Below are 57,671 nucleotides of genomic sequence, written 5' to 3'. Positions count from 1 at the left end.
ACGTGCTGGTCGAGAGCTTCGGCCGTGCCGGCTGGGATATTCCCTCGCCGCGCGCTTCGATGTTCGCCTGGGCACCGCTTCCGCCAGCACTCGCGCACCTAGGTAGCCTTGAGTTCTCCAAACAATTGCTGACAAGCGCCAACGTCGCGGTTGCGCCAGGGGTTGGGTATGGCGAGAACGGAGAAGGCTTTGTGCGGATCGCGATGGTCGAGAACGAACAGCGGTTGCGGCAGGCCGCGCGCAACGTGAAGAAGTATCTCCAGTCGATGGGCGTCAACACGCCAAGCGCCAAGGCCGGTTGACCCCAGCCGGATGATCAATCCCCTGTATTCGATGGCCGGCGTCCTCGTCGGCCTGGTCGTCGGGCTGACCGGCGTCGGCGGCGGATCGCTGATGACGCCGCTGCTGGTGCTCGTCTTCGGTTTCCATCCCGCAACCGCGGTCGGGACCGATCTGCTCTACGCGTCCGCGACCAAGACCGTCGGGACGACCGTGCACGGCTGGCGCGGCACGGTCGACTGGGGCGTGGTCGGGCGGCTTGCCGCAGGCAGCGTGCCCGCGGCGCTGCTGACCCTGGTGATCCTCCATTATGAAGGCGAGCGGTCGGCGAACACCGGGCATGTCATCTCGGTCGTGCTCGGGATCACGTTGCTGTTGTCGGGGATCGCGACGCTGCTGCGGCGGCGGATCGTCGCCGCGCTGGCGCAACGGCTGGGCATGGTCGGCACGCGGCGGCAGGCCCGCCTGACGATCGTGCTCGGCGCGGTGCTGGGCGTGCTGGTGTCGCTGACCTCGGTCGGTGCGGGGGCACTCGGAATGACCGCGTTGCTGATCCTCTACCCGACGCTGCCGATCAACCGGCTGGTCGGATCGGACATCGCGCATGCGGTACCGCTGACCCTGCTCGGCGGCATCGGCCACTGGATCCTCGGCTCGGTCGATGGCGCGCTGCTCGTCTCGCTGCTGCTCGGATCGATCCCCGGGATCGTCGTCGGGAGCCTGATCGCGACGCGCGTCTCGGACCGCATACTGAGCCCCATTCTCGCGGTCGTGCTGGCGGTCGTCGGCATCAAGCTGCTGTTCTGAGATGCGCGAAGGGTTTGCCTTTTCGACGCGATTCCGCGTGCGGTATGCCGAGATCGACGGCCAGCGCGTGGTGTTCAATTCGCGCTACCTCGAATATGCCGATGTCGCGGTCACCGAATTCTGGGACTGGAGCGGGATCGGCGCGGCACTCGGTGACGCGTGGCATTCGACCGAATTCCATGTTCGCCACACGGCGATCGACTATCTCAAGCCGTTTGTGCTGGGCGACACGGTCGAGGCGTTCGTGCGGATCGAGCGGATCGGCCGGTCGAGCCTGACGCAGACGTTCGAGCTCTGCCATGCGGAGACGGGGGACTTGCACACGGTGATCGTGATGACCGTCGTCAACGTCCACCTGCCGACGGGCAAGGCCGTGGAGATTGCCGACGACGTGCGCGGATTTCTGGAACGGATCCCCGCTTAGGCGCCCGTTCTCCCGCGGAAGCAGGAACCCGGGGTAACGGAACATGGCGCCTGTACCTCTTGGCTCCTGCCTTCGCAGGAGCACAAGACGTCAGTTGTCCTTCACCCCGACCGTCAGGTCGAACCGGATCCGTACCCATGCCCCGATCAGCGGCTTGCCGCCAATCCGTGGCGGTCGCACGCGGAACTGCCACGCCGCCAACCTGAGCGCGCGCGACAGGCCCGATCCGGGCGGCGATTCGCCGAGCGAGCGGCAATTCTCGACGTGGTAATCCGGGATCGTCTTGCAGGCGATCAGCCCATAGCCGGTCTGCACCCCGGCGGGCAGATAGGTGGCGAGCTCGGCATGGGTCGGCTCGCGATACCATTCGGCGTTATACAGCGCCGCGCCCCCCGGCCCCTCGCCCGGACCATAAGCCGCGACGCTGTCCTTGCCCTTGCCCTCGGCGTCCCCCTCGCCCTGATGCGACGGGATCTTGCCGATGTCCGAGGCAGCAAATTCGTCGTGGCTCATCTCGATGAACTTCGGGCGGACGGGCGTGACCACGGGCGGCGGTGCGACCGGCGGAGGGGGCGCCGGGGACGTCGTGGTCGTCGCCGCCTTCTGCTTGGTCGGCTTGCGCGTCGGCTGGGTCGGCTTGGGGCCGATCGCGGGTGCCTCGGGCGGGACTTCGAAGGTCTTGAGTTCACGCTGTGGCTTGGGCGGCGTGAAGACCCCGGTGCCGAGTTGCAGCAGCAAAAGCGCGACAAGTCCCTCGACAATCAGCGCAAGCACGATGCCGCGAATCCGACGTCGATCGGAGGTGGAATGGTAGGACGTCGATGCCATCAATACAGTGCCCAGAGCGCGTATTTCCGCGCTGCACCAGAATCGGGGCGATTCAAAGGCCTCTGATCACGGATGACGGCGATTTCATCCGGCATCGGCGGGCTGCGTCGTCCAGCCGAGCGTCGGGATCGTGACCGAGCGCTTCCCCGCCAGGTCGATCCGCGTGACGAACAGGTTGCGCCCCTCGATATAGCTGAGCACGCGCCGCGCGCGGCCGAGCGAGCTGGTGCCGTAGGTCTGCGCGATCTCGGCGTCGCTCGGGCATGGCATCCCCTCGCGCGCGGCCTTCGCAACGAGCAGGAACGCGCCGAGCATTTCGTCGGGGAGTTCGTGCGCGGTCGCGATCGCCTCCGCCCAGTCGCCGTCGAGCCCGTCGAGAATGCCCGCGCGCGCCGCTGCCAGCCGCCGCGCGAACCCCGAAGGGTCGAGCGGCGCGGGCGACACGCCGACCATCCGGCAGCGGACCTGGAAATCCTGGTACAGGATCGCCGCCGGCCGCGCGGTCGAATCCGGATCCTCGACGATCGCGGACAGCACGTCGCGGACCACAGCAGCGAGTTCCTCCGCGGTGTGGCGCGGCACCTCGGGAACGGGATCGGGGACCGAGTCCGCCGCGATCCGGTCGATCACCTTGGCGGCGGGCGCGGGGCGCGGGGCCGGTGGCGGGGTGGGCATCGGTTCCTCGAGCCCGAGCAGCAGCAACTGCTTCATCTCGCCGGTCGGTGCCGACGGGAGCGGGGTCAGGACCGGCCCGCCGCCGCGCGACCCGGTCTCGACCGATCCGACCTTGATCGACACTGGACGGCGGCTGACCGCGGGCCCGAGCGCGAGGAAGGTGCCGCGCGGGAGATCACGGATCTGTTCGGCCTGCCGCCGCTCCATGCCGAGCAGGTCGGCCGCACGCGCCATGTCGATGTCGAGGAAGGTGCGCCCCATCAGGAAGTTGGAGGCCTCTGCCGCGACGTTCTTGGCAAGCTTCGCCAACCGCTGTGTCGCGATGATCCCGGCGAGCCCGCGCTTGCGCCCGCGACACATCAAATTGGTCATCGCGCCGAGCGACGCGCGGCGGACCTCCTCGGTCACTTCCGCGCCCATCGACGGCGCGAACACCTGCGCCTCGTCGACCACGACGAGCGCGGGAAACCAGTGTTCGCGCGGCGCATCGAAGAGTGCGGAGAGGAAGGCGGCGGCGCAGCGCATCTGCCCTTCCATCTCGAGCCCTTCGAGATCGAGCACCACCGACGAGCGATGCTCGCGGATCCGCGTTCCGAAGCGCGCGATCTCGCCGACCGAATAATCCGCCGCCGAAATCGCGATATGGCCGTAGGCATCGGCGAGCGTGACGAAATCGCCCTCGGGATCGATGATGATCTGCTGGACCTGGCCTGCGCTGCGTTCGAGCAGGCGGCGCAGCAGATGCGACTTTCCCGAGCCGGAATTGCCCTGGACCAGCAGTCGCGTCGCCAGCAATTCCTCGAGATCGATCGGCACCGGTTGCCCGCCCGTGTCGAGCCCCATGTCGACTTGAAATGTCATGCGCGTCCAATGGCCGATGCCGGGGGGCATGGGCAAGCGTGGTGACGGGTTTGCGACGGATGAATTTGGGTTGGCTGACCGCGCCGCAGGTCGAACATGCTTCCCGGCGATCCCAGGCTGGTCCTCAATGGAAATCACGCGACTTGGGCACCAGCCGTGCGTCGCGCGGATGCCGCGAGGGGACCGGCTTGATCATCTCGTCGGCGCGCGCGAGCGGCAGCTTGATCGATTGGGGCGGGGCCGCCTCATCCCCCAGCGTGTCGAGCAGGCCGCTACGATCGAGCACCCGGCTCGCCATCAGATGGACGACGCCCTCCGGGCTGCGCTGCACCTCGCCCTCGACCAGCATCAGCCGCGACGCCATGACCTGCCGCCGCAGCGTCTCGAACAGCCGTGCCCAGATCACGACGTTGGTGACCCCGGTCTCGTCCTCGATCGTCACGAAGATGGCATTGCCCTTGCCCGGCCGCTGGCGGACCAGCACGATTCCCGCGGTCCGTACCCGTGCGCCCGCCTTGGCGGCGGTCGTCTGTGCGCAGCTGCTGATCCCCTCGGCGGCGAGCCCGGCGCGCAGGAAGGTCATCGGGTGATCCTTGAGCGACAGCCTGAGCGTCTTGTAATCGACCACGACTTCCTCGGCGGGCGTCATCAGCGGGAGCGCCATGTCGGGCTCCTCCCCCAGTTCGCGCGCGCTGGCGGCGGCGAACAGCGGGAGCGCGGCGTCGGGCGTGCGGCGTACTTCCCACAGCGCCTGCCGCCGGTCGAGCGCGAGCGAGCCGAACGCATCGACGTCGGCGAGCAACCGCAGCGCGCGTTGTGGCAGGGCCGCGCGCCGGGCCAGCGCCTCGACCGAGCCGAACGGGCCCGCCACGCGGGCGGCGACCAGCGTATCGGCCCAGGCCTGGCGGAAGCCGTCCATCTGGCGGAAGCCGAGCCGCAGGGCGAGCACCCCGGCATCGTCGGGCTCGAGGCTGTTGTCCCAGTCGCTCGCGTTGATGTCGATCGGATGGACCACGATGCCATGCTCGCGCGCATCCCGGACGATCTGCGCGGGCGCGTAGAAGCCCATCGGCTGCGCATTGAGCAGCGCGCAGGCAAACACCGCGGGCTGGTGGCATTTGATCCAGGAGGAGACATAGACCAGCCGCGCGAACGACAAGGCGTGGCTCTCGGGGAAGCCGTAGCTGCCGAACCCCTCGATCTGCTGGAACGCGCGTTCGGCGAAATCGCGGTCATAGCCACGCCCGACCATTCCCTCGACCATCTTGACGCGGAACGCATCCATCCCGCCGGTATGGCGGAAGGTCGCCATCGCGCGACGCAGCTTGTTCGCCTCGACCGGGGTGAATGCCGCGGCCACGATCGCGAGCTTCATCGCCTGTTCCTGGAACAACGGCACGCCGAAGGTCTTGCCGAGCAGATCCTTCAGTTCGTTGGGATTGTGCGGCGGGGCGGGCGAGGGATAGTCGACCTTCTCGATCCCGCTGCGCCGCCTGAGATAGGGATGGACCATCTCGCCCTGGATCGGGCCGGGGCGGACGATCGCGACCTGCACGGTCAGATCGTAGAGCGAGCGCGGTTTGAGGCGGGGCAGCATGTTGATCTGCGCGCGGCTCTCGACCTGGAACACGCCGATGCTGTCGCCCTTGCACAGCATGTCGTAAACCGCGGGATCGTCGGCCGCGATGTCCACTTCGAGGTCATGGTCGCCGAGCCCGTGTCGCCGCATCAGGTCGAAGCTCTTGCGGATGCACGTCAGCATGCCGAGCGCGAGCACGTCGACCTTCATCAGCCCGAGCGCGTCGATATCGTCCTTGTCCCATTCGATGAAGGTGCGGTCCGCCATCGCGCCATTGTGGATCGGCACGGTCTCGTCGAGCCGGTCCTGCGTCAGCACGAACCCGCCGACATGCTGCGACAGGTGGCGCGGGAATTCGAGGATCTGCTCGACCAGCCCCTTCAGCCGCGCGATCGCGGGGTTGATGGTGTCGAGCCCGGCATCGGCATAGCGCCGCTCCTCGAGCTTGCTCGCGAAGCTGCCCCACACCGTGCTGCCGAGCCGCGCGGTGACGTCTTCCGAGAAGCCCAGCACCTTGCCGACCTCGCGCACCGCGCTGCGCGGGCGGTAATGGATCACGGTCGCGGCGATCCCGGCGCGGTGGCGGCCGTAGCGGCGATAGACGTACTGCATCACCTCCTCGCGGCGTTCGTGCTCGAAATCCACGTCGATGTCGGGCGGCTCGCTGCGTTCCTCCGAGACGAAGCGCGAGAACAGCAGGTCGTGCTGGACCGGATCGACCGACGTCACGCCAAGCAGGAAACACACGATCGAATTCGCCGCCGACCCGCGCCCCTGGCAGAGGATCGGCGGGGTCTGCGCGCGCGCGAAGCGGACGAGATCGTGGACGGTGAGGAAGTAGAAGGCGTATTTCTGCTTGCGGATCAGGTGGAACTCCTCCGCGAGCAGCGCCTCGATCTTGGGCGACAGCGTCGCGCCATAGCGCGCGTGCGCCGCCTCGAGCACGAGATGCTCGAGCCAGTCCTGCGGGTCCCAGCCTTCGGGGATCGGCTCGTGCGGATATTCGTAGCTGAGGTCGCGCAGCGTGAAGCCGATCCGGTCGAGGATCACGCCGCTCTGCGCGACCGCATCGGGGCAATCGCGGAACAGCCGCGCCATTTCGTCGGCGGGCTTGAGATGCCGCTCGGCATTGGCGGCGAGGATCTTGCCCGCGGTGGTGATCGTCGTGCCGTGGAGGATGCAGGTCAGCACGTCGTGCAGCGGGCGTTGTGCGGGCCCGGCATAAAGCGCGTCGTTGGTCGCGAGCAGCGGCACCCCCGCCGCTTGCGCCACCGCCTGCAACCGCGCGAGCATCCGCCGGTCGCGCCCCTGCCGCAGCATCGTTACGCCCAGCCACACCCGGTCCCCGCACGCCGCGCGCAATTGCTGGAGCACGCCGAGGTCACGTTCGCCGCCGAGCACGATCAGCAGCAGATCCTCGTGATGATCGAGCAGGTCCGCGAAATGCAGCTCGCAATCGCCCTTTTCGGCGCGCAGGTTGCCGAGCGTCAGCAGCCGGGTCAGCCGCCCCCAGCCGAACCGCGTCGCGGGATAGGCGACGATGTCGGGCGTATCGTCCGAAAACACCAGGCGCGCGCCGACGACCAGCCGGAACGGCAGGTCGGGCAAGCCGGCCTCGGCGGCTTCCTTTACCGCCGCCTCCAGCGCGACATGCGCGCGCACCACCCCCGCGACGGTATTGCGATCGGCCAGCCCGATCCCGTCGAGCCCGAGCGCCAGCGCCTCGGCGACCATCTCATGCGGGTGCGCCGCGCCGCGCAGGAAGGAATAGTTGCTCGCCGCGACCAGTTCGGCAAAGCCGGTCATGCGAACAGCCCGTGGACGTACCATTCGGGATCGGGCTTCTCGCGATCGTACAGGCCGTGGCGGAAGATCCAGAAACGCCGCCCGCGCGTATCCTCGATCCGGTAATAGTCGCGCGTCAGTCCGGCGCCATCGGCGCGGCGCCACCATTCCGCGGCGATCCGCTCGGGTCCCTCGAACCGCGTGACGTCATGCAGCGTGCGCCGCCAGCGGAAGCGGTGCGGCGGGCCGTCGGGGACTTCGGCCATCACCTCGATTCGTTGCGGCGGGTCGAACAGATGGATCGGGCGGAGCGGCGGCTCGCCCGCATCGAGGCTCTGCCACGCGGGCACGGGCGCGGTCGGCGCGTCGAGCGCCGGAATGCTCAGCACGCCCTGTTCGGGAATATGGCTGTCGCGCGCGACGAAGCGGCGGATTCGCGTCCGCCCGACGCGCGTGCTGAGCCGGTCGACCAGCGCCGCCATGGCGTCGTCGCCGATCGCGCCGCCCTCGAGCTGCAATTGCGTCGGCGCCAGCGCCTCGATCCGCGGCACGACGAAGCGCACCATGTCGAACCCGAAGCCGGGATCAAGCGGATCGGCGAGCGCATCGATCCGTTCGCGGAACAGCCGGATCAGCGTCGGCGGGTCGCGCACCGGCAGGCCGGTCTCGACCGCGAGATCGCGCACCTGCCCGTCGCTGCGGAACAGCCGCGCGGCGAAGCGCCGTCCGCCCTTGTGCCGCTCGGCCAGCGCCGCCGCCGCCTCGGTCGCGAGGTCGGCGATCACCTCGAGGACATGCTCGGTCCGCGCGATCGGATCGGCGAAGCGGCGTTCGAAGAACAGTGCGGGAAGACGCCGTCGCGGCTGGATCCGGCTGTCGATATCGCCGAGCAGCCGCGCGAGCGTCTCGGTCGTCTCCTCGCCGAAGCGCGCGGCGATCGGCGCGGAGGGGCGCCCGGCGAGATCGCCGATCGTCTTCAACCCGGCGCGACGCAGCGCGACCAGAGTCTCCTCGGGGAGCCGCAGCGCCGCGACGTCGAGCCGGCGCAACGCCGCCGCCTCGCTCGCGGCGGGCATCGTCTGGAACCGCGCGAGCGCCTGCGCGCCATCCGGGCTGCCCGCGACGGCATGGCGGACCTGTGCGCTCCAGGGTGCGAGACGCGCCTCGACATCCGCGAGCAAAGCGTCCTCGCCGCCGAACAGGTGCGCGCAGCCGGTAATGTCGAGCGTGACGCCATCTGCCTCGTCGAGCGCGACCATCGGGGTATAGCGTTCGCACAAATCCGCGATCCGCTCGATCCAGTCCTGGTCGGCGGCGGGGGCGGCGTCATGCGCAGCAAGATCGGGCAGGCCGGCGCGGGCATCCGCCAGCGCGACGCCCGGCGCGAGGCCAAGCGCGTGCGCGCGGGGATCGACTGCGGTGATCCGCATCGCGCCACGCTGCTTCTCGACGAAGACGAACGGCGCGTCGGCCCTGCTGTCGGCGCCCCCGTCAGCCGGCGCGACGGAACCCTGCGTCCGGCAGAAACGGTCGCTCGACAGGAAGGGAAACCACAGTGCCAGATGCCGCCGTGCCGGTTCGGGACGGGATGATGACACGGTCTCGTCCATCGGATCGGCGCGGCGCATCCGCTGCGCGGAAGCTTGCTTGGTCACGGTCCCACTCCACCAGCCAGCGCCCGTCGCCGGGGCGACCACGCTGGCGCAAAAGCGTTACTTCCAGCGCCGGATAGCCCGGCGCATTGGCCTCGAGCGGCGCAGACGCCGCCGCGCTGGCGGACCAGCGCGTATCCGCTGCACTCGGCGAGGCCTGCGCATCGATCCGCAGCAACAGCACGGTGACGCCCGAACTTTCCGCGGCCAGCGCAAGCCTGCGCCCCGCGGTCAGATCGAGCATCGGCGGGTTGCGGCGCATTTCGATCACAGCGACCCCCACCGCTGCGCACCGCACCACATCCGCCGCCGCGCGGAGCACCGCGAGCGGATCGGGCAACACGCCCAGGATCAGGCGCGATGGGTCGATCCCGAGTTCGACCAGCCCGTTGGCATGAAGAATGCCCTGCTTTTCGGCCGCATCCTCCCGCAGCCACACCAGCGGTCCACCGAGCCGAACCGCGAGCATCCCGACGAATCCGGTCGCGCTCCCCGCATCCGCTGGATCGTGCGCGAACACCTCGTGCACCCGCCCGCGGGCGAGGCCGCCGGCGATCGCCTGGTCGATCCCGTCATGTCCCGTGCTCACCCGAACGGCATGAGTCGTGGAGTCGCCCAGCCCCTCGCGCTGCTCTATGGCGGCAATCTGGCGCTTCAAAAGGCGCAGCGAGGCGATCGACTCGGTCATATTTGTTCATCTTATGTTCCATATCGCGCGGATCGCGAAGCGGAGTCAACCGGCTGAATCCACTGCCGGGTGCGTAGCCGCCGATGCTCCCCCCGGTTCGCGACGAACGGGTGCCTTGGGAGGGTTCCCGCGCTCCGCAAGGCCCTGTTGCTGCATTGCAACACATTTTGCCGATCCTCCTTTTGGATGGGATCGCTTCGTGTTGTGGCCGGTTTGCGCCCCCTCAACGGAGAACACACATGCGCACGATTTTGTTGGTAGCAGCCGCCGCAGCGGCCCTTTCGGCGGGTGCCGCCTCGGCCCAGGACGTGACGACCACGACCACCGATACCACGACCACCGCAAGCGGTTCGAACACTGCGTTCCGCGGCTTCCGCCTCGAAGGCAATGCCGGCGGCGATCGCTTTCAGTCGCAGGGCCGTCATCACGACAAGTTCGGCTACGGCGCGACGATCGGCTTTGACGGCGTGATCGCCGACCGTATCGTCGTCGGTCCGGAAGCGACCTTCTGGAAGGCAGACAGCGGCAACGAGAATTGCGGCGGTGCGATCGGCGGTTCGGTCTGCCACAAGTCGTTCGAGGAATTCGGCGTCGGCGTCCGCGCCGGCTACCTGCTCACGCCGCAGGCGCTGGTGTTCGCAAAGGGTGGTTATGTCACCAACGAACAGCGCAAGCGGTTCGACGCGACGACCGGGACCGGTTCCTATTACGACCATTTCAACACCACCGGCTATCAGGTCGGCGGCGGTGTCGAATATACCGTCACCCAGGGCCGCCTGCCGGTCTATGTCGACGCACAATATGTCTACTCGCAGTATAACGACCACACGTCGCGCCAGCGCGTGATGGGCGGCATCGGCGTTCGCTTCAAGTAAGCGACCCGCCGCTTCGGCACTGAAGGGCGCGACCGGCGACGGGCGCGCCCTTTTTGCATCGGCGCGCGATTACAGCATGATGTGGAAGGTCGGCGGGTCCGCAGCCAGGCACTCGACGCTTCCACCGTGGATCAGGATCGCGCGGGTCTCGGTCACAGGCAAGACGATCGTAATGACCTTTCCCGACGATCCGCCGATCGCCCTGACCGACACCTCCATGGCCACCGTCGCATCCGTCGCGACACACTGGATCTGCCAGCGATCGGGCGCGCGGTCGGCGCCTTCGCCATCGGCGTCCTCATAGGCGTCCCAATCGAAGCGGCCTGCGCCGACCGGGGGGAACAGCCAGACTCCGCGTTCGACGGCGCCGGAACGGAACCCGCCGCGAGCGAGATTGACGAACATCCCCGACCCGGCGCGCGCGAACAGCAGCGGTGGTCCGTCGAGCGGGGCGGGCACCCGATGCTGGCTTCCACCGGCGCATATTGCCCCGCTCCACACGGCATACCACTGGCCTTGCCCGGGCAACCGCACCTCGCGTTCGCGTGCGTCCGGTTCGACCACGATCGCGGCAAGTACGTCGCGGCCGATCATATGGTCGTCACCGTCGATCCAAGCCCCCGCATCCTCGGGGTGATCCAGCCACAGCGGGCGCAGCACCGGCGCATAGTCATGCGTATAGCGGTGGAGCAGGTCGTACAGAAACGGGACCAACGTCTGCCGCAGCGCCATCAGCCGCCGGATCGCGGGAAGCGCGTCGGCGTGCATCCACGGTTCGTTGACGGTGCGGTCGTCGTTCCAGCTATGGATGCTGAAACGCGGCATCAGCACGCCCGCCTGGACCCATCGGACCAGCAGTTCGGCATCGGGCGCGGGGCCGGAGAAGCCGCCGACGTCGTGCCCGCTGTTCGACACCCCCGACAGTGCGAGCCCCAGCCCCATCTTGAGGTTGTAGCGCAGCGTCTTCCATTCGGTGCGATTGTCGCCCGACCAGGTCTGCCCGTAGCGCTGGAGCCCCGCCATCCCCGACCGCGTGACGACATAGGGCCGGACGCCCGGCGCATGCGCGACCTGCGCCGCGCGCGACGCGCGCATCATCAGCAGCGCGTGGAGCGGCAACGCGTCGGCGGCGGGGCGCGGCGACCCGAAGCCGTGAATGCGCGCGCGCGCGTCCCACACTTCATATTCGTTATTGTCGTTCCACGTCGCGGCGATGCCGTGATCGAGCAAGGCGGTCGTCACTTGTCCGCGCCACCAGGCGGCGGTCGCGGGGTTGGTGAAATCGAGATAGACCCCGGGCGCATCCCAGAATTGCGCCTCGGTCGGCACGCCGTCCGCGTCCGCGACGAGCAGCCCGGCGTCGCGGACTTCGGCGATGCGGGGATGATTGAGCAGCATCGCGGGCTTGATGTTCGCGACCAGCCGGACGCCCGCCGCCGCATAGCCAGCCGCGAAACCCGCGGGATCGGGGAATTTGTCGCGGTTCCAGTGGAACACGTAGCGTTTGTCGCCGATCGAGGTGTAGCCCGATGACAGATGGAACGAGCCGCAGCCGATGTCATGCGTCTCGAGTCCCGTGATGAAATCCGCCATCCGCGCCTGCGCATCGGGCGCGTCGGTATAAGTCATCGTCGACCCCGAATAGCCGAGCGACCAGCGCGGCGGCAGCGCGGGCTTGCCGGTCAGCCAGGTAAAGCGCCGCGTAACCGCCGCCGGATCGGGGCCAGCGATCATGTACAGGTCGAGATCGCCGCTTTCCGCCACCATGTGCCGGTACGGCCCGTGGTAATTGTCCATCTCCTGCCCGAAGTCGAAGGTGACGCGTGCAAGCGTATCGTAGAATGCGCCGTGGCAGACACCGTCGTCCTGTGCGGTGAGGACGTAGGGGATTGTCTTGTAGAGCGGGTCAGACGTCTCGGCGTCGTACCCCATCGGATCGACGCTGGTCAGCCGGAAGCGCCGCCCGCTACGGTCCATCGCGCCCGCGCGTTCGCCGAGGCCGTAGTGGCGCTCGCCCGGCTGGCGCGCGACGTAATGATAGGTGCGCCCGTCCCACCAGCCGAAGTCGTAGGCCTGCGTCGGCCGATCCGCCGCCATCGTCCGCCAGCCGCCGCCGACCCGCTGTTCCCAGACGCAATGGAATCCGTGAAGCGTGATCGTCAGCCGGATCCGCGCGGTCTCGATCACGACCTGCCCCGGGGTTTCGGTCAACGCGAATCCGGGCAAGGCAAAACCATCGGTCGCCATCCGGTCACGCCCGGGTTCGGCGATATCCCCGGCCCCCGGCGCGATCGCCCAGCTCGGCATGCTGGTGACGGTGCCATCGACGAGCAGCAGCAGCCGGACCACATCCTCCTCGAGCACGAAGACATGCGCGACCTGCCCGGCATCCGCGCGGAGCGTCACGCGCCCGGGTTCGCGTTCGGCGACCGCGAACACCGGGGGAGCGGAAAGCGTTGCGCGTCTCATGCCAGCACCTTTTTCTCGGGAGTCGCGAGCCGCCCGATCGTCAGGATCAGCACCCCCGCCCCGACCAGATCAAACAGAGCGAGGCATGCGAACAACGGGCCATAGCCGATCGTATCCGCCAGCTGCCCGATCGCCAGCGAGAACAGCAGCCCACCCGTCCACCCCGCCATCCCGACGAACCCATTCGCGGTGCCGACCTCCTCGGGGGTGAAGACATCGGCGGAGAGCGTGTTGATCAGCACCGAGATCATCTGGTGCGCAAACCCGCCGACGCAGAACAGCGCGATCGCGACCATCGGCCCCGACGCCAGCCCGATGCACCCCGGCGCGATCATCAGCACCGCGCCGATCGCGATTCCCGCGACGCGCGACGGAATCAGCTTCATCCCCGCGCGCTTCATCAGGAACGGCGACAGATACCCCCCGAGGATTCCGCCAAGATCGGCGGCGAGAAACGGCAACCACGCGAACAGCGCGATCTGCTTGAGGTCCATCCCGCGTTCGGTGACGAGATACAGCGGGATCCAGAAGCTGAACGTCTGCCACGCGGGTTCGGCGAGGAAGCGCGGCAGCGCAATCGCCCAGAAGCGCCGGGTGCGAAGAATCGCCTTGGCCGAAACCTTGCCCGGAACCACCGCCGGGCGGTCTGCTGCGATCAGTGCCTGTTCCTCGGGGGTGATCGCGAAATGGTCGGCGGGCGAGCGGTAGAAGGTGTACCACAGCGCCGCCCACACCAGCCCGAGCGCGCCGGTGACGATGAACGCCATCCGCCAGTCGTACAGCGCGCTGATCCCGATCACGACCGGCGGCGCGAGCACCGCGCCGAGCGACGTCCCCGCGTTGAACCAACCGGTCGCGACCGACCGGCTGCGCGCGGGAAACCATTCGGCGATCGTCTTCATGCCCGACGGGATCGCGGCGGCCTCGCTCAGCCCGAGCAGCCCACGAAAGAAGGCGAGCCCCTGCCAGCCCCCGGCAAAGGCGTGGAGCATGTTCGCCACCGACCAGGCGATCGCGAACAGCGCGAAACCGATCCGCAACCCGACCGAGTCGACGATATAGCCGCACACCGGCTGCATCACCGTATAGGCGAGCTGGAACGCGCCGACGATGTAGCTGTACTGCTCGGTCGAGAAATGCAGCTCGGTCTTGAGTTGCGGCGCGAGCACGCCGAGCGAGTTGCGCGCGAGATAATTGAGGATCGTCCCGAGCGAGACCAGCCCCACGATCCACCAGCGTAGCCCTCGGATCGTCACCGAACGCTACGCTCGCCGAACACGGGTTGCGACGGTCGGCATTGACGACGCGATCCTCGAACGGGCTAGGCGACTGCGCATCTCGACCGGTTCTCCCCCGACACTGGGACGGAGGCTAATCGAGAAGAACACAGCTGTCTATATTGGCCTGACCAATTCCGTTAAAGTTGCCATCCCGGTGCGGGCACGCCCGTGTCCCGCGACGCCAGTGCCCAGTCGCAGACCGGTCAACCCGGACGGATATCGCTCGTCTTGAACGATTCGACGATGGGCGAGGGATCCTCGAATTCGGTTTCATAGCTGAACGCGGTTGCGAGCCGCGCCCATGGGTGGGCGGATCGGGTGAAGATCTCCGCGATCGGACGCACCCAGCGGGAGTCATCGAGCGAGCTCGGGCGGACGACGACGGTGTCTGGCGAACCTGTCGTGGTGGTATGCGTCCAGCCTGCACATGCAGGGCATACGTATCGCGTGGAGATCGCCGCCGAATCGGCCGTTTTCTCGAGAGGCCGCGGCGCAACGTCGGACGTGAGCCTGAACCCGTCCCCGGGAACCGCGAGCCCGAGCGAAAACGCCGACGCGGTCATCTGCTGACAATCGGTGCAATGACACGCCATGGTGAACAACGGCGCCTGATCGATACGATAGCGGACCGCGCCGCAGAAGCAGCCACCGTCGAGGGGGAGAGCAAAGTCGGTCATGCGGCGGTCAACGCATGACGGCGCGATCGGTGGCACGGACGGCCGCGCCAAGGACCGCGGTTGGGCGGTTTGTCCAAGTGACTTTGCAGCCAGCGCGCGCTAGCCCGATCGGGATGACCGCGCTCAGGCCCTTTCTCCATCGCAATGCGCTCGCGGTCTGGCTGCTGATCGCCTGCGCGCTGTTGATGAAGGCGGTGGTTCCCTCGGGCTTCATGCCGGTGATGACCGCGAACGGGCTCGAGATCGTGCTGTGTCCCGGTGTCACGGCCGATGCGTCTGCCGGGGCGATGCCCGGCATGATGCACCATGCCATGCCCGCCATCGCAAAGCAGGACGGACGAACTCCCGCCAAGCAAGCGCCTGCCAAGGCCGAAACGCCGTGCGCCTTCGCCGGGCTGACCCTGCCGGGTCTCGGCGGAGTCGACATCGTCCTGCTCGTCATCGCGGTGGCGGCGATCGTCGCGGCGGGGCTGTTCTTCCAGCCCATCGCCCCGATCGCGCGGAGCGCGTTCCTGCGCCCCCCGTTGCGCGGACCACCCGTTCACCGCTGATCGGTGCCCGGCGGCCGCGAAGCCGCGTGCTTCCGCCGACGCCGTCGCGGGCCGCATCGTGGGATGCGGGCCGGGAACCGGCGCTGCCGGGCATCCCCCCAAGCGCGATCGCGCCCGTGCCACGACCGGGTGCACCACGATTCGGGCGGCATTGCCGTCCTCGAACAGGGATCTTCTATGATTCACCCCCTGCGCCGTTCGGCGCCGGTGCTGGCCGCCCTGGCCGGCGCCTTCCCGCTGAGTGCCGTCGCGCAAAGCAGCGCGGCACCGCAAGCGCCCGACGACATCCTCGTGATCGCCGAGCGCCAGACCCAATCGATCGAGCATGCGCCGACCAGCCGCGCGACCGTCACCGGCGCGCAGATCGCGACGACGATCAATGCAATCAACGTCGAGGACACGCTCAAATATCTCCCGAGCCTGGTCGTCCGCAAACGCCATATCGGCGACACCCAGGCCCCGCTCGCGACGCGCACCTCGGGGCTGGGGGCGAGCGCCCGCAGCCTGGTCTATGCCGATGGCGCGCTGCTGTCGGCGCTGATCGGCAACAACAACACCTCCGCCAGCCCGCGCTGGGGGATGGTCAGCCCCGAGGAGATCGCGCGGATCGACGTGCTCTACGGGCCGTTCTCGGCAGCCTATCCGGGCAATGCGATTGGCGCGGTCGTCTCGATCACGACCCGCCTGCCCGACCGGCTCGAGGGGACGCTGAGCGCAGGGACGAGCGTCCAGACCTTCGACCTGTACGGCGCGAAGGCGACCCTCCCGTCCTATCACGTCGCGGGAACGCTCGGCGACCGGTTCGGGCGGCTCGCCGTGTTCGGCAGCGTGACGCACACGACGAGCACCAGCCAGCCGATCTCCTATGTCACCGCCACCGCCAATCCGGCGGGGACGACCGGCGGCGTCGCCGACCGCAACCGCACCGGCGCGGCGATCCGCGTGCTCGGCAGCGGCGGGATCGAGCATCAGGCGCAGGACAACGTCAAGTTCAAGGCGGCGTTCGACGTGTCGGACCGACTCCGGCTGACCTATGTCGGCGGGCTGTTCCGCAACGATACCGCTTCGACCGCGGAGACGTATCTCGCCGCGCTTACCCCGGGCGCGCCGGTCTATACGAGCGCGTTCAGCAGCGGGGTCTATCGCTACGACCAGCGCCACTGGTCGCACGCACTCTCTGCAAACGGGACGGGCGCGCGGTTCGACTGGCAGGTGATCGGCACGCTTTACGACTTTGCAAAGGACACGCAGCGCACCCCGACCGCGCTGCTCCCCGCGGCGTTCGCTGGCGGGGCGGGGACCATCACCCGGCTCGACGGCACCGGCAGGGAGACCTTCGACGCCAAGGGTGCCTGGCGGTCCGATGCGGCCGCGACGCATACGATCAGCGCGGGGGTCCATTGGGACCGGTTTGAGGTGAACAGCAACCGCTACGCCACGACCGACTGGATCGCGGGCCCGCAAGGCGCGCTCAACCAGGCGTCGCGCGGCAAGACGCGGACCGTCGCCGGATGGGCGCAGGACGAGGTCCGCATCGCCGCGCCGCTGACGCTGACGGTCGGCGGACGCTATGAGGACTGGCGCGCCTATGACGGGTGCAATTTCTCCACCACCCCCGTGCTCTCGGTCGCACAGCCGACGCGGCGCGCGACCGGTTTCTCGCCCAAGGCGACGCTTGCGTTCGTCCCGGTGCGCGACTGGACCGTGCGCGCGTCGTTCGGCAAGGCGTATCGCTTCCCAACCGTCGGCGAGCTTTACCAGGCGGTGACCACCGGCGCGGTGCTGACCGTGCCCGACCCCAACCTCCGCCCCGAACGCGCACTGTCCGGGGAACTCGCGCTCGAACACCGCGATGCCAGCGGGACCGCCCGGCTTTCTCTGTTCACCGAATCGATCGACGATGCGTTGATCGCGCAGTCCGCGCCGTTGGTGGCGGGGTCGGCCACTGCCTACAGCTATGTCCAGAACGTCGAGCGGACCCGCGCGCGCGGGGTCGAGCTGGCGGGGACGCGGACCGACTTTCCGGTGCGCGGGGTCGATCTGTCGGGGAGCGCGACCTATACCGATGCGACCACCCGCAAAGACACCGCCTTCCCCGCCGCGGTCGGCAAGCTGCTCCCCTCGGTCCCGCACTGGAAGGCGACTGCGGTGGCGACCTGGCGCCCCACCACCGGCATCGCGCTGACTGCCGCGGCGCGCTACGCCAGCCGCAATTACGCGACGCTCGACAACAGCGATACCGTCGGGAACGCCTATATGGGCTTCTACCGCTATCTGGTCGTCGACCTGCGCGCGCGGGTCGCGGTGACGCCGCGCTACGCCCTTGCGGTCGGCGTGGATAACGTCACCAACGACCGGTACTTCCTCTTCCATCCCTTCCCGCAGCGCAGCGTCAGCGCGGAAGTGACGGCGCGGCTATGAGCGTCCAGGCCCCCGGAACCCGCTGGTACAATGCGGTATGGCGCTGGCATTTCTATGCCGGGCTGGTGTGCATCCCGTTCGTCCTGTGGCTGTCGCTGACGGGGACGCTCTATCTGTGGCGACCGCAGGTGGAGGCGTGGCTCGACCAACGGTTCGACCACCTGTCGACCGCCGCGCCCGCGCAGGCGCCCGACGCGCAGCTCGCCGCCGCGCTGCGCGCGGTGCCGGGGGCGACCTTGCGCAAATATGTCCTCCCCAGTGCGCCGGAACAGGCGGTGCGGGTGATCGTGCGCCGCGGCGGGGCCGACCAGCGCGTCTATCTCGACCCCGGGACGCTCGCGGTGCTGCAAGTGGTGCCCGAGGAGACGCGGCTGTTCGCGCTGGTGTCGCGGCTCCACGGCGAGCTGCTCGCCGGGACGATCGGCAGCTATATCGTCGAGATCGCCGCCTGCTGGGCGGTGACGATGCTGCTGACCGGGCTGTATCTATGGTGGCCGCGCGGGCGGCGCGGGCTCGGCGGGGTGCTGTACCCGCGGCTGCGCGGCGGCAAGCGGCGGTTCTGGCGCGATCTCCATGCGACCGCGGGGATCTAGGTATCGGTCTTCGCGCTCGGGCTGATCCTGACCGGCTTGCCCTGGGCGAAGGGCTGGGGAAGCTATCTGGTCGAGATCCGCACGCTGACGGGGACGAGCAAGGGGCCGGTCGACTGGACGATCGGCGGCAAGCCACCCACCGCCGACCTCCATGCCGGGATGGCCGGGATGGAGGGGATGGCGCTGCCCAACCCTCACGTCCCGCCGTCTGCCGCGGGCGAGCTGACTCGCGTCGTGCTGGCCGCGCGCCCGCTCGGGCTCGCGCCGCCGGTGCTGGTCGCGCCGCCCAAGGCACCGGGCGCGCCGTGGAAGGTGACGTCGGACGCCGCCGACCGTCCGTTGCGCGCGGAGGCGACGATCGACGGCGCGACCGGGCGGATCCTCGGCCGCAGCGGGTTTGCGCAGCGGCACTGGATCGACCGGCTGATCGGCTATGGCATCGCGGTCCATGAGGGCGCGCTGTTCGGGCTCGCCAACCAGATCGCGGGGACGATCGTCGCCTTGCTGCTCGCGCTGCTGGCCGGGTCGGGCGCGGTGCTATGGTGGCGCCGGCGACCGATCGGGCTGCTCGGCGCGCCGCTCCCGCTGACGCGGCCGCGGTTCGGGCCGGTGCTGATCGCCGCGATCGTGCTGCTGGGGTTTTATATGCCGCTGTTCGGGGGGACCTTGCTGGTGGTGCTGGCGGTGGAACGGCTGGTGTTGCGAAACCTCAGCGGAACAAGGCGTTGGCTGGGATTGGCGCGGGCGTGAGGGTCGGAAGGTTAGGGGAAAGTTAGGCGGAAACGGCTTGGCGTAGCGCCGCGTGGGTGGCGTTGCCGGGGGCGCCATTCGAACTCGGTCGAATCGAAAGTGACGAACAGCGGACACTGCTTCGTCATACCGGGCGTGTCCCGGCATCTACCGGCGGCTTGCCCGACCGCCAGTGCCCGAGATCCGTTGTGGACCCCGGCACGAAGCGACGCCTGTGCGAAACCGTATTTGTTCTCCCGCGAAGGCGGGAGTCCAGGAGTCGCGAGAACGTACGCCGTTGTTTTGCTTGGCCCTGGATTCCCGCCTTCGCGGAAAACGGCAAAGGAAGGGTCCGTATCCCACTTTCGGAAGGGGGTCTAACACGAGGCCGGTGTGACGATCGGTCCGTTCACGCCGCCGGCAGGTAAATCTCCCCGCCCTTCTCCCGGAACGTTTCGCTCATCGCCGCCATCCCGGCCTCCGCATCGGCGTGCGTCGTGCCCTTGGCGAACGCCGCGCGCTCCGCGTCGACGTCAGCCGCCCCGCCCGCCGCGAGGAACCCATCCGCCGGGCCGTTCTGCTTCGCCGCAAAGTCCCGCACTTCCTGCGTGATCTTCATCGAGCAGAATTTCGGCCCGCACATCGAGCAGAAATGCGCGGTCTTGGCGCCTTCCGCGGGAAGCGTCTGGTCGTGATACTGCTCGGCCGTGTCCGGATCCAGCGACAGGTTGAACTGGTCGCGCCAGCGGAAGTCGAAGCGCGCGCGCGACAGCGCGTCGTCACGCATCTTGGCCGCCGGATGCCCCTTGGCGAGATCGGCGGCGTGCGCGGCGAGTTTGTAGGTCACCACGCCGACCTTGACGTCGTCGCGGTCGGGGAGGCCCAAATGCTCCTTGGGGGTGACGTAGCAAAGCATCGCGGTGCCATACCAGCCGATCATCGCCGCACCGATCCCGCTGGTGATATGGTCATAGCCCGGCGCGATGTCGGTGGTGAGCGGCCCCAATGTGTAGAACGGCGCCTCGCCGCACACTTCGAGCTGCTTTTCCATATTCTCCTTGATCTTGTGCATCGGCACATGGCCGGGGCCTTCGATCATCACCTGGACGTCGCTCTTCCACGCGCGGTGGGTGAGCTCGCCGAGCGTGTAGAGTTCGCTGAACTGCGCTTCGTCGTTGGCGTCGGCGATCGAGCCGGGGCGCAGGCCGTCGCCCAAGGAATAAGCGATGTCATAGGCCTGCATGATTTCGGTGATCTCGTCGAAGCGTTCGTAGAGGAAGCTCTCCTTGTGGTGTGCGAGGCACCATTTCGCCATGATCGACCCTCCGCGCGAGACGATCCCCGTCACGCGCTTCGCGGTCATCGGGATGTAGGCGAGCCGCACGCCCGCGTGGATCGTGAAGTAATCGACACCCTGTTCGGCCTGTTCGATCAGCGTGTCGCGGAAGATCTCCCAGGTCAGGTCCTCGGCGACGCCGCCGACCTTTTCGAGCGCCTGGTAGATCGGCACGGTGCCTACGGGCACGGGGCTGTTGCGCAGGATCCATTCGCGCGTGTCGTGGATGTTGCGGCCGGTAGACAGGTCCATCACCGTGTCCGCGCCCCAGCGGATCGACCAGACCATCTTGTCGACTTCCGCCGCGACGTTCGACGCGACCGCCGAGTTGCCGATGTTGGCGTTGATCTTGACCAGGAAGTTGCGGCCGATCGCCATCGGCTCGGATTCGGGGTGGTTGACGTTGTTGGGGATGATCGCGCGACCGCGGGCGACTTCGTCGCGGACGAATTCGGGGGTGACGTAATCGGGGATCGACGCGCCGAACGATTCGCCGTCGCGGATCAGCTTTTCCTTGGCGGCGGCGCGACCGAGGTTTTCGCGGATCGCGACATATTCCATCTCGGGGGTGATGATGCCGCGCCGCGCGTAATGCATCTGGCTGACGTTCGCACCCGCCTTGGCGCGCAAGGGGCGCTTGATGACGTTGGGGTATTGCGGGACGCCCGCCGAACGATCGGGGCCGGTGAGGCCATTGTCCTCGGGGCGGATTTCGCGTGCGTCGTAGGATTCGACGTCGCCGCGCGAAAGGATCCAGTCGCGGCGGAGCTGCGGGAGCCCCATGTTGATATCGATCTGAGCGCGGGGGTCGGTGTAGGGGCCGGAGGTGTCGTAGACACGCAAGGGGGGCTCGAGCGCGGACGGATCGAGCATGATTTCGCGCATCGCGACGCCCGCGCCGGGGATGTTGGCGTGCGGCACGTGAATTTTCCGCGAGCCACGGATTGCTCCGGTGGTGACGCCAATTTCGGTGCGGGCAGGTATGTCGGCCATTGTGTCGCTCCTCAAATCGGACGAGCGACAACGGAACCCGGGCGTGGACACCGCTCCCTCCCTCCGCCCGTGCTAACGGGATCAGGTTCAAACGGGTCGTGGCTTCAGCCACCTCTCAGCTGCTCTGGCGCAGCCCCCCGGGGAATGACGATGGTGTAGTCGTTTCAATCGGCGAAGAAAAGCACCGTCAGCTGGCAGCGCTCATCTTGATGGTGCCGTTGATGCCGTTGGGGAAGAAGCCCCCGCCGACAACCGCATTGCGGTTGAGATAGACGATGTTGAGCACCTGCCCCGGCGTGCGGCTGAACGTGATGCCGCTCGCGTCGGTCGGCACGAGGTTCGCGGTCGTGCCGTCGCCGATCCCCTGATCGAGATCGGTCGTGCCATCGAGGCTGTCGCGCGCATCGCTGATCGCATTTGCATTGGTGCGCAGCGTCGGTGCCGCAATGCCCTTTGCGTACAGGACGGTGCGGATCAGCCCGGCGTGATAGGCCTCGGTCGCCAGGATGCCGGCCGCCGCGTCGATCAGCAGGCTCTGCGCGATCAGCGGCGATGCGCCCTTATAGGCGGTGACGCCGACGTCCTCGAAGATGAACGCCGCCAGCAGGAAATTCTCGTCGCTGGCATAGGGGTCGAAGGTAGCGGTCGCGCCAATGATTCCGGCCGCCCGCGCCGCAGCGGTGAACGCGCCGGTCGCGCCGCCGTCGATGTTGATCGCGGGCTGCGCGACGACCGACGTGCCCAGCACCGACCGGAGGAAGGCCACGTGCGCGACCTCGTCCGCCGCGATCTCGCGGGCATATTGCTGGACGATGGGATCGGTGAAGGTCACCGCCCGGCCGCCGGTAACGCCGCCCTGCGTGCCCGTGCCGGTCAGCAAGGCAGCGGGCAGGCCCGCGCCGGTGACGGCAAAGCTGTAGAACTGCGCCTCGAGATATTCGAGGTTGAGCGCGAAGTTGAACGTGTCCTGGTCCTTCAGCACGTCGGTCGAGGCGGGGCTCGGCGTGGCGCTGGCGGTGTCGGTCGGGGTCGGCGTCGCGGTGCTGGAGCCGCTGCCGCCGCAGGCCGAGAGCAGTGCGCTGCCGCCGACCGCGAGCGACGCCGCGCCCGCGCTGCGCAGGAACGTGCGACGGGCGGCGCGACGGCGATCGCTCGCGTCGAGCACTTGCAGGAGAAGGTCGCTATCGATCACTGGAAACACTCCGGTACGGGCGCGAAGAAGAGAAAGGACACGGGCTGGCGTCAGTTCGCGGTGCTGGTGGCGATCGAGCCATTGACGCCGTTGGGGAAGAAGCCCCCCTTCGAAACCCCAAGGCTGTTGAGATACACGATGTTGAGCACCTGCCCCGTCGTGCGGCCGTATGCGAGCCCATCCTGCCCGGTGGGCACGATGTTCGAAGCGGTGAGGTCGTTGAGCGCGGGCGACTGGCTGTTGGCGATGGTGACCGCCGAAATGCCCTGGTCGTCGTCGCTGGTCCCGTCGAGCCCGTCGCGGACGTTCGAGATCGCATCGGTGTTGGTGCGCAGGCTGGGGGTCTGCAGACCCTTGCTGTAGAGCACGGTGCGGATGATCGACGCGTGATAGGCTTCCGCCGCGAGGATCCCGGCAGCGGCCTCGAGATAGACCTTGCTGGTCAGCAGCGACGATGCGCCGCGATAGGCCGAGACGCCGACGTCCTCGAACAGGAACGCCGCCTGGAGGAAGTTCTCGTCGCTGGCGTACGGATCGAACGCGGCGCCCGCCGCGACGATCTTGGCGGCCTGCGCGGCGACACTGAACGCGCTGGTCGCGGTCGAGCCGATATCGATCGCCGGCTGCGCGACCGCCGCGGAAGCGAGCTGGGTGCGCAGGAAGGTCACGTGGTTGACCTCGTCCTGTGCGATCTCGCGGGCATATTGCGCGACGAGCGGATCGGTGAAGCTGACCGCGCGGCCACCGGTCACGGCGCCCTGCGTGGTCGTGCTTGCGCTGCCCGGGGTCAGCAGCGTGTTGGGAAGCCCCGTGCCGAACGCGGCGAAGGAATAGAATTGCGCCTCGAGATATTCGAGGTTGAGCGCGAAGTTGAGGATCGCCGCATCATTGTCGCTTGCCTGCGCCATGGCCGTGCTGCCGATCGCGACTGCGGTCGCACCGATCGCGGCAACGGCACCCGCGCCAAGCGCGGTGCGGAAGAATTCGCGGCGTTCGCTGCGCCGTTCGGCGCGCGACTCAAGCCGTTCGATCAGCTGCTGGTCGGTATCGGTCATCGGGGCGAAGCCTTCATCCTTGAAATGCCTTGCGGCCCGGCTTGCGTGGCACCGAGTGGCGCGGGACGCAAGCCGGGAAATGGCGGGCCGGCGCGGCTTGACGCCACGCCCACGGGTCGCCCCGCGCTGTGCCGGCGACGGCAGCCCGCTACATCAGAAGGTGTAGGCGACGCCGGCTGCGCCGATCCACTGGTTGCGCGATCCGGCGACCCGCACGATCGGGCTGTTGGCGAAATCGCCGAGCATCCGCGAATAGGTGCCGCCGGCGACCAGCTTGAAGCCGTGCAACAGGTCACCGGTCAGCGAGTAGGTCGCGAGACCGCCGACCGAATAGTTCTTCCACCCCTTGCCCGCGCTATAGGTCTGGAGACCGCTGGCGAGGCTCTGCGCCGGCGTGATGCTGAAATAGGTGTCGGCATAGCCGCTCTCGACATATTGCGCCGACCCGAACAGCGCGACCGCGGCCTTGCGGCTGAGCGGGGTCAGATAGTTGATCGACGGCTGCAGGATGCTCGCCTTGTGGACGCCGTTGACGTCGTGCCGCAGGCTGACCGAGACCGACAGCTTGTCGTACGGGCTGGTGATGACGCCGGTCTTGCCCAGGCCGACATAGCCGCCGAGCTCGATCGCGGTGCCGACCTTGCCGAGTGCGCGGACGCGCGTGTCGTCGATGTTCTTCAGGCTGGAGCGATCGAAGTTGACCACGCCGACCGGACCGAACTGAATATCCCAGCGCTGGCCCGGGCGGTTCGGCACGAGATCGAGGCTCGCGCGGTTGCCGATGACGGTGAAGTTGAAGCCCTTGACCGAACCGATCACGACCGGCGCGGGGACGACGCGATAGTCGTTCGAGCCGTCATAATCCGGCAGATAGGCCGCGCCGACGCCGACCGTCACCGTGTCCTTGTCGAGCTCGGAGGCGATCTGGTTGTTGTCCGCGGGGACGGGATTGGCCTGCTGCGCGAGCGCGGGCGTCGCGGCGCCGAGCAGGAGGACGGTCGCGGCGGCGAGGAAAGAACGATGAGTCACGGGCAGCTCCAGCAGAAACGTAAAAATGATGTCGGGCGCGTAACGCGATGTTGCGGCTTTGGGTCCGCAGCTCGGCGCCTACAGCAAGTATCGCATCCGCACCTGTTGCCGATCTGCATCACTTTCCAGCGTGAAACGCGCCGCCGCAAAGCGTGGCGGCCCAAAAGTTACCGAAGGATTTCTTGAAAAACCAAAGCCTTCGCGAGGAATTCCCGCGAACGTGTCGAGTTTACGGTTGTTGTTCTCGTCGTGGATCACCGCAATTGCATACGCACCATGCGGCAGGCCGTCGAACTGGAGATGCGTCATGCTTGCGGGGATCGATCGCGTGGTCGCGTTGGCATCGTCGACGCAGGCGGGAAAGTTGTCCGGATCCGCGGTCAGGCAGACCCGCACCATGCCCTTGGCCGAGCGGAGGTTCGACACGTCGACCGACAGGTCACTCGTCGCGACCGCGCCCGGCAAGGACACGAGCAGCACGGCCGCCGCGACCGCGGTCGACGCCAGCCTTCGCATGTTCCCGCGCGAAATCGCCGACGCCGCGGTCGGTGCCGCACAACCGGTCCCAGAAACGGAAATAGAGGCCATAATTTCCTCGATACAGCTCGTGATGACGCTGATGGTGGCTCGCGGTAATGAGCCAATGGCCCAATGGACCTCGCCACATGAACGCGGGAAAAATCTCCCACCCCATGTGATTGGTCACCCCCATAACCGTCATTATCCCGAGCACCAAGCCGAGTGCGCCGACGTGGATCGGAATCGCGAAGACGAGTAGCGGAATTATCACAGCGCCGCTGATCGCCTCGAGCGGATGGAACGCCATGGCCGCCCAGGCGGTCGGCGGGCGGCTGTCATGATGCACCGCATGTGCCAGCTTGAACAGGCGCGGCCGGTGCATCCAGCGATGCGTCCAGTAGAACCAGCTGTCGTGCGCGACGAGATAGGCCAGCACCGATACCGGCAGGTACCAGACCGGATAGGCGTGGACGTCCTGGTAGATCAGCGTCCAGCCGCGGTTCTGCCAGCCCCAGGCGATGATCCCGGCCGGCACGCCATAGATCGCCGCCGATGCGACGCTCCACCAGATCTCGCGGCGGATCTGCGCGGAGAGACCGCGGTAGAGCCCGGGGTAGCGCGCCCGAGTCGCGGCGGCAAAGGCACCCGACACGATCAGATACCGCACCGCCACGATCAGCGACATCGCGACCATGGACGCGGCAATGGCAAGGGCGATGGTCATGCACGCGCTGTAGAGCGTTTCCCGGGGCAACGCCATGCGGCAGCGGCCCTGGCCGCGGACACACAGGGACGCGCGCCCGGTGATGCCACGACACCTCCGCAAACGTCGATCGAGTCCCGCATCCTCGCGGAAAACCGCCAGGCTGCGTGGCAGCAGCGCGACGCCGAGCGTTGTGTCCGTCCGCGCCCGTTTCCGCAAGGTGTCGTGCTGGGCACGAAACACGCGGGATGGTGCGTGCGATGCCAATCGGCGGCTACCGGGGGTCGGGGGTGACGGAGCCCGGCGGACGCCAGGGGGCGACGGGTGCGCCAACGCGAAAAGGCAGGTTGCGGCGTCTGATGATGCCCGCGCCCGCACGCGAAACGCCGTGCCGACCCGCAGACGGTTGCATGCCGGGCGCATTCGGCTATCGCCCTGCCGATGCCAACAACCCTTTCGTGCGACCTCGCCATCGTCGGCGGTGGCCTGGCGGGCGGCCTGATCGCGCTCGCGCTGGCAAGAAAACGGCCCGACCTCGACGTGCGACTCGTGGAGGCCGGGGAGACGCTTGGCGGCAATCACCTGTGGTCGTTCTTTTCGAGCGACATCGCCGCCAGCGACAGCTGGATCATTGCGCCGCTGATCAGCCATGGCTGGGCCGGGTATGACATCGCCTTTCCGGCGCACCGTCGCGCGCTGGCCAGCGCCTATTATTCGATCGAATCGCAGCGGCTCGACACGCTGGTCCGCAAGGCGCTCCCGGACCGCGCGATCCTGACCGGGCGGCGCGTCGACGATGTTTCCGCGACGTCGGTCGCGCTGGCAGGCGGCGATCGGATCGAGGCGCGCGGCGTCATCGATGCGCGCGGCCCGGGCAACCTCGCCCGGCTCGATCTCGGCTGGCAGAAATTTCTCGGCCGCGAGATGTCCCTCGCGGAACCGCATGCCGCCCCCCGCCCGATGGTGATGGATGCGACGGTCGCGCAGGTCGACGGCTTTCGCTTCGTCTATTGCCTGCCCTTCGCCGCGACCCGGATGTTCGTCGAGGACACCTATTACAGCGACACGCCCACGCTCGACACGGCCGCGCTAGGCGCGCGGATCGATGGCTATGTCCAGCAGCGCGGATGGCAGGTGGAGCGGATCCTGCGCCAAGAGACCGGGGTGCTGCCGGTTGCGATGGGCGGCGATTTCGAGGGATATTGGCGGTCGAGCGGCCTGAACGTCGCGAAGGTCGGGATGCGCGCCGGCCTGTTTCACCCGACGACGGGCTATTCGCTGCCCGATGCGGTGCGAACGGCGGCGCTGATTGCGCGGACCACCGACCTGTCCGGGGCCAACCTCCACCTGCTGACCCATGGGTTTGCCAAAGCGACGTGGCAGCAGCGCGGCTTCTACCGTATGCTCGACAAGATGCTGTTCCGCGCCGCCGACCCCGAGGAACGCTACCGTGTGCTCGAGCGCTTCTACCGGCTCGATCCGCAACTGGTGCGGCGCTTCTATTCAGGACGATCGACGATGATGGACAAGGCCCGGATTCTGACCGGCAAGCCGCCGGTGCCGATCGGCCGCGCCTTGCAGGCGATCGGCATGCTGCCCGCGGCGCGCACCGGGGGCGCTGAATGAGCACGCGTCCGCCCGTGCGCCCCGCGCCGCATAGCGCGGCCCGTACCGCGATCGTCATCGGCGCCGGCTTCGGCGGGCTCGCGCTTGCGATCCGGCTGCAGTCGGCGGGCGTCGACACCACCATCGTCGAGGCGCGCGACAAGCCGGGCGGGCGTGCCTATGTGTGGGAGAAGGACGGTTTCACCTTCGACGCCGGGCCGACCGTCATCACCGGTCCGCCGTGCCTGCAGGAACTATGGGCGCTGACCGGGCGCGACATGGCGGACGATGTGACGCTCGCGCCGGTGACCCCCTTCTACCGGCTCAACTGGCCCGACGGGGTCAATTTCGATTATTCGAACGACGAGCCATCGCTCAACGCCGAGATCGCCAAGCTCAACCCCGAAGACGTCGCGGGCTATGCCAAGTTCCTGGACTATGCCGCGGGCGTGTATGAGGAGGGCTATCGCAAGCTCGGCCATGTCGCGTTCCTCGACTTCGCGTCGATGATCAAGGCGGCTCCCGCGCTTGCAAAGTATCAGGCGTGGCGGTCGGTCTATTCGATTGTGTCGTCTTATGTGAAGGACGAGCATCTCCGCCAGGCGCTGTCGTTCCACACGCTGCTGGTCGGCGGCAATCCGATGAACACCAGCGCGATCTACGCGCTGATCCACAAGCTCGAAAAGGACGGTGGCGTCTGGTTCGCGATGGGCGGGACCAACCAGCTGATCGCGGGCATGGTCCGCCATTTCGAGCGATTGGGCGGCGTGCTGCGGTTGAACGATCCCGCGGTCGACATCGCGACGATGGGCGACCGCGCGACCGGGGTGACCACCGCGAGCGGCTGGCATGCCGATGCCGACATGGTCGCGTGCAACAGCGACGTGATGCACAGCTACCGCGACCTGCTCACATCCTCGCGCAGTGCACAACGCACCAAGACCGCACTGGCGCGCAAGAAATACTCGCCGTCGCTGTTCGTCGTGCATTTCGGGATCAAGGGGACGTGGCCGGGGATCCCGCACCACATGATCCTGTTCGGGCCGCGCTATCAGGGGCTGCTCGCCGATATTTACGATCACGGCGTCCTGCCCGAGGATTTCTCGCTGTATCTCCACCACCCGACCGTGACCGATCCGTCGCTCGCGCCGGAGGGGTATTCGACCTTCTATGTGCTCGCGCCGGTGCCGCATCTCGGCAAGTTCCCGGTCGACTGGACGGAGATCGGCCCGATCCTCGAGAAGCGCATCCTCGACGAGGTCGGGCGGCGGCTGATCCCGGACATCCATGAGCGGATCGTGACCAAGTTCCATTATGCGCCGAACGACTTCGCGGCCGACCTGAATGCGCACCTGGGGAGCGCGTTTTCGCTCGAGCCGTTGCTGACGCAGAGCGCGTGGTTCCGCGTACACAATCGCGACGACCATATTCCCAACCTGTATTTCGTCGGCGCGGGCACGCATCCGGGCGCGGGGATTCCGGGCGTGGTGGGGAGTGCGAAGGCGACTGCCGCGTTGATGCTGGAGAGTGAGCGATGAAGATCAATCTAAAGCCCCTCCCCTTTAGGAGTGTCGGGTCGGCCATGCCCCCGGCATGGCCTGAAGGATGCGGGGCATCCTTCACCCGACACTGGGTTGGGGTGGGGCAGTGCCTCGTAGAGAGCAAGGTTCTGCTGTACTTCCCCACCCCAACCCCTCCCCTGAAGGGGAGGGGCTTGTGAAGCGGCTTGCTGTGTACTGTGGGTCCGCCTCCCCTAGCGACCCCGTCTACATAGACTCCGCCCGCCAGGTCGGCCGCACGCTCGCCGAGCGCGGCATCGGCGTCGTGTACGGCGGCGGGAAGCTCGGGCTGATGGGCGCGGTCGCCGACAGCGCGCTCGAAGCCGGCGGCGAGGTCATCGGGATCATCCCGCAGGCGCTCGTCAACGCCGAGGTCGCGCACCGTGGCCTCACCGAACTCCACGTCGTCGGCACGATGCACCAGCGCAAGCAGGCGTTCACCGACCTGTCCGACGGGTTCGTCAACCTGCCAGGCGGCACCGGCACGATGGACGAACTGTGGGAAGCACTCAGCTGGGCGCAGATCGGCTATCACGCCAAGCCGGTCGGGCTGCTCAACGTGAGCGGCTATTATGACGGCCTGATCGCTTTCTATCGCAAGATGGGCGAAGTCGGTTTCCTGCGGCCGCAACATCAGGGGATCCTGCTGATCGACACCGCGCTCGACGGGTTGCTCGCGCAGATGACGGCGCACGAGCCGGTCGAGACGATCACCAAGATGCGCGCCAGCGACCTGTGATTCCCGCCGCATGACCCACGACCAGCCTTCGCGGGATGCGATCGTCGCGACCGCGCAGGAATCGATCGCGCGTGGGTCGAAGAGCTTTGCCGCGGCGAGCCAGCTGTTCGAACCCGCAGTGCGCGAGCGCGCATGGCTACTCTACGCCTGGTGTCGCGCGTGCGACGACATCGCCGACGGGCAGGACCATGGCCATGGCATGACCGGGGTCAGCGACGGCCCCGCGCGGCTCGCCGAAATTACTGCCAAGACGGAAGCGGCGCTCGCGGGCGTGGTGGTCGGCGAGCCTGCGTTCGATGCGCTCCGGCTGTTCGCGGCCGAGACCGGGCTGCCCCCCGCGCTGGCACGCGACCTGATCGCGGGGTTCGCGCTCGACGCCGAAGGCTGGCGGCCCCGGACCGAGCGCGATCTCTACCAATATTGCTACCACGTCGCAGGGGTGGTCGGAAGCATGATGGCGCTCGCCATGGGCGTACCCGCCGACGACCACGCGACGCTCGACCGCGCCTGCGACCTCGGCCTCGCGTTCCAGCTCGCCAATATCGCGCGCGACGTGGCGGAAGATGCGCGCGCCGGGCGCTGCTACCTGCCGCAGGACTGGCTCGACGAGATGGGCATCCCGGCGGACGATCTGCTCGCGCCCGCCTATCGCGACCGGCTCGGGTTGTTGGGCGAGCGGCTCGGGTCGCTGGCGGGGCGTTACGAGGCGAGTGCGCGGTTCGGGACGCCCGCGCTGTCGTTTCGCTCGGCCTGGGCGGTGCTGGCGGCGGCGGGGATCTATGGCGCGATCGGGCGGAAAGTCGCGGCACTCGGGCCGCGTGCGTGGGATGTGCGCGTGGGAACGTCGGGGGCGGCGAAGCTCGGCTTCATCCGGCGCGCGTTTGGTGAGGCAACGCGGCGCAAGGCGTTGTATCCGCCGTCGCTTCGCGACGCGACGCTGTGGACGAGGCCACGTTAGGCTTCGAACGCTTTTCCTACTTCTTCCCCGGCGAAGGCCGGGGGCCAGTAGTGAGCGTCACGTTATGAAAAGTCTGCCCGCGTCAACAACGGCTGTCGCTACTGGGCCCCGGCCTTCGCCGGGGAAGATAACAGTTGGAAAAGCAGGCGCTTACCCGTGCTGCGCCCGCGACTTGGTCGACGCCATCGGCATGCCCGTCGCGCGGCACGATGCGCTCACCACGGGAAAGTCGATATCCGAGTTTCGCGCAAGCGCCGCTGGCATTGCCGCCTGGCATTGCGCGATCGAGCGGTACTGCGCGGGTTCGATCCGCGCCTGCTGGCACGCCATGCTGCCATCACCGCAGCCCATGATCGCCATGACGTAGAAAAGCGGGTCCATCATCGTCTCCGTTCGGGGAATAAAACCGACGAAGCGCTCTGCTTGTTCCATGAGCCGCTTTCGGTCCGGCTTGACTGCGCCTACATGCACTCGTGATGCCACCCGATACAGCGACCACCTCGACCGCGCCGGAGCGCCCCATGCTCCCGACGCTGCGCCGCTTTCTGCCCTATCTCTGGCCTGCCGACGCGCCCGCGTTGCGGCTGCGGATCGTCGGGGCGATGCTGCTCGTCGTCGCGTCCAAGCTGGTGCAGGTGTACGGCGCGCCGTTCGCGCTGCAGGGGGCGATCGACGGAATGACCGGAGGGCCGAAGACGCCCGCGCTGATCACGTTGGTGACGCTGCTGGTGATCGGCTACGCCGCCGCGCGGTTCAGTTCGGTCGTGTTCGACAATCTGCGCAATGCGGTGTTCGAACGGGTCGGGCAGGATGCGACGCGGCGCCTCGCCGCGGGCGTGTTCCGCCACCTCCACCAATTGTCGCTGCGCTTCCATCTCGAACGCCGCACGGGTGCCGTCACCAAGGTGGTCGAGCGCGGGACCAAGAGCATCGACACGATGCTGTATTTCCTGCTGTTCAACATCGCGCCCACCGTCCTCGAGCTCGCGCTGGTGCTCGGCATCTTCTGGACCAAGTTCGGCTTCTGGCTGGTGGCGGGCACGCTGGTGATGGTTGCCGCCTATATCCTCTTCACCCGTTGGGTGACCGACTGGCGCGCCGCGCTTCGTACGCGGATGAACGACCTCGACACCGGGGCGGTCAGCCATGCGGTGGATTCGCTGCTCAATTTCGAGACTGTCAAATATTTTGGCGCGGAAGAGCGCGAGGGGAAGCGCTACGACGCGGCGATGGCCGCCTATGCCAATGCCGCGGTCACGTCCGAGAATTCGCTCGCCTGGCTCAACATCGGGCAGGCGCTGATCACCAATCTGATGATGGGCGGCGGGATGGCGCTGATCGTTTACGGCTGGAGCCAGGGGCGCTTCACCGCCGGCAACGTCGTGCTCGTCTCGACGCTGCTCGCGCAGCTGTTCCGCCCGCTCGACCTGCTCGGCATGGTGTATCGCACGATCCGGCAGGGCGTGATCGACATGGGCGCGATGTTCGACCTGATCGACACGCCGTCCGAAGTGGTCGACATGCCGGGTGCCAAGCCGCTCACTATCGCGCGCGGACATGTCCGGTTCGAGGACGTGCGCTTCGGCTATGATGCCGGGATGCCAATCCTCAAGGGCATCGACCTCGATATCGCGGCGGGCAAGACGCTCGCGGTGGTCGGACCATCGGGCGCTGGCAAGTCGACGCTCGCGCGGTTGCTGTACCGCTTCTACGATCTGACCGGCGGGCGGATCACGGTCGACGGGCAGGACATCGCGCAGGTGACGCAGGCGAGCCTGCGCGCGTCGATCGGGATCGTGCCGCAGGATACGGTGCTGTTCAACGACACGATCGGCTACAACATCGCTTATGGCCGCGAGGGCGCGGGCGAATCCGAGATCGAGACTGCCGCGCGCGGGGCGGCGATCGCCGGGTTCATCGAACGCCAGCCCGACGGCTACGCAACCCGCGTCGGCGAACGGGGGCTCAAACTGTCGGGTGGCGAGAAGCAGCGCGTCGCGATCGCGCGGACGCTGCTCAAGAACCCGCCGATCCTGATCCTCGACGAAGCGACCAGCGCTCTGGACAGTCGTACCGAGGGCGAGATCCTCGACACGCTCCAGGCGATCGAGCGCGGACGCACCACGATCGTGATCGCGCACCGGCTGTCGACGGTGGTGCATGCCGACGAGATCGTCGTGCTCGAGGCCGGTCGCGTGGTCGAGCGCGGCAGCCATGCCGTCCTGCTGCGCAAGAACGGGCTCTATGCCGAGATGTGGAACCGCCAGGCGCAGGAGCGCGCCGAGGAGACGCTGGCGGCGGAATGATCCAGCGTCCGAAAACACAACGCCCCGCCACGGCACAGGCCGGACGGGGCGGTGAAAGCGCGGGAACGGACTGACGACGGCGCCGTCAGTCGCGGGCTTCAGCCCTCGTAATCGGCACCCAGATTCTGGTTGCGCGGCGGCGCGGCGGCGGTGAGGCGGAGTGCCTCGGCCGATGCCGACAGGCTGCCGACCGCATCCGCTTCGTCCTCGTCGTCGACCTGAACGCGCTGGAGACCGTTGATGACCGACTCCTTCAGATGCGCCGGGCGCACCCGCTCTTCCGCGATTTCGCGCAAGGCGACGACCGGGTTCTTGTCGCGGTCGCGATCGACGGTAAGGTCGGCACCCCCCGAAATGGCCCGCGCACGCTGCGCGGCGAACAGGACGAGATCGAACCGGTTGGGGATCTTGTCGACGCAATCTTCGACAGTGACGCGCGCCATGAATGGCTTCCTTCGCAAACGACGGTATTCGGAAAGATGATCCCCTAGGCGGCAACCCGACAGGAGTCAAGAAAATCGGGCATGCGTGGGGCTTCAACACCTTGCGGCCTATGGCGCTTGACGGCATCACCCGCTGCGATGACCGAACCCGCCCCTCAGCCGAGCTTTACCGTGGCCGGTAACCGGTTGACGATGCTCGATACCGGGCCACGCCGGCTGGCGGCGCTGATCGCGCTGATCGATGGCGCGCGCCGGTCGCTTCGCGTGATCTTCTACATCTATGTCGATGACGACGCGGGCGAAGCGGTTCGCGCCGCATTGCTGCGCGCGGCGGCGCGCGGCGTGGCGGTTTCGCTGATCGTCGACGGGCTCGGCAGCGAGGCGGCGGCGGCGCATGATTTCTTCGATCCGCTGCGCGACGGCGGGGTACAGGTGTGCCGCTTCGTGCCGCGCTGGGGACGGCGCTATCTGCTCCGCAATCACCAGAAGCTCGCGCTCGCGGACGGCGAGACCGCCAACCCGCGCGCGATCATCGGCGGATTCAACGTGCAGGACAGCTATTTCGGCACCGTTGCCGACCAGGCGTGGCGCGATCTCGGGCTGATCGTCGAGGGGCCGGCGGCGCAACGGATCACGGGCTATTTCGACGTACTCGCGCGCTGGGCGGGGCAACCCAAGCCGCCTTTGCGCACGTTGCGCCGCGCGCTTTCGACGTGGAGCGAGCCGCAGGGGACCGTGCGCTGGCTGTTCGGCGGACCGACGCGGCGGCTGTCGCCGTGGGCGCGGGCGGTGAAGCGCGACCTGCGCGATGCGACGCAGGTCGACCTGATCTCGGCCTATTTCGCGCCCAATCCGGGGATGCTGCGGCGGCTCGACAAGGTCGGGATGCGCGGGCGCGTGCGGATCGTGCTGGCCTCCAGGAACGATCATGGCGCCGCGATCTGGGCATCGCGCTTCACCTATGCCGGGCTGCTCCGCAAACGGGTGCAGATCTACGAGTATCAGCCGACCAAATTGCACACCAAATTGTTCCTGATCGGTGACGTCGTCTATATCGGCTCGGCCAATTACGACATCCGCAGCCTGTTCCTCAATCTCGAGATGATGCTGCGGATCGAGGACCACGCCTTCGCCGCGCACGTCCGCCGCTATGTCGACGGCGAGATCGCCAATTCGGAGGCGATCACGCCCGAACTCTACAAGGCGCGGACCAGCCCATGGATGCGCGTGAAACAGGCCGCTGCCTTCTTCGTGATGACCGTGCTCGACTATAACATCACCAAACGCCTCAATTTCGGACCCGAGCGGTGAAGTCGGGGAGGCTAAACCGCGAGTTCGGCTTGCTGTTCGTCGTCATGCTGACGATCGCCGCGGGCAACACCGCGTTGCAATCGGTCCTCCCCGCGCTCGGGCGATCCCTGAAAGTCCCCGACAGCGCGGTCGCGGCGGCGTTCTCGGTCTCCGCGCTGCTGTGGGTGATCGCCGCGCCGTTCTGGGCGCGCCGGTCGGACCGGCACGGGCGGCGTGCGATGATCCTGCTCGGGGTCGGCGGATTCTGCGTGTCGCTGCTGGTGTGCGGGGTGTTCCTCGCCGCCGGGATCAACGGCTGGATCGGCGGGACGACCGCGTTCGTCTGCTTCATCCTCGGGCGGCTGATCTACGGCAGCTTCGGCTGCGCCGCGCCGCCGGCCGTGCAGGCGCTGGTCGCGGGCAACACGACGCGCGAGGAACGGACCAAGGCGCTGACGCTGCTCGGATCCGCGTTCGGGCTGGGGACGATCCTCGGCCCGACGATCGCGCCGTTCCTCGTGCTCGGGACGATCGCCGGGGTCGAGATCGGACTGTCCGGCCCCGCCTTCCTGTTCGCGCTGTTCGGGCTGGGCGTGTGGATCGCGGTGCGGCGGTTGCTCCCCAACGACCTCCACCCCGATACCGCGACGCACGGCGCGGCCAACGCCTACCCCTCGATCGGCGGGCAAAGCGGCGGTGCGAGCATCGTTGCCGCGACCGAGGCCGCGACCGAACAGCATGCCGAACAGGTCGGCTATCGCGACCCCCGCATCCGTCCGTGGCTGATCGCGGGGCTGGTCGCTGGGCATGGGCAGGCGATGACCGGCCAGGCGATCGGCTTCCTCGTCATCGACCGGCTGCACCTGCTCCCCGCGACCGCGCTCCAGCCGACCGGAATCGTGTTGATGATCGGCGCGCTTGCCGCGCTTCTGGTGCAATGGGGAATCATCCCCAATCTCGACCTGCGCCCGCGCGCAATGATGCTGGTCGGGCTGGCGATCGCGGCGGTCGGCTGTGCGCTGACCGGGGTGGCGACGTCGCTCTACGGCATCGCCTGCGCCTATGCGCTCGCGTCGGTCGGGTTCGGCTTTACGCGTCCCGCCTTCACCGCGGGCGCATCGCTCGCGGTCGGGCATCATGCGCAGGGGTCGGTCGCGGGGAAGGTGACGTCGATCAACGGCGCGGCGTTCGTGCTCGGGCCGTCGATCGGGGTCGGGCTGTACGAGGCCCAGCATGCGCTGCCCTACCTCGTGGCGGGGGCAGCGATGCTGGTGCTGTTCGGCTATGCCTGGGTGCGGTTGCGCGAGCGATGATCCTTCCTCCCCTCCCGGGAAGGGAGGGGATCGAGGGGTAGGTTCGCCCGGTATCGAACGCTCCGCCCGACTGCGAGCCGACCCACCCCCAGCCCCTCCCTTCCAGGGAGGGGCGCAGAAGGATCAGCGCGCCTCTTCCTTCGCGCGCGGCGGGAAGGCGAAGCCGATCGGCTGTAGCGCGGTCGCATCCTGCTTGAGCCGAGCGGACATCGCCTCATATTCGCGCTCAAGCTCGGGCGTGACCGACGCGCGCGAATCGCCGAGCGCGGTCTCGAAATGCGACATCGTCACCTGGCTGACCGACATGGACTCGCGCAGCGCCGTAAGACCCGCCCGCCGCACCAAATCCTCCAGATCCGCGCCGGTGAAGCGATCGGTCTTCCCCGCGACGACATCGAGATCGACGTCGTCGGCGAGCGGCATCTTGCCGGTCTGGATCGTCAGGATGCGCTTGCGCCCTGCGCGGTCCGGCACGCCGACATAGATCAGCTCGTCGAACCGGCCCGGGCGCAGCAACGCCGGGTCGATCAAATTGGGCCGGTTGGTCGCGCCGATCACGACGACCGACTGGAGTTCTTCCAACCCGTCCATCTCGGCGAGGATCGTGTTGACGACCCGCTCGGTCACCTGCGGCTCGCCACCACCGCTCCCGCGTGCCGGGACGAGCGAATCGAGCTCGTCGATGAAGATCACGCACGGGGCCACCTGCCGCGCGCGCGCGAACAGCTTGGCGATCTGCTGCTCGCTCTCGCCATACCATTTGCTGAGCAGATCGGACGATTTGGTCGCAATGAAATTGGCCTGCGCCTCGCGTGCGACCGCCTTGGCGAGCAACGTCTTGCCGGTACCCGGAGGACCGTACAGCAGGAAGCCCTTGGCCGGACGGATGCCGAGCCGGCGGAACGCGTCGGGATCCTTGAGCGGAAGCTCGACGCCTTCCTTCAATCGCATCTGCGCCGAATCGAGCCCGCCGACATCGTCCCAGCGGACGCGCGGGGCCTCGACCATCACCTCGCGCATCGCGCTCGGCTGGACGCGCTTCAAGGCATCGACGAAATCCTCGCGCGTGACCGCGAGCGTGTCGAGGATCTCGGGCGGGATCGTGCCTTCGGACAAATTGAGCCGCGGCATCAGCTTGCGCACCGCCTCGATCGCCGCCTCGCGCGCAAGAGCCGCCAGATCGGCACCGACGAACCCGTAGGTCGTCCGCGCGAGTTCGCCGAGATCGACCTTGTCGCCCAGCGGCATCCCGCGCGTGTGGATGCCGAGGATCTCGCGCCGCCCCCGCTCGTCGGGAACGCCGACGACGATCTCGCGGTCGAACCGGCCCGGACGTCGCAGCGCCTCGTCGATTGCCTCGGGGCGGTTGGTCGCGGCGATGACGACGACATTGGCGCGCGCTTCCAGCCCGTCCATCAGCGTCAGCAACTGCGCGACGAGGCGCTTCTCGGCCTCGCCCGACACCTGCCCGCGCTTGGGCGCGATCGAATCGATCTCGTCGATGAACACGATCGACGGCGCGGCCTTGGCGGCTTCCTCGAACACCTGGCGGAGCTTGCCCTCGGACTCGCCATAGGCCGATCCCATGATCTCGGGCCCGTTGATCAGGAAGAATTCAGCGGCCGATTCATTGGCGACCGCGCGCGCAAGGCGGGTCTTGCCGGTGCCGGGTGGCCCGTGCAGCAGCACGCCCTTGGGCGGATCGACACCCAAGCGCTGGAACAGCTCTGGATAGCGCAGCGGCAGCTCGACCATCTCGCGCAACTGGTCGATCGTCGGGCCCATGCCGCCGATGTCGTCATAGGTGACGTCGGCGCGACGCGCTTCCTTGGGCTCCTCATATTCGGGGCGAAGCTCGATCTCGGTCGTCTCGTCGACATGCACCACGCCCTTGGGGACAGTCGAGATGACGGCGAGGCGGATCTCCTGCAGCGCATAAGCGGGCGCGCGCAGCATGTTCTGGACACCAGGCGGCATGTTGTCGACGCGTTGCTGCCCTGCGGTAGCGACGACGTCGCCCTGGCACAAAGGCCGCCCGAAGAACGTGCGCTTGAGTGCATTGGACGAACCCTGCAACCGCAGGTTCTGTTGTGCGGGTGCGAACACGACCCGCGTTGCCGGCTTCGATTCGATCTTGCGGACCTCGACGAAATCGCCCGAGCCGACCCCGGCATTGGCGCGCTGGAGCCCGTCGATCCGGATGATTTCGAGGCCCTCGTCTTCAGCATAAGGCGCTACCGCACGCGCGGGCGTGGTCGACTTGCCGACGATCTCGATCACGTCGCCCTCGCCGATCCCGAGCGCTGCTAGCATCGAGCGCGGGACATGCGCCAGCCCGCGCCCGCTGTCTTCGGCGCGCGCGTTGGCAACCTGCAATTTCCGAATCGGCGCCTCGGCGTCCGCCATAGTCATTCCCTCACGAAACCCGCTGATGAGCGCGCGAGATAGGGCGTCGGTTCCGCGAATACGAGGGCGCGCGCCAGGACGGTCCGCATCTGCGCCCGATCTGCGACGGACAAAAAAAGGGCCGACCCCGGAGGATCGGCCTTGAAAGTTTTAGGAGAGGATGCCTGAAAGGCACCATCTGAATGCCCGGACCGGGATTATGTTGCAAGTGCGAAAGGATTGGATACGATTGCGCTTTCTGCAATCGCAGCTATCGATTGCGGGTGTCGCGTATTCTGTGATTGAACGATAGCAACATGGTGCATCGCACCATCTGGCTTGCGAAAGGCTCCTCATGCGGAGATTACCGCCACTCACCGCGATTGAAGCGTTCGTTCAGGTCGCCCGGACCGGGTCGATCAAGGCAGCGTCGCAAGAACTGGCCCTCTCGCCGCCGGCGCTGAGCCGCCGGATCCAGGCGCTCGAGCGGTTCATCGGGCGGCCCTTGTTCGAACGCCGCCATCAGGCGGTCGTGCTCAACGCCGATGGCGACCGGCTGCTCCAGCAGATCGCCCCCGCGCTCGACCAATTGTCCGACGCGGTCGAGGTGATGACGAGCAATACCGACGTGCTCCGGCTAAGGCTCGGCATCCTGCCGCTCTACGCGTCGCAGCGGCTGTTCCCGCGGCTCGGCGAATTGCGCACGCGGCACCCGGAGCTGCATCTCGACATCGATACGAGCACGCACAACATCTCGCGGCTCGGCGAGGGGCTCGACGCGGTGATCGCGCTCGCGCGGGATATCGATCCGGCGCTCTATGCGCGGCGGCTCGATCGCAACCAGGTCTATGTGATCGGGGCGAAATCCCTGATCGAGGGGCCGGACCCGGTGGTGCGCCCGGACCAGCTCGCCGGGCTGACCGCGCTGGTCCACCGCGAGATGCCCGACACGTTCAGCGCATGGCGCGCGGCGGCGGGGCTGACCGATCTCGAGCCGCTCGCGGTCGACCATTTCGATTCGGGCGCGTTGATGCTCGAAGCGGCGGCGCAGGGGCTGGGCATCGCCTTCATGCACGAGAGCCATTTCGCGGATGCCAACGATCCGCGGATCGTGCGGCTGTTCGATATCTCGGTGGAGAGCCCGTACAGCTACTGGTTCGCGTGCCGCCCGCGGGCGCTGACGCAAAAGCCGGTGAAGCTGTTCCACGACTGGCTGATCGCAACGATCGCCGATCCAAGCGTGTAGATTTTTCTTGAGCCCCTCCCCTTCAGGGGAGGGGTTGGGGGTGGGGAAGTGCCTCGCAGAGAGCATTGTTCTGCTGGACGGCCCCACCCCAACCCCTCCCCCGAGGGGGAGGGGCTAAGCAATTCGAACACGGTCATTCTTTCGAGGCAGCAATCGATCCGCTAACCACGCACGCACCTGTACGCGGTACGTCTCAAGCCCCTCCCCTTCAGGGGAGGGGTTGGGGGTGGGGCTGTGCCTCGCAGAGAGCATCGCTCTGCTGGACTGCTCCACCCCAACCCCTCCCCCGAGGGGGAGGGGCTTTAGTAAGGTTTACGCAGCCGTCGCCTTCAAGATCTTGCCCGGCTCGCGCGGCGGCTCGCCCTTGGGGAGCGCGTCGATGTGCTCCATGCCCGACGTCACCTGGCCCCACACGGTATACTGGCCATCGAGGAAACGTGCGTCGTCGAAGCAGATGAAGAACTGGCTGTTCGCCGAGTTCGGATCGTTGGTGCGTGCCATCGAAGCGACGCCGCGGACATGCGGCTCCTTCGAGAATTCGGCAGGGAGGTTGGGCTTGTCCGACCCGTGCATGCCGGTGCCGGTGGGGTCGCCGCCCTGTGCCATGAAGCCGGGGATGACGCGGTGGAACACCACGCCGTCGTAGAAGCCGTCGTTCGCCAGCTCGGCGACGCGAGCGACGTGCTGCGGCGCGAGATCGCCGCGCAGCTTGATCACGACGTCGCCGCCGTCGAGGGTGAGCGTCAGGGTTTCGGGAAGATCGGCCATGTTGGGCTCCTGAATTGGGACTGACGCTGCCGTAGCGATGCACCGTCGCAGAGGCAAATCGCCACCGATTGGCTTTGTTCCCATATCGGGCTAGACGAACGGCTTAAGGGCAACAGGAGGTCCACCCGTGAGCGAGACCGAGCTCCTCCCCGAAATCGACGCGACGCAACTCGACGAGGACGACCGGCTCAAGCCCGAGTTCGTCCGCGCGGTGATCGACGCGGTGCAGGCGGGCGACGCCGAGACGGCGCGGTCGCTGGTCGAACCGCTCCACCCAGCCGATATCGCGGATCTGTTCGAACTCACCCCGGCGGATTGCCGCGCCGCGCTGGCGAGCGCGATCACCGACCTGCTCGACGGCGACGTCTTCGCCGAGATGAACGATTACGTCCGCGAGGATCTGATCGATTCGCTATCGGCGACGCAGGTCGCGGATATCGCGTCCGAACTCGACACCGACGATGCGGTCGCGATCATCGAGGACATGGAGCCCGCCGACCAGCGCGAAGTGCTCCGCGCGCTCGACCCCGACGATCGCGCCGCGATCGAGGAGGCGCTGAGCTATCCCGAGGAATCCGCCGGCCGCCTGATGCAGCGCGAGCTGATCGCGGTGCCCGAACATTGGACCGTCGGCGACACGCTCGATTACCTCCGCACGCACGACGCGCTGACCACCGATTTCTGGGAAATCTTCGTGGTCGACCCGGCGCACAAGCCGATCGGCACGGTCGCGCTGTCGTGGATCCTGCGCACCCCGCGCGGGATCGGGATCGGCGACGTGATGCAGCGCGAGCAGACACTGATCCCGGTCGACATGGACCAGGAAGAGGTCGCGTTGCGCTTCCAGAAATATGCGCTGATCTCGGCGGCGGTGGTCGACCCCGGCGGGCGGCTGGTCGGGATGATCACGGTCGACGACATCGTCCACATCATCTCCGAGGAAGCGGGCGAGGATATCCTCCGCCTGTCGGGCGCGGGCGATGGCGACATCAACGAACCGATCCTGCTGACGGTGCGGACGCGGATCACGTGGCTGGTCGTCAACCTCGGCACCGCGATGCTCGCGGCGTCGGTGGTCGGCGCGTTCCAGGGCGAGATCGCGCGCTTCGCGCTGCTCGCGGTGCTGATGCCGATCGTGTCGGGAATGGGCGGCAATGCGGGGACGCAGACGCTCGCGGTCGTCGTGCGCGCGCTCGCGACCAACCAGCTGACGAGTTCGAACACCGCGCGGATGATCCTGCGCGAATTCCGCATCGCCGCCGCCAATGGCGCGATGCTCGGGGTGCTGGTCGGGAGCGGGACCTATCTCGCGTTCGGCAATGGCGGGCTTGCGATCGTGATCGCGATGGCGATGATCATCAACAATCTCGTCGCCGGGCTCGCGGGGGTGCTCGTGCCGGTGTCGCTCGAGCGTGCCGGGGTCGATCCGGCGGTGTCGTCGGCGGTGTTCGTCACGACGATGACCGATGTGATGGGTTTCTTGTCGTTTCTGGGGCTTGCGACGTTGTGGGGGCTTGGCGGCTGACCCCGCCGGGCCCAAATCGCGTCCTATGTTGCATCTGACCAAGGTTGCGTTCGGCGCGACGAGCCTCGACCATCTCGCCGAACGGCTCAAGCAACGCGCCGCGGACGGGCCGGTGTTCCTCACCACGCGCTACCTGCCCAAACGGCATGAGGAGATCGTGCGGGAGGGTGAAAAGGGCGGCTCGCTCTACTGGATCATCAAACATACCTTGGTCGCGCGCTCGCCGATCCTCGGCTTCGGCGAAGCCGAGGGCGGGCGCGTCGCGATCCACATCGATCCGGCGCTGGTGCTGACCGAAGGCCGCCCCAAGCGCGCGCACCAGGGGTGGCGCTATCTCGAGCCGGGCGATGCGCCCGCCGATCTCGGCGGTGACGTGCTGGTGGGGGATGCGATGCCGGCGGCGCTGATCGGCAAGCTGGCGGCGTTGGGGCTGATCTGACGGACTCCAATACCGGGGTTGTCCTCCACCCAGTCCCCGAGACGCCCCCTTACGGCACCGCATCCAGCCCGCACCGGATCGGTCCCGTCGCGGCCGCCGAAACCCGACAGGTCGGCTTGCCATAGACCGTCACCGCGCCAAGCCCGGTGCTCGTCGCATCGGCGGTGTAGCGCGCGGTCGCCTTGATCGTCCCCGACCCGTCGAGCCGCACGGTCAACGCATCGCTCCGTAGCGCCGTCGCATCGATTCCTCCGGGCCCGCTGGTCAGCAGCCGCACCCGCCCGCCCCGACCGCCGAGCGTCATCGCCCCCGACCCGAGCAGCGTCGCGTTGAGCTCGTCGCCATCGAGCGCGGTCGCATCGATCGATCCGCTCCCCGTCACCTGCAGGTCGATCCGCTGCGCGCGGAACGGCCCCGCCACCGCGAGCCGCCCGCCCCCGACCACGGTCGCGCCGCGCAGCATCGGGACACCCAGCCGGATCACCAGGGGTTTCGCCGCCCCGTGCCGCGGGACTTCGCCCCAGCCACGGCTGCCTGCCCGCACGACGAGCGTCCGCCCCTCAACCCGGATGTCGATCGTGTCGCTCGCCTCCGCCGGGCCGTCCGCGCGCGCCGATGGGGCGGTGCGGGTCGTCAGGGCAACGTCGAACGGCCCGTCGACGCGGATCCGGTCGTAGTCAGTGACGACATAGGATCGGCCGGTCGCGGCCGATGCAACACCGGGTGCAACGAGGAAAAGCACAACGAACAGGCGGACATTTGTCATCCGCAGGGCATCGCCGCGATTTCGGGATGCGGCAAGCCGTCGTCTCACCCGCCGCACCGCACGTCGCCCGACCCGGACTTGCTGATCGTGCAGCGCGCCTGCCGCCCGAGATCGATATCGCCCGATCCGCTGAGCGCCACGGTCGCCGTGCCAGTGACGGTGGCGCGCAGGTCGCCGGACCCGCGCAGCGCCACGACCGCGCTGCGCGCCTTCAGCCCCGGCGCATTGATCGCGCCGGACCCGGTCACGGCGGCGGTGAGCTGGTCGACCGCCCCGGCCGCGGTGAGATCGCCCGAGCCACGCGCCGCAAGCGTCGCCTGCCCCGTCGTGATCGCGGCGATGCGCAAGTTCCCCGACCCGACCGCCGCCGCCGCGAACCGGCTGCCCTCGACCCGGTCGATCGCCATGTCGCCCGATCCGCGCACTTCCGCCGCGATGATCCGCGGCATCGTCACGAAGACCTTCACGCCCCGGCTGCTAGTCCATCCGAACCCGGTCCGCGGCTTGCGGTCGATCCGCAGCGTATCCCCGTCCCGAACGATGCGGAGTTGCGCAAGCTCGGCGGCGGGCCCTTCGGCCCTGACCGAAAAGCCGGTCCCGACCCGCACGTCGACATCATCCGATCCCTGCAGCGCCACCCCGGAAAAATTCGCGATCTGGAAGCTTTGCGTCGTTCCCGCCACGCGATCCCCCGCGCTGGCGTTCGATGAACAGGCCGCGACGGGCAGCGTGAGCGACAGAGCGGTGACGAACAGGCGGTTGAAACGCATGGCAAGGAACTCCCTGTGTGTTGTACAAACAATACACCCAGCGCGTTCCATTGCAAAGGAAGAGTTTGCGCAAACGCAAAAAGGGGCGACCGTTGCCGGCCGCCCCTTTTTGCACAAACCCGTGAGCGGGTCAGGCCGGAGCCTTATCCTTGTTGTGGATCGCGGCCGCCTTGCGGAGGATCTCGAGGATCTTCTCCTGCGCGGTCGGCTCGTCGACCTGCTCCATCGCAGCGAGTTCGCGCGCGAGCCGGCTGGTCGCGCCTTCGAAGATCTGCCGCTCGGAATAGCTCTGCTCGGGCTGGTCGTCGGCGCGGAACAGGTCGCGGACCACTTCGGCGATCGACACGAGGTCGCCCGAATTGATCTTCGCTTCATATTCCTGCGCACGGCGTGACCACATGGTGCGCTTGACGCGCGGCTTGCCGGTCAACGTTTCGAGCGCCTCGCGCAACGTCTTGTCGCTCGACAGCTTGCGCATCCCGACGCTTTCGGCCTTGTTGGTGGGAACGCGCAGCGTCATGCGCTCTTTTTCGAACCGCAGAACATAGAGTTCGAGCTGCATTCCGGCGATTTCCTGCCGCTGGAGCTCGATCACACGGCCAACGCCGTGCTTTGGGTAAACGACATAATCGCCGACGTCGAAGGACAGCGCCTTGGCAGCCATTCCGTTAGACCTTTCTGTGAACCGGGTATCCCGGTGCAACGCACTTCTTGCAGCAAAGCTGCATCAGCGCACGCGGGGGGTGTGTGGGTTGGTACGTCTCCGTGCCGGAAAGCGCTGATGGCGCCGTCCGTCATCCCCCGTTTAACATAGTCGTAATAAAATTACCAGCCAAAGGTCGCCGGACGCACCGCGCCGGCGTCGCAAAACGCCGCGCACCTTCCCATTCTGACAGATCCGAAACGGATCAGTCGCCCGTGCCGGGCTCTGCCGAGAAATATTTGTCGTACTTGCCGGTCTCGCCCTTGTGGTCGTCCGCGTCGGCCGGAGTCTGGTCCGCCTTGCGCGTGACGTTGGGCCACTGGCTCGAGAAGGTCGTGTTGAGTTCCAGCCACGGTTCGAGGCCGCTTTCGGTGTCGGGCAGGATCGCTTCGGCGGGGCACTCGGGCTCGCACACGCCGCAATCGATGCATTCGCTGGGGTTGATGACCAGCATGTTCTCGCCTTCGTAGAAGCAGTCGACCGGGCACACCTCGACGCAGTCCATGTACTTGCACTTGATGCAGGCATCGGTGACGACGTAGGTCATTAGGTAACTCCCGGAGCAACGAACCCGACGCTGCTATGCCCGAGCGCCCGCCTCGTCAATGATTGCAGTGCCTGTTCGGTCATTTTCAATGAGGTCGGTGTAGCAGGACCGCCCCGCTTCGGGCGGTCCGCGGCGTTCGGGAAGGCATTCGACGCGGATCGCGCGGACCCGGCCAGACGGGGTGACGAAAGCGAGCACGCTGCCGATCCGTACGGCGGCAGCCGGCCGGTCGACCGCGCGCCCGTCGATCCGCAACCGCCCGCTCGCGGCCATCCCCTGCGCGATGCCGCGCGTCTTCACGATCCGGGCGAACCAGAGGAAACAGTCGAGCCGCATGCTCGGGCCGCGGGGGAAGGCTTCAGCCATGCACCGCCAGATCGGCGAGCGCCGCAAAGTGCGTGCCGCGCGGCGCGGCGACGGGTCGGACGGTCGGCAGCCCACGCCAGATCCAGCGCGGCACCGCGTCCTCGGCTGCAGCGGGGGCGGGACGGAAGCCGAACCCAGCCATCAGTTTCTCGATCGTCGGCGGAGTCAGCCCCATCGACAGCGCCAGCGCCGGGTCGAGCGCGAACGGCTGGCGTCCCGCGGCACCGCGCGCATCGTGCGCCGCGCGCGCGATCCGTTCGATCAGGTCGATCCGCACCGCCTGCGCCGCGATCGGGCGATAGCCGTCCGCGAGCGTCGCACCGGGCACGCCGCGTGCCAGTACGCTCGCACCTTCGCGCGGCGCTTCCGCAATGGCTCGCCCCTCGCGGATCGCGAACAGCGCGCGCCGCCACCGCGCGGCGGCGGGCTTGAGCAGGCGCGGATCGAACAGGTCGAGCGCACCGATCGTCACCCCCGCGCGGCGGAACGCCTTGCGCGCAACGCCGTCGAGCTTGTCGAGCACCGCGACCACCTCGCTCCGCGCGACCATCCCGCCCCCCGCGACCAGCGCCGCCGCAACCGCGCGCGACGCCGGGCTCGCGGCCGGATCGCGCTGGACCGAATCGAGCAGCACCGGTCCCGGCAGCGCGCGCGCGACCGCATCGCCGAACCAGCCGCGCAATCGCAGTTCGATCCTCGCGCGCAAGGCGACATCGAGGCAATCGAGCGCGCGGTCGAGCAGGATCCGTGGGCGCACCAGGCTTTGCCCGGGCGCAAAGGTCGCGACGGTGAAGCCGCTCCATACCAGCACCGGGGTCTCCCCCGCGTCGGTCCGCAGCGACAGGTCGGCGTCCGCCGCCTCCGCCAGCGCGGTCCCGCGCTTGCCGCGCTCGTCGCCCAGCCGGCGTTCGGCGGCGGCGAGCAGCATCCGTTTGTCGCTCGCGCGTGCATCGGCGGCGACGGTGAAGCGGAACCCGTCGAGCCGACCGATCGCATGGTCCTCGACCATCACCTCGCCCTCGGCCCCGATCGTGACCGGCAACATCCGCGGGTCCGCGCCGATCTGCCGCATCAGCAACGTCGTGCGCTTGTCGACGAAACGCTGCGTCAGGCTCGAATGGAGCGCGTCCGACAGCCGTTCCTCGACCGCGCTCGCGCGCTCGGCCCAATGCGCGGGGTCGGCGAGCCAGTCGACCCGGTTGGCGATGTACGCCCAGCTCCGCGCCGCCGCGATCCGCCCGGCGAGCGTCTCGACATCCCCCGCGACCGTATCGAGCCGTGCGAGTTCTGCCGCGAACCACTGGTGCGGGATATGCCCCTGCCCCTCGCTCAGATGCCCGAAAATCCGCGCGACGAAGCGTGTATGCGGATCGACCCCGAGCTTGCGGAAGTCGGGCAGCCCGCACGCCGCCCACAGCCGCGCGACCATCAGCGGATGCCGCGCGCGGGCACGGACCCAGTCCTCCTCCGCCATCCGCTTCAGGACGGCGAGATCGACCGATTGCGGTGCCGCACGCAGACGGCGGTTCTCGGGCTTCGCTTCGAGGCTCGCGATCAGCGCGGCGATGCTCGAGAAATCGGGCTCGCCCTCGCGCCAGTAGAGATGCTCGAGCGGCGGGAAGCGATGCTCCTCGATCGCGAGCACTTCCTCGGGCGCGAACGCCCCCGGCCCTTCCTCGACCAACGCGCCGAACGTCCCGTCGCGCTGGTGCCGCCCCGCGCGCCCCGCGATCTGCGCCATTTCGGCGACGGTCAGGCGACGCTGGCGGTGGCCGTCGAACTTGTTGAGGCTGGCGAAGGCGACATGGGTGACATCCATGTTGAGCCCCATCCCGATCGCATCGGTCGCGACGAGATAATCGACCTCGCCCGCCTGGAACATCGCGACCTGCGCGTTGCGGGTGCGCGGCGACAGTGCACCCATCACCACCGCCGCGCCCCCGCGCAGCCGCCGCAACATCTCGGCGACCGCATAGACCTCCTCTGCGCTGAACGCGACGATCGCGGAGCGCTTGGGAAGGCGACTGATCTTCTTCGCGCCGGCGTAGCTCAGGGTCGAGAAGCGCGGGCGGTTGATGATCTCGATTCCGGGGACGAGCGCCTTGACCATCGGGCGCAGCGCCTCGGAGCCGAGCAACATCGTCTCTTCCCGGCCTCGCGCGCGCAGGATGCGGTCGGTGAAGACGTGGCCGCGCTCCATGTCCGCCCCCAATTGCGCTTCATCGACGGCAACGAACGCAAGGTCGCGGTCGACTGGCATCGATTCGGCGGTGCACAGGAACCAGCGCGCGTCCTTGGGGACGATCTTCTCTTCGCCGGTGATCAGCGCGACGCGGTTCGCGCCCTTGATCTTGACGACCCGGTCATAGACTTCGCGCGCCAGCAGACGCAGCGGAAAGCCGATCATGCCGCTCGAATGGCCGCACATCCGCTCGACCGCCAGATGCGTCTTGCCGGTGTTGGTCGGCCCGAGCACCGCGGTGACGGTGCTGTCGTGATCGCGTTGCATGACGCACCCAACATCGCGTCGAGAAGACGATTGCGCAACCATTGTCGTTCGAAATTACGCGCCCCCTCAACGCCTACCCGCCGGAGACCAGCCGCCCGCGTCTGGTTCCGCGCCCTGTCGTACCCGTCGCACGGTTCGCCGCAGCGCGATCCGCCATCGTCCGCAGTTAATTTGACTTTAGCGATTCCCCGCCACAGTCCCTTGGCCCGACGCTGCGGGGCGACATCGGGCAGCGCTGTACGATTTTCGGGGGGCGGTTCAGCCTTGTTCTTGCGGAACGATCACGGCAGCGAAGATGCGGGCGGCACGACGGCACTGTCGTTCGGCCGCGCGATGGTGCCGGTGGCACAGCCCGGCACGTTCGACCGGCTGCGCGCCGCCGCAGTGGAGATCGACTGGGTTCCCGATCTTGGCACACGGATCGGCTCGCGTGACTGGTGGCGCGGAACCGCGACCTGTGCCGCGCTCTGTGCGGCCGCGATCGCGCTTGCGCCTCCGATCACGCACCCGGTGCTCGGCGAGGCCGCCGCGCCCCTGATCGGGACCGACCGCGAAGAGGCCCGCGCGCAGATGATCGCGCCGCTCGCCTGGGGCGCCGACACCGGACGCCACATGGCATCCAACGATCTCGTCCGCCCGCTCACCGAAGCGCCCGAACGCCCGATCGAGCAACGCACCGCAACCGTCGGCCACGGCGACAGCCTAGGCGACATGCTCCAGCGCGCGGGACTTTCCGAACGCGATGCGCAGGATACCGTCGCGCTGGTGGCGACGACGGTGCCGCTCGGCGATCTGAAGCCGGGCACGCAGATCCCGATGACGCTCGGCCGCCGCCCCAATCGCAACGTCGCGCGCCCGCTCGAGGCGCTGTCGCTGCGCGCGCGGTTCGACCTCCAGCTGAACCTGAAGCGGGCCGGCGACCGGTTGGTGATGGACCGGCAGGCAATCGCGATCGACACGACGCCGCTGCGGATCACCGGCGCGGTCGGATCCAGCCTGTATCGATCGGCACGCGCAGCGGGCGTCCCGATCCGCGCGGTCGAAACCTATATCAAGGCGATCGCGAGCAAGGTCGCGATCGGCCAGATCAGTTCGAGCGACAGCTACGACATCATCGTCGAGCGCCAGCGCGCGGCGACCGGGGAGACCCAGCTCGGCAAGCTGCTGTTCGCGGGCCTCGACCATGGACGGGAGAAGACCCAGCTCGTCCAGTGGAACGACGGCACCTGGTACGAGGCATCCGGCCAGGCCGAGCGGCAGGGCCAGTTCACCATGCCCGTGTCGATGGCGCGGGTGACCTCCAGTTTCGGCATGCGCTTCCACCCGCTGCTCGGCTTCACGCGGATGCACAAGGGAATCGACATCGGCACCGCCTGGGGCACGTCGGTCCACGCGCCGGCCGATGGCGTCATCGCCTTTGCCGGGCGCAGCGGCGGATACGGCAATTTCCTCAAGATGGCGCACGGCGGGTCGATCGTGACCTGTTACGGCCACCTCAGCCGCTTCGCGGTCCGTGCCGGGCAGCATGTCGCGCGCGGCGACGTGATTGCCTATTCGGGCAACAGCGGCATGTCGACCGGGCCGCATCTGCACTGGGAAGTGTTGCGGGGCGGCGTCGCGGTCAATCCACGCGGCTTCTCCTTCTCGAGCCTTGCGACGCTATCGGGCGAGCAGTTGCGCGCGTTCCGGTCCAGGGTGTCGGGGTTGCTCGCGGTCAAGCCGGGCGCGTAAGACAGGGATCGCGTCCAAAGTCCATCACCTCGGCAAAGGCGAGGCGTCTGCCAAACTCGGTCTACAGGCCAGTCCTTTGCTGTTTTCCCGCGCATGCGGGAATCCAGAACCAAGCAAAACAACAGCTTACAGTTCTCGCGACTCCTGGACTCCCGCTTTCGCGGGAGAACGGCTGTGGTTTCGCAGAGGCCATGCCGTCACCGGAATGACGGCAGGATTATGCCCCTCCCTTACCGCCCCTGCGCGCGCCAGCGCTTCAGCGTCCGCGCGATGATCTCGTCCTCGCCGCCGGTTTCGCGCCACAGCTTCGAGAAGACCGGATCGTCCGACGCCGGGCGCCGTGAATCCTCAAGCGAATCGAACGAAACGCGCACCGGCACCGCGACACCCTCGCCGCAGATGATGCACTCGCGATTGCGCAGCGCCGGAATCGCATCGAGAAAGCCGCGCGCGCCCTCCGGCATCGCCGCGCGGACGAACGCCTGGTCACGGTCGTTGTTGAGCCGCATCGCGATGATCGTGCCGCATTGCGACAGCACGCCTTCGGCCAGATCCGAGGGCCGCTGCGTGATCAGCCCGAGCGACACGCCGTATTTGCGGCCTTCCTTGGCGATCCGGCTGAGGATGCGCCCGACGCTCGAATCGATCTTGTCGCCGTTCGGGATGTAGCGATGCGCCTCCTCGCAGACGAGCAGGATCGGGCGCTTGGGCTCGCCGCGCGACCAGATCGCGAAGTCGAACACCATCCGGCTCAGCACCGCCACCACCACGGACGTGATATCGCTCGGCACGCCTGAGACGTCGACGATCGAGATCGGCTTGCCGTCGCCGGGCAGGCGGAACACGCGCTGGAGGAACGTCGCCATCGTATCCGCGACGAGCATCCCCGAAAACATGAAGCCGTAGCGCGGATCGGCCTTGATCTCGTCGATCTTGGTCTTGAGCCGCAGATACGGCGCGGTGTCGCCCGCGCGGTCCATCTTGCCCATTTCGAGACCGATCAGGTTGGTCAGGTCGCTGAGCAGATAGGGGACCGGCGCATCGACCGTCAGCTTGGTGATCTCCTGCCCCAGCCGCCCCTTGGCGCGCGCCATCAACAGGCATTTGGCAAGGATGTCCGCATCGATCTGCTTCTCGGAGCCCGAGCTGGTGACGAACACCTCGCAATGCTCCTCGAAGTTCATCAGCCAATAGGGCATCTGCAGGTTCGACACGTCGTAGATCGCGCCATTGTCGCGAAACGCCGAGGCATATTCGCCATGCGGGTCGATCATCACGACATGGCCCTGCGGCGCCATCTCGCAGATCCGGTGGAGGATCAGCGCGGCGCTGGTCGATTTGCCGGTACCCGTGCTGCCGAGCAGCGCAAAATGCCGGCCGAGTAGCGCATCCACGTACAAGGCGGCGCGCACGTCGCGGGTCGGATAGACGGTGCCGATCTGGATATGCGCGCGGTCGTCCGCGGCATAGATCTGCTGCATGTCGGCGGACGACACCGGATAGACGAAGCAACCGGGGGTCGGATAACGCGTCACGCCGCGACGGAACTTGTACAGCTTGCCGGTCAGCTTTTCCTCGTCGCCCTCGCCGAGGAAATCGACCTGCGCGGCGATCCGGTCGGCGTGGCCGTCGAGCAGCTTGAGCGATCGGACGTTGGCGATCAGCCAGGTCGACCCGACTCGCATCTTGATCTGGCTGCCGACCGAGCCGGCGCTCCCGACGACCGGATCCGCATGGCGCCCGGTCTCGTCGAGCGCGGCGGCATCCAGCACGACCATGCCGCTCGATCCGGCTATGTCAAACACCATGCCGATACAGGTCGCAATCGCCAGGGGCGCTGCATCGGCAAAGGCCTGACTGCCCTGCATCTCGGTCATGTGTATAAAATCCCGGGGGTTCCTGACCGCCAGACCTTGCCGCCAAGTGGTAAAGATTGCGTGTCGGCGGGTGGGAGGCGGACGGGGGTAGCCCGCCGGGTGCAAGCCGCCAGGGCAAAGGCCGGGGACCCGTCGAAATAGCCGGGCCACGGCGTTCGCCGATCAGACGCGGCGTGCCCGCCCGCCCGCTAGAACCGCCGCGCGATCCACCCGGCCGCCCAGCCGAACAGCACCGACAGGCCCACCGCGACCAGCCCATAGGCGACCGACCAATGCTCCGCCGAGCGCGCGACGAAGCGTTCGAACCCCGATTTGCGGATCTCGATCTCGCGCGTTGCCGCCGCGAGCACGCGTCCGTCGCGGATCAGGAAGGTTTCCGCGGTGAACCGCCCGACCGGCACCCGCGCGGGGATCGTCACGCGCGCGCGGTACAACACGCCGTCGGTGATCTCGACCGCCCCGGGCGACTCGACGTACAGTCCCGAGCGCCCCTTCAGGTCGACGAGGCCCCGCGCGAAACGATCCTGCTCCGACGTCGGCGCGCTGCTTGCCGGCGACAGCTGCAGGCTCTGTACCCCGAGTTCGTAGATCGCGCGGGTTCGCGCGTTCATCAGCTGCTCGATCGGCTTGGACGAGGCGAGCGCGTAAAAGCTGGGCGCCGAGCGATAGCGCAGCCGCGACGCGTTGACCCAGATCAGGCCCCCCAGCTTTTCCTTCTCGCGCACCAGGATCGATTGCGTCGGCCCCTTGACCACCACGACGATGTCGGTCGGCTTGTCGTCATCCGGCAGCCGCCCGCCGGGATAGAGGATCGCGCCGAACAGCAGCAGGTTCGCGCCGGTGAAGCTGTACTGGATCTCGATGTCGCGCTGCGACACGTCGGGAACGAGCACGGGCTTGGAGGCGGTCTGCGCCATCAACAGCGGGGCACCGATCAGCGCGAGGCCGGCGCGCTTCACGACAGTTCGACCGAATAGATCTCGTCGGGACGCCAGCCGAGCCCGAGCGCGATCCGCCCCGCGACCAGCAGCACGATGATGGCGAGCGCAAGCCGCAGATATTCCGGCTTCACCTTGCTGGCGAACCGCGCGCCGACCTGCGCGCCCGCGACCGAGCCGACCAGCAGCAAGGCGGCCAGCACGATATCGACCGCCTTCGTCGTCGTGGCATGCACCATGGTGGCGGTCGCCGTCACGAACAGCGTCTGGAACAGCGACGTGCCCACCACCACCTGCGTCGTCATGCCGAGCAGATAGAGCATCGCGGGCACGAGAATGAACCCGCCGCCGACGCCGAGCAGGATCGTCAGGATCCCGACCCCGAACCCGAGCAGCAGCGGCGCGAGCGGCGAAATATACAGGCCCGAGCGATAGAAGCGCGTGCGCAGCGGCAGCGCCGCCACCAGCGGATGATGCCGGCGCTTGCGGGGGCGCGGTGCCGCGCCCGAGCGTGCTGCCCGGATCGCACCCAGCGCCTCGGTCGCCATCATGCTGCCGATCGATCCGAGTAGGAGGACATAGACGATCGCGATGACGGTATCGATCTGCCCGCTCGCCTGGAGCAGGCGGAAGATCCACCCGCCGACGAGCGAGCCCACCATGCCGCCCGCCACCAGCACGCCACCCATCTTGAAGTCGACGCCCTTGCGCCGGACGTGCGCGAACACCCCCGAGACGCTTGCCCCCGTCACCTGACTGGCGGCGGAGGCGGCCGCCACGGTCGGGGGAATGCCATAGACGATCAGCAGCGGCGTGGTCAGGAAGCCGCCGCCCACCCCGAACATGCCCGACAGGAATCCGACGCCGCCACCCAGCAGGATGATCACCAGCGCGTTGACCGAAAGATTGGCGATGGGCAGGTAGATGTCCATGGTCGACCAGCGATAGCGCGGCCCGGCCAAAGCCGCGACTCAGAAATCCGTCCCCAGCGTCAGGGCCGGCCACGACCCCGGCTTCGCCCGCCCCCCGATCCGTTCGCGCCAATCCAGCGGTATTGTGTAATAAACGCACCGAGGGTGTTGCGAGCGCAACCGCTTCCGACCGCTCTTGCCATCGTTTGCGATGTGATGCCTTAGCCGAAAGGGCCTAAAGCGAATCTGTTTTTTCGTGGTCCGACTGCCATTAGATTATTACGTCGAACCCATGTTGTGCCGAAGTACAAAGCTGTCCTGGGCCAAGGGGCAGAGAGTATATAGAAGGGATTCTAGCTGCCCCATCATGATAAGCATAAATGACGTAAGCCTTTGACGTTTGACCGACCCGAGATTTAATCCAGCGTGGGCTTTTATAGAAAGCTGAAATAAGAATCATAACTACAAAGTCACCGTTACTCCTTACAGCCTTACCTATGTTGCAAAAGAAGCCGGTAGCGGGTGTCCCGCTATGGCATCCTGGGAACATCGTTTCTCCAATAGTAGAAATATTTGTAAGTTGCTGTTCGTATGCAGCCCGGACTTTGTCACGCTCCGTGATCGGGTTAATAATTATTGAAGGTTCGTCATAAGGATATATCACATAAGGACTAGTCCTAATTTCCACATCCGTCGCGGGGTATTTTCCATCGTTTGTAGTTTGATAGCTAAACGAAATGAAAATATCGTTTTCTCCGGTTTTTTTAATGCCTTCAATTTTTAGCTCAAAATTGATCCACGGCCGAAATTCATCTTCAGCAACGGAGACAGCCTCTTTGGCCGAACCCCAAGTTTTCATAGCGAAGAAAGCGGCAGCTACGGCAGCGAGCAGCGTAAAGAACCCAATGACAATCCCACCGACAGCAGCCCAAGCTTGCCAGTCCGCATCACGCGCTTGTTCGAGAGCTGCATCAGTAGCTACGACCGTGCAGTTCGCTTCGTTTCCGCGATCATCTTTGCACTTGAGATCGGCGCTCTTGGCGTCACCGGGGTCGTTTACTGGTTTGCCGGAACGCGGGGCGGTTACAGCGTGCTCGGTCTGTGCCTGATTGTTTCGATTCTGCCGCTGCCGGCCTTGATGGTCGCTAGCTCCGGTTAGGCATAGCCATCCGAGAGTCGCAAAGACGATGTACCGATAGCCTCGAGGCATTGGACCAAAAATACCGCTTTAAATTTCCCCAGAGCAGCTTCTTCCTGATATTCAAGTCCGAGTCCATGACGCCCCTGTCCGCCAGCTTACCTGCAAGCTCCGCATGGATGACCGTCTTCAGCTCAGGCATCGCCTTCCAGACGGACTGAGCCAAACCTTCTGTCCCCAAGTAGATGTCCATGGTCGACCAGCGATAGCGCGCCGCGACTCAGAAATCCGTCCCCAGCGTCAGCGCCGGCCCCGACCCCGGCTTCGCCCGCCCCCCGATCCGTTCGCGCCAATCCAGCGTCAGGCGCACCGCGTGCGTCGCGACCGGCACATGGATCGCCATCGTCGGTCCGATATCGAACCGTTCGACGCCCCGCTGCGCCCCGCCCCAAACGCCCACCCCCAGGTCGATCGGCGCATCCGCCACCCGCCCCGCGGTCCGCGTGAGGCGCGCGGCGGCATCGGCATAGGGTTCGGCGATCGCGCGCTGGATCACGCCGGCCTGGCCATAGCCTTCCGCCAGGAGGCCCCGCCCGATCCGCAGCGGTCCGAAACCGCCGACCAGCCCGGCCTCCGGCCCGCCCCGCCCCCCGCCGATCGTGAAGCGGCGCTGCACGACGAGGCGCAGCGGCAGGCGCGTCGGCTGCCATTCCAGCCCCAGCGCGGCCTCCCGCAAGCCGGCGCCTAGCGGCGTGGTCAGCCGCGCGGCCAGCGCCAAGCGACCTCGCCGATCCAGCGTTCGCACCAGCCTGATCCCCGCCTGCGATCCGCCCAACTCGCCGCCCACCGGCGCACCGGCGGGCGCGATCCCGGCGCGGCCGACCAGCCAGGCACTGCCCGACCAGCGCGGCGCCCGGGCCGATCCGCCTGGGCGGAAAGGCCGCCCCGCGACGAAGGGCGGGACGGTCAGGGGGGTGCGGTCGCCGGGTGCGTTGCCGGCGGGGAGAAGCGGCTCCGCGGCGGCGGCGGCAGGCGGCGCGATCATGCGCCCCCCGAGCAGCAGCAGCGCCGGAGTCGCTCGGATGGCCAAAGCGTCGGGAGCGATCCCCCCGGGTCGCCCCGGCACGCTCTCCGGCGGAAGGCCATCGCGCGACACCCGTGCCATCAGCGCCATGACCGGCCGCAGTCGCGCCGCCACCGCGCGGTTCGGCGGCGCCGTCACCGCATAGCCTGGCCACAAGGCGATCGTTCGCACGCCGATCCAGCCCGCGGCCACCGCCGCGAGGAAGCGTAACGGTCGGCCATGGCCGTGCCGTTGCGCGGCCTTCACATCGGATCGCCGGTGAGATCCGGAAAGACATGCGCGGTCTTGTCCCATCGCAACGCGACGCCGCGCAGGGATTGCACATAGGACGCGACGGCGCGCCGCGCCGCCAGCAGCGAGATCACGTTGCCGGCAAGGACGCGGGGGACCGACCAGCAGGCTTCGCGCCAGCCATAGGCCTGCCCGGTGAACAGCGCGCGGACCGCCAGGCGCCACGCGAGCAGTGCCGCATTGCCATGCAACAAGCGATCGAGCGCGATCGGCGTTGGCGGCGGCGGCACCCCGGCCAGGCGATGCGCCACCTGCGCGACGGCCCAGGCGACCAGCGCGCCATAACCGCTTGCGAGCACCAGAACGGCCAGCGGCGCGCGGCGATCCCGCATGCGCATCCAGTGATCCCGCCAGTCCCCGACGGGTCCCCAGCCCAGCCGATCCCATCCCGCGAACGCAATCCCGGTCATCCAGCGCGCCTTCTGGCGCACCGCGCCGGCGATCGTCGCGGGAAAATATGCGCGCACTGCGACCGGTGCCCCGCCTTCGCGTTCGCGGACCCGGGCCAACGTCCCCTTCCCGCCCAGTGCCGCGATATGCAGGCCGAGCTCATAATCCTCGGTGAGCGAATGGTCGTCGAACGGACGTCCACCGCGCGCCTCGGCGATGCGTCCGATCATGCCGCGCTCGATCGCGCAGCCGACCCCGGCGAGCGGCAGGCCGACGCCGAGCGTCTGGCGGACGACCAGCTGCTTGCCATGGGCCTCGGCAAACTCGTCGGCGTAATGGCCCGAAATCAGCCGTGCCCGGCGATCGACGAGCGGCAGGACCGGAAGCTGGACGACGCTGTATCGGCCGATCAGCGCATCGAACACGCGCAGTTCACCGGCATGGACGACGTCTTCCGCATCGTGGAGGATGACCGCGGCCGCCGTGACGCCATCGCGTCGCTCGTCGCGACACAGCGCCCGCCAGAGCGCGTTGAGGCAATCCGCCTTGGTCGTCGGCCCCTGCTTTGCCCCGATCACCAGCCGAACGCGTGAATCGCGTGCCGCGACCGCAACGACCGCATCGATCGTCGCACGATCATTCGGATAAGCCCCGACGTACACCCGATAATCGCCATGATCGAAGCGGGCGAGCGCGGTCCGGAGCATCGCGCCGATCACGGCGGATTCGTCCCATGCCGCAACGAAGACGGCAAGGCGCCGCTGTGGCCGTCGATCGTAGGCGGCCAGCGTCGGCCTGAGCCGTCCCGCCCGCCAGCACCGGGTGACGAGCCACAGCATATCGATCGCCAGATCGTCGATCCCGCCGATCGCCAGACCGATCGCGGCAAAGACGATCGCCTCATGGGCGATCGCATCGATCGCGACGATACCCCATCCTGCTCCCACCCTAGCCCCCCGACTCAGTGTGGCCGCAGTTAACCATGGATTGATCGCCCCGCCGCAGCGATTTGTTGCGGTGTCGTAACGGTTCGGCGCGCGGGTGGTGCGGCTGGTCGCTATTACCCCATGTGCG

The 57,671-nt window shown here is 67.6% G+C and carries 47 protein-coding genes, 1 pseudogene and 1 riboswitch (1 of these 49 running past the window's edge); of the genes and pseudogenes, 18 read left to right on the top strand and 30 right to left on the bottom strand.

Annotated elements, in window-relative coordinates; all coding sequences use genetic code 11:
* The 3 genes in view from L8G49_RS10940 to L8G49_RS10930 are tightly spaced (at most 10 nt apart) and all read left to right on the top strand, a layout consistent with a single transcriptional unit that may run on beyond the window.
* On the top strand, positions 1-302 hold the 3' end of the coding sequence (locus L8G49_RS10940) for an LL-diaminopimelate aminotransferase (RefSeq protein ID WP_242185679.1). The gene continues 907 nt to the left of window position 1, outside the view; the window shows 302 of its 1,209 coding nt (coding positions 908-1,209); the start codon falls outside the window, past its left edge; it ends in the stop codon at positions 300-302.
* Positions 303-312: 10 nt separating this feature from the next.
* Entirely contained in the window at positions 313-1,086 is a 774-nt protein-coding gene (locus L8G49_RS10935; protein WP_242138159.1) for a sulfite exporter TauE/SafE family protein, read from the top strand.
* A gap of 1 nt (position 1,087) precedes the next feature.
* Positions 1,088-1,510: a thioesterase family protein gene (locus L8G49_RS10930; protein ID WP_242185678.1), complete on the top strand. Its 423-nt coding sequence runs from the start codon at positions 1,088-1,090 to the stop codon at positions 1,508-1,510.
* Positions 1,511-1,600: 90 nt separating this feature from the next.
* Here the strand turns inward: L8G49_RS10930 and L8G49_RS10925 are convergent, their stop codons facing one another.
* The 5 genes from L8G49_RS10925 to L8G49_RS10905 all read right to left on the bottom strand — a co-directional run bounded on the left by L8G49_RS10925 (position 1,601) and on the right by L8G49_RS10905 (position 9,578).
* On the bottom strand, positions 1,601-2,284 hold the full coding sequence (locus L8G49_RS10925) for a hypothetical protein (RefSeq protein ID WP_242185677.1): 684 nt from the start codon (positions 2,282-2,284) through the stop codon (positions 1,601-1,603).
* A 138-nt stretch (positions 2,285-2,422) separates the two neighbouring features.
* On the bottom strand, positions 2,423-3,874 hold the full coding sequence (locus L8G49_RS10920) for an ATP-binding protein (protein ID WP_242185676.1): 1,452 nt from the start codon (positions 3,872-3,874) through the stop codon (positions 2,423-2,425).
* Between the two features lie 124 nt (positions 3,875-3,998).
* Positions 3,999-7,259: an error-prone DNA polymerase gene (locus L8G49_RS10915; protein ID WP_242185675.1), complete on the bottom strand. Its 3,261-nt coding sequence runs from the start codon at positions 7,257-7,259 to the stop codon at positions 3,999-4,001.
* Positions 7,256-8,848: a DNA polymerase Y family protein gene (locus L8G49_RS10910; RefSeq protein ID WP_242185753.1), complete on the bottom strand. Its 1,593-nt coding sequence runs from the start codon at positions 8,846-8,848 to the stop codon at positions 7,256-7,258. Before L8G49_RS10910 ends, L8G49_RS10915 begins: the two co-directional genes overlap by 4 nt.
* The gene (locus tag L8G49_RS10905) at positions 8,730-9,578 is read right to left on the bottom strand and encodes a hypothetical protein (protein ID WP_242185674.1); all 849 of its coding nucleotides are present in this window, start codon (positions 9,576-9,578) and stop codon (positions 8,730-8,732) included. The genes L8G49_RS10910 and L8G49_RS10905 overlap by 119 nt, the downstream gene beginning before the upstream one ends.
* A gap of 239 nt (positions 9,579-9,817) precedes the next feature.
* Here L8G49_RS10905 and L8G49_RS10900 point away from each other — a divergent pair, with 239 nt between their 5' ends.
* Positions 9,818-10,453 (top strand): porin family protein, encoded by a 636-nt coding sequence (locus tag L8G49_RS10900; RefSeq protein WP_242185673.1) that lies wholly within the window; start codon positions 9,818-9,820, stop codon positions 10,451-10,453.
* Between the two features lie 69 nt (positions 10,454-10,522).
* On the opposite strand, the gene L8G49_RS10895 is transcribed toward L8G49_RS10900, so the two are convergent.
* From L8G49_RS10895 to L8G49_RS10885, 3 genes are all read right to left on the bottom strand, one after another.
* Positions 10,523-12,922: a TIM-barrel domain-containing protein gene (locus tag L8G49_RS10895; protein ID WP_242185671.1), complete on the bottom strand. Its 2,400-nt coding sequence runs from the start codon at positions 12,920-12,922 to the stop codon at positions 10,523-10,525.
* Positions 12,919-14,178, bottom strand: coding sequence for an MFS transporter (locus tag L8G49_RS10890; protein WP_242185670.1), 1,260 nt, complete (start codon positions 14,176-14,178; stop codon positions 12,919-12,921). Before L8G49_RS10890 ends, L8G49_RS10895 begins: the two co-directional genes overlap by 4 nt.
* Before the next feature lie 227 nt (positions 14,179-14,405).
* Positions 14,406-14,879 carry a GFA family protein gene (locus L8G49_RS10885; RefSeq protein ID WP_242185663.1) on the bottom strand — a complete coding sequence of 158 codons (474 nt, stop codon included), beginning with the start codon at positions 14,877-14,879 and terminating at the stop codon, positions 14,406-14,408.
* Positions 14,880-14,992: 113 nt separating this feature from the next.
* Here L8G49_RS10885 and L8G49_RS10880 point away from each other — a divergent pair, with 113 nt between their 5' ends.
* The 3 genes and pseudogenes from L8G49_RS10880 to L8G49_RS10870 all read left to right on the top strand — a co-directional run bounded on the left by L8G49_RS10880 (position 14,993) and on the right by L8G49_RS10870 (position 19,194).
* Entirely contained in the window at positions 14,993-15,430 is a 438-nt protein-coding gene (locus L8G49_RS10880) for a hypothetical protein (protein ID WP_242185660.1), read from the top strand.
* 177 nt (positions 15,431-15,607) lie between these two features.
* On the top strand, positions 15,608-17,851 hold the full coding sequence (locus tag L8G49_RS10875; RefSeq protein WP_242185657.1) for a TonB-dependent receptor: 2,244 nt from the start codon (positions 15,608-15,610) through the stop codon (positions 17,849-17,851).
* Positions 17,848-19,194 (top strand): annotated as a pseudogene (locus L8G49_RS10870) (PepSY domain-containing protein). The gene L8G49_RS10875 and the pseudogene L8G49_RS10870 overlap by 4 nt, the downstream one beginning before the upstream one ends.
* A gap of 388 nt (positions 19,195-19,582) precedes the next feature.
* Here L8G49_RS10870 and thiC read toward each other — a convergent pair.
* The 6 genes from thiC to L8G49_RS10840 all read right to left on the bottom strand — a co-directional run bounded on the left by thiC (position 19,583) and on the right by L8G49_RS10840 (position 26,021).
* Entirely contained in the window at positions 19,583-21,502 is a 1,920-nt protein-coding gene (gene thiC / locus L8G49_RS10865; RefSeq protein WP_242185655.1) for a phosphomethylpyrimidine synthase ThiC, read from the bottom strand.
* 41 nt (positions 21,503-21,543) lie between these two features.
* Positions 21,544-21,652: riboswitch (TPP riboswitch) on the bottom strand.
* A gap of 37 nt (positions 21,653-21,689) precedes the next feature.
* Complete coding sequence (locus L8G49_RS10860; RefSeq protein ID WP_242185652.1) at positions 21,690-22,694, bottom strand: ferritin-like domain-containing protein; 1,005 nt, start codon at positions 22,692-22,694, stop codon at positions 21,690-21,692.
* Between the two features lie 50 nt (positions 22,695-22,744).
* Positions 22,745-23,749, bottom strand: a complete 1,005-nt coding sequence (locus L8G49_RS10855) for a ferritin-like domain-containing protein (protein WP_242185649.1) — start codon at positions 23,747-23,749, stop codon at positions 22,745-22,747.
* Positions 23,750-23,902: 153 nt separating this feature from the next.
* Positions 23,903-24,778, bottom strand: a complete 876-nt coding sequence (locus L8G49_RS10850; RefSeq protein WP_242185639.1) for a MipA/OmpV family protein — start codon at positions 24,776-24,778, stop codon at positions 23,903-23,905.
* Positions 24,779-24,856: 78 nt separating this feature from the next.
* Positions 24,857-25,294, bottom strand: coding sequence for a DUF2141 domain-containing protein (locus L8G49_RS10845; RefSeq protein WP_242185637.1), 438 nt, complete (start codon positions 25,292-25,294; stop codon positions 24,857-24,859).
* Complete coding sequence (locus L8G49_RS10840) at positions 25,218-26,021, bottom strand: sterol desaturase family protein (protein ID WP_242185636.1); 804 nt, start codon at positions 26,019-26,021, stop codon at positions 25,218-25,220. The genes L8G49_RS10845 and L8G49_RS10840 overlap by 77 nt, the downstream gene beginning before the upstream one ends.
* 420 nt (positions 26,022-26,441) lie before the next feature.
* Between L8G49_RS10840 and crtY the strand changes: the two genes are divergently transcribed.
* The 4 genes from crtY to L8G49_RS10820 all read left to right on the top strand — a co-directional run bounded on the left by crtY (position 26,442) and on the right by L8G49_RS10820 (position 30,861).
* Positions 26,442-27,626, top strand: coding sequence for a lycopene beta-cyclase CrtY (gene crtY / locus L8G49_RS10835; RefSeq protein ID WP_242138139.1), 1,185 nt, complete (start codon positions 26,442-26,444; stop codon positions 27,624-27,626).
* Entirely contained in the window at positions 27,623-29,143 is a 1,521-nt protein-coding gene (locus L8G49_RS10830) for a phytoene desaturase (RefSeq protein WP_242185633.1), read from the top strand. Before crtY ends, L8G49_RS10830 begins: the two co-directional genes overlap by 4 nt.
* A 178-nt stretch (positions 29,144-29,321) precedes the next feature.
* Complete coding sequence (locus tag L8G49_RS10825; protein ID WP_242185629.1) at positions 29,322-29,903, top strand: TIGR00730 family Rossman fold protein; 582 nt, start codon at positions 29,322-29,324, stop codon at positions 29,901-29,903.
* A gap of 10 nt (positions 29,904-29,913) precedes the next feature.
* On the top strand, positions 29,914-30,861 hold the full coding sequence (locus tag L8G49_RS10820; RefSeq protein WP_242185628.1) for a phytoene/squalene synthase family protein: 948 nt from the start codon (positions 29,914-29,916) through the stop codon (positions 30,859-30,861).
* 150 nt (positions 30,862-31,011) lie between these two features.
* Here the strand turns inward: L8G49_RS10820 and L8G49_RS10815 are convergent, their stop codons facing one another.
* Complete coding sequence (locus tag L8G49_RS10815; protein WP_242185752.1) at positions 31,012-31,242, bottom strand: hypothetical protein; 231 nt, start codon at positions 31,240-31,242, stop codon at positions 31,012-31,014.
* A 95-nt stretch (positions 31,243-31,337) separates the two neighbouring features.
* Here L8G49_RS10815 and L8G49_RS10810 point away from each other — a divergent pair, with 95 nt between their 5' ends.
* On the top strand, positions 31,338-33,167 hold the full coding sequence (locus tag L8G49_RS10810) for an ABC transporter ATP-binding protein/permease (protein ID WP_242185626.1): 1,830 nt from the start codon (positions 31,338-31,340) through the stop codon (positions 33,165-33,167).
* Positions 33,168-33,265: 98 nt separating this feature from the next.
* On the opposite strand, the gene rpoZ is transcribed toward L8G49_RS10810, so the two are convergent.
* On the bottom strand, positions 33,266-33,610 hold the full coding sequence (gene rpoZ, locus L8G49_RS10805) for a DNA-directed RNA polymerase subunit omega (RefSeq protein WP_010161409.1): 345 nt from the start codon (positions 33,608-33,610) through the stop codon (positions 33,266-33,268).
* A 138-nt stretch (positions 33,611-33,748) separates the two neighbouring features.
* Here rpoZ and L8G49_RS10800 point away from each other — a divergent pair, with 138 nt between their 5' ends.
* Positions 33,749-34,921 carry a phosphatidylserine/phosphatidylglycerophosphate/cardiolipin synthase family protein gene (locus L8G49_RS10800; RefSeq protein WP_242185623.1) on the top strand — a complete coding sequence of 391 codons (1,173 nt, stop codon included), beginning with the start codon at positions 33,749-33,751 and terminating at the stop codon, positions 34,919-34,921.
* A 44-nt stretch (positions 34,922-34,965) separates the two neighbouring features.
* A complete protein-coding gene (locus tag L8G49_RS10795; RefSeq protein WP_242138723.1) occupies positions 34,966-36,213 on the top strand; it encodes an MFS transporter in 1,248 nt (415 codons plus the stop codon).
* A gap of 123 nt (positions 36,214-36,336) precedes the next feature.
* Here L8G49_RS10795 and L8G49_RS10790 read toward each other — a convergent pair whose 3' ends face one another.
* Positions 36,337-38,619: a CDC48 family AAA ATPase gene (locus L8G49_RS10790; RefSeq protein WP_242185621.1), complete on the bottom strand. Its 2,283-nt coding sequence runs from the start codon at positions 38,617-38,619 to the stop codon at positions 36,337-36,339.
* Positions 38,620-38,953: 334 nt separating this feature from the next.
* Here L8G49_RS10790 and L8G49_RS10785 point away from each other — a divergent pair, with 334 nt between their 5' ends.
* A complete protein-coding gene (locus tag L8G49_RS10785) occupies positions 38,954-39,844 on the top strand; it encodes a LysR substrate-binding domain-containing protein (RefSeq protein WP_242138132.1) in 891 nt (296 codons plus the stop codon).
* A 312-nt stretch (positions 39,845-40,156) separates the two neighbouring features.
* On the opposite strand, the gene L8G49_RS10780 is transcribed toward L8G49_RS10785, so the two are convergent.
* The gene (locus L8G49_RS10780; protein ID WP_242138131.1) at positions 40,157-40,612 is read right to left on the bottom strand and encodes a peptidylprolyl isomerase; all 456 of its coding nucleotides are present in this window, start codon (positions 40,610-40,612) and stop codon (positions 40,157-40,159) included.
* Positions 40,613-40,739: 127 nt separating this feature from the next.
* On the opposite strand from L8G49_RS10780, the gene mgtE reads away from it, so the two are divergent.
* Complete coding sequence (gene mgtE, locus L8G49_RS10775; protein WP_242185620.1) at positions 40,740-42,137, top strand: magnesium transporter; 1,398 nt, start codon at positions 40,740-40,742, stop codon at positions 42,135-42,137.
* Positions 42,138-42,162: 25 nt separating this feature from the next.
* Entirely contained in the window at positions 42,163-42,576 is a 414-nt protein-coding gene (locus L8G49_RS10770) for a DUF1489 domain-containing protein (protein WP_242138129.1), read from the top strand.
* A gap of 49 nt (positions 42,577-42,625) precedes the next feature.
* On the opposite strand, the gene L8G49_RS10765 is transcribed toward L8G49_RS10770, so the two are convergent.
* The 6 genes from L8G49_RS10765 to L8G49_RS10740 form a co-directional block, all read right to left on the bottom strand.
* Positions 42,626-43,342: a head GIN domain-containing protein gene (locus L8G49_RS10765; protein WP_242185619.1), complete on the bottom strand. Its 717-nt coding sequence runs from the start codon at positions 43,340-43,342 to the stop codon at positions 42,626-42,628.
* Between the two features lie 44 nt (positions 43,343-43,386).
* Complete coding sequence (locus L8G49_RS10760) at positions 43,387-44,112, bottom strand: head GIN domain-containing protein (RefSeq protein ID WP_242138127.1); 726 nt, start codon at positions 44,110-44,112, stop codon at positions 43,387-43,389.
* A 130-nt stretch (positions 44,113-44,242) separates the two neighbouring features.
* On the bottom strand, positions 44,243-44,776 hold the full coding sequence (locus tag L8G49_RS10755) for a CarD family transcriptional regulator (RefSeq protein WP_010161421.1): 534 nt from the start codon (positions 44,774-44,776) through the stop codon (positions 44,243-44,245).
* A 244-nt stretch (positions 44,777-45,020) separates the two neighbouring features.
* Positions 45,021-45,362 (bottom strand): ferredoxin FdxA, encoded by a 342-nt coding sequence (fdxA, locus tag L8G49_RS10750; RefSeq protein ID WP_242138126.1) that lies wholly within the window; start codon positions 45,360-45,362, stop codon positions 45,021-45,023.
* 33 nt (positions 45,363-45,395) lie between these two features.
* A complete protein-coding gene (locus L8G49_RS10745; protein ID WP_242185618.1) occupies positions 45,396-45,728 on the bottom strand; it encodes a S4 domain-containing protein in 333 nt (110 codons plus the stop codon).
* The gene (locus L8G49_RS10740) at positions 45,721-48,237 is read right to left on the bottom strand and encodes a helicase-related protein (protein WP_242185617.1); all 2,517 of its coding nucleotides are present in this window, start codon (positions 48,235-48,237) and stop codon (positions 45,721-45,723) included. Before L8G49_RS10740 ends, L8G49_RS10745 begins: the two co-directional genes overlap by 8 nt.
* 264 nt (positions 48,238-48,501) lie before the next feature.
* On the opposite strand from L8G49_RS10740, the gene L8G49_RS10735 reads away from it, so the two are divergent.
* Positions 48,502-49,968: a M23 family metallopeptidase gene (locus L8G49_RS10735; RefSeq protein ID WP_242185616.1), complete on the top strand. Its 1,467-nt coding sequence runs from the start codon at positions 48,502-48,504 to the stop codon at positions 49,966-49,968.
* 230 nt (positions 49,969-50,198) lie between these two features.
* Here the strand turns inward: L8G49_RS10735 and L8G49_RS10730 are convergent, their stop codons facing one another.
* The 6 genes from L8G49_RS10730 to L8G49_RS10705 form a co-directional block, all read right to left on the bottom strand.
* Positions 50,199-51,845, bottom strand: coding sequence for a DUF87 domain-containing protein (locus L8G49_RS10730; protein ID WP_242185614.1), 1,647 nt, complete (start codon positions 51,843-51,845; stop codon positions 50,199-50,201).
* 188 nt (positions 51,846-52,033) lie between these two features.
* A complete protein-coding gene (locus L8G49_RS10725) occupies positions 52,034-52,804 on the bottom strand; it encodes a TIGR02186 family protein (RefSeq protein ID WP_242138121.1) in 771 nt (256 codons plus the stop codon).
* Positions 52,801-53,715, bottom strand: a complete 915-nt coding sequence (locus L8G49_RS10720) for a sulfite exporter TauE/SafE family protein (RefSeq protein ID WP_242138120.1) — start codon at positions 53,713-53,715, stop codon at positions 52,801-52,803. The genes L8G49_RS10725 and L8G49_RS10720 overlap by 4 nt, the downstream gene beginning before the upstream one ends.
* A gap of 250 nt (positions 53,716-53,965) precedes the next feature.
* Positions 53,966-54,904, bottom strand: a complete 939-nt coding sequence (locus L8G49_RS10715) for a hypothetical protein (protein ID WP_242185611.1) — start codon at positions 54,902-54,904, stop codon at positions 53,966-53,968.
* A 208-nt stretch (positions 54,905-55,112) separates the two neighbouring features.
* Positions 55,113-56,162, bottom strand: coding sequence for a hypothetical protein (locus L8G49_RS10710; RefSeq protein WP_242185608.1), 1,050 nt, complete (start codon positions 56,160-56,162; stop codon positions 55,113-55,115).
* Positions 56,159-57,544, bottom strand: coding sequence for a glycosyl transferase family protein (locus L8G49_RS10705; RefSeq protein ID WP_242185606.1), 1,386 nt, complete (start codon positions 57,542-57,544; stop codon positions 56,159-56,161). Before L8G49_RS10705 ends, L8G49_RS10710 begins: the two co-directional genes overlap by 4 nt.
* Between the last annotated feature and the right edge of the window lie 127 nt (positions 57,545-57,671).

The organism is Sphingomonas sp. CARO-RG-8B-R24-01, from assembly GCF_022662295.1.
GTDB lineage: Bacteria > Pseudomonadota > Alphaproteobacteria > Sphingomonadales > Sphingomonadaceae > Sphingomonas.
The sequence above is the reverse complement of the archived record's forward strand: the minus strand, read 5'-3'. Positions and strand labels throughout refer to the sequence as shown.

Coding starts and splice junctions, on each gene's coding strand:
- L8G49_RS10910 (WP_242185753.1), bottom strand. CDS start 8,848: ATGGACGAGACCGTGTCATCATCCCGTCCCGAACCGGCACGGCGGCAT.
- L8G49_RS10800 (WP_242185623.1), top strand. CDS start 33,749: ATGACCGAACCCGCCCCTCAGCCGAGCTTTACCGTGGCCGGTAACCGG.
- L8G49_RS10810 (WP_242185626.1), top strand. CDS start 31,338: ATGCCACCCGATACAGCGACCACCTCGACCGCGCCGGAGCGCCCCATG.
- L8G49_RS10935 (WP_242138159.1), top strand. CDS start 313: ATGATCAATCCCCTGTATTCGATGGCCGGCGTCCTCGTCGGCCTGGTC.
- rpoZ (WP_010161409.1), bottom strand. CDS start 33,610: ATGGCGCGCGTCACTGTCGAAGATTGCGTCGACAAGATCCCCAACCGG.
- fdxA (WP_242138126.1), bottom strand. CDS start 45,362: ATGACCTACGTCGTCACCGATGCCTGCATCAAGTGCAAGTACATGGAC.
- L8G49_RS10855 (WP_242185649.1), bottom strand. CDS start 23,749: ATGACCGATACCGACCAGCAGCTGATCGAACGGCTTGAGTCGCGCGCC.
- L8G49_RS10830 (WP_242185633.1), top strand. CDS start 27,623: ATGAGCACGCGTCCGCCCGTGCGCCCCGCGCCGCATAGCGCGGCCCGT.
- L8G49_RS10900 (WP_242185673.1), top strand. CDS start 9,818: ATGCGCACGATTTTGTTGGTAGCAGCCGCCGCAGCGGCCCTTTCGGCG.
- L8G49_RS10930 (WP_242185678.1), top strand. CDS start 1,088: ATGCGCGAAGGGTTTGCCTTTTCGACGCGATTCCGCGTGCGGTATGCC.
- L8G49_RS10880 (WP_242185660.1), top strand. CDS start 14,993: ATGACCGCGCTCAGGCCCTTTCTCCATCGCAATGCGCTCGCGGTCTGG.
- L8G49_RS10905 (WP_242185674.1), bottom strand. CDS start 9,578: ATGACCGAGTCGATCGCCTCGCTGCGCCTTTTGAAGCGCCAGATTGCC.
- L8G49_RS10740 (WP_242185617.1), bottom strand. CDS start 48,237: ATGCAACGCGATCACGACAGCACCGTCACCGCGGTGCTCGGGCCGACC.
- thiC (WP_242185655.1), bottom strand. CDS start 21,502: ATGGCCGACATACCTGCCCGCACCGAAATTGGCGTCACCACCGGAGCA.
- L8G49_RS10755 (WP_010161421.1), bottom strand. CDS start 44,776: ATGGCTGCCAAGGCGCTGTCCTTCGACGTCGGCGATTATGTCGTTTAC.
- L8G49_RS10920 (WP_242185676.1), bottom strand. CDS start 3,874: ATGACATTTCAAGTCGACATGGGGCTCGACACGGGCGGGCAACCGGTG.
- L8G49_RS10730 (WP_242185614.1), bottom strand. CDS start 51,845: ATGACCGAGATGCAGGGCAGTCAGGCCTTTGCCGATGCAGCGCCCCTG.
- L8G49_RS10895 (WP_242185671.1), bottom strand. CDS start 12,922: ATGAGACGCGCAACGCTTTCCGCTCCCCCGGTGTTCGCGGTCGCCGAA.
- L8G49_RS10760 (WP_242138127.1), bottom strand. CDS start 44,112: ATGCGTTTCAACCGCCTGTTCGTCACCGCTCTGTCGCTCACGCTGCCC.
- L8G49_RS10780 (WP_242138131.1), bottom strand. CDS start 40,612: ATGGCCGATCTTCCCGAAACCCTGACGCTCACCCTCGACGGCGGCGAC.
- L8G49_RS10885 (WP_242185663.1), bottom strand. CDS start 14,879: ATGACCGACTTTGCTCTCCCCCTCGACGGTGGCTGCTTCTGCGGCGCG.
- L8G49_RS10875 (WP_242185657.1), top strand. CDS start 15,608: ATGATTCACCCCCTGCGCCGTTCGGCGCCGGTGCTGGCCGCCCTGGCC.
- crtY (WP_242138139.1), top strand. CDS start 26,442: ATGCCAACAACCCTTTCGTGCGACCTCGCCATCGTCGGCGGTGGCCTG.
- L8G49_RS10785 (WP_242138132.1), top strand. CDS start 38,954: ATGCGGAGATTACCGCCACTCACCGCGATTGAAGCGTTCGTTCAGGTC.
- L8G49_RS10820 (WP_242185628.1), top strand. CDS start 29,914: ATGACCCACGACCAGCCTTCGCGGGATGCGATCGTCGCGACCGCGCAG.
- L8G49_RS10795 (WP_242138723.1), top strand. CDS start 34,966: ATGCTGACGATCGCCGCGGGCAACACCGCGTTGCAATCGGTCCTCCCC.
- L8G49_RS10915 (WP_242185675.1), bottom strand. CDS start 7,259: ATGACCGGCTTTGCCGAACTGGTCGCGGCGAGCAACTATTCCTTCCTG.
- L8G49_RS10790 (WP_242185621.1), bottom strand. CDS start 38,619: ATGGCGGACGCCGAGGCGCCGATTCGGAAATTGCAGGTTGCCAACGCG.
- L8G49_RS10765 (WP_242185619.1), bottom strand. CDS start 43,342: ATGACAAATGTCCGCCTGTTCGTTGTGCTTTTCCTCGTTGCACCCGGT.
- L8G49_RS10715 (WP_242185611.1), bottom strand. CDS start 54,904: ATGCCTCGAGGCTATCGGTACATCGTCTTTGCGACTCTCGGATGGCTA.
- L8G49_RS10720 (WP_242138120.1), bottom strand. CDS start 53,715: ATGGACATCTACCTGCCCATCGCCAATCTTTCGGTCAACGCGCTGGTG.
- L8G49_RS10770 (WP_242138129.1), top strand. CDS start 42,163: ATGTTGCATCTGACCAAGGTTGCGTTCGGCGCGACGAGCCTCGACCAT.
- L8G49_RS10815 (WP_242185752.1), bottom strand. CDS start 31,242: ATGGACCCGCTTTTCTACGTCATGGCGATCATGGGCTGCGGTGATGGC.
- L8G49_RS10845 (WP_242185637.1), bottom strand. CDS start 25,294: ATGCGAAGGCTGGCGTCGACCGCGGTCGCGGCGGCCGTGCTGCTCGTG.
- L8G49_RS10745 (WP_242185618.1), bottom strand. CDS start 45,728: ATGGCTGAAGCCTTCCCCCGCGGCCCGAGCATGCGGCTCGACTGTTTC.
- L8G49_RS10840 (WP_242185636.1), bottom strand. CDS start 26,021: ATGACCATCGCCCTTGCCATTGCCGCGTCCATGGTCGCGATGTCGCTG.